The sequence below is a fragment of the Frankia sp. KB5 genome (genome assembly GCF_002099325.1).
GTDB classification, from domain to species: Bacteria; Actinomycetota; Actinomycetes; order Frankiales; family Frankiaceae; genus Frankia; species Frankia casuarinae.
On the sequence record NZ_MRUJ01000038.1, the window covers coordinates 1 to 41,006 of the forward strand.

The following is a 41,006-nucleotide window of genomic DNA, read 5'->3' on the forward strand; positions in this document are numbered from 1 at the left end:
GCCGGTCATCGTCTCCTGCAGCAACCCGGTGGCGGCAGCGGCGAACTCGGGGCCGCCGAGCGCCGCCGCGAGGCTCACCCGGTCGATGCAGTAGGGCAGCGCCCGGCGGACCGACAGCTCACGCAGCGCGGCCGCGGAGGGCCCATTGAACCCGACGGTGAGCGCCAGGGTGACCCCGACCCCGTCGACCACGAGACGGGGGTCGTTCGCCCTGGCGAGCTCCACGGCCCGGCTGTCGGGTATCTTCCCGTCGAGCGACATGTCCGCGTCGCCGCTCTCCAGCTCCTGCTGCATGGCCTCCGGACTCAGGCCGTCGAAGATCGTTATATGGTCGGGCAGGGCGCGGCGGATCCCGTCCGAGGACGCGCTCCACGATGGGCTGCGCGACAGCCGGTACCCCTCGCCGGGGGCGACCGTGAACCGGTACGGCCCGGCCGAGACCAGGTTGTGCAGGTACTCCAGCGAGTCCGGCGGGTAGGCCAGGGCCTCCAGCGGCACCGGGGAGGCCGCCGGCAGCGCCAGCACGTCCACGAAGTCGTTCACCGGGGCCAGTAGGTGGAACGCGAGCGTGTCGTCGCCGACGATCTCGATGCCCTCCACGGTGCTGCTCTCGACGAAGGCCGCGGCGTCGGCGACCGGGGTCGCCGCCAGCTGGGCACAGAACTCCCGGAATCCGACGATGGTCGCCGTGAAGTAGCCGCGCAGCGGTGACGGGTTCGGGGGCGTGCACAGTCGCTTGATGCCGCGGGCGACGTCGTTGGCAGTGATCCGGCGCTGGTTGGGGGTGTCCCAGCGCGCCGCGGGACGCAGCCGCACCGTGTAGACCAGCCCGTTCTCGGTGACGACCGGCGCGCCGACGGCGAGGTCCGGCCGCGGGATGGTCGACTTCGTCGTGTCCTCGTCGGAGGGATAGCTGTACAGCTGGCGGGTCACGAGCCGGCTGACCGCCCGCTCGCCGGGCTGGTCGGCCCAGCCCGGATCGCCACTGGGCATCCACTGGGTGACGATCCGCAGCGTGCCGCCCGGCTTGCCGGACGGAGGGGGCGTGGTGGTCGTCGCCGGGGTGGGACTGGCAGCGAGCTCACGCGATCCGTCCCCCGAGCCACCGCTGCAGGCGGTCACCGTGGCAGCCAGGACCGTGGCGAGCAGGATCGTGGCGAGCACGGACACGAGGCGAGGCAGCCGGCCTCCACGGCCGCGACCACTCCCGCGGCCGGGACCAGGGCGCGGGCCGAACTGGGCGTTCAATTCTTCAGCAGCAGACCGAGACCGACGATGCAGGTGAACCAGATGATCCCAACAGCGATGGTCAACCGGTCGAGGTTCTTCTCCACGACCGAGGACCCACCCAGCGACGAGGACACGCCGCCGCCGAACAGGGTGGACAGCCCGCCTCCCTTGGCTCGGTGCAACAGCACAAGCATGATCATCAGAATACTCGCGACAATCAGGGCGATCGACAGACCGATCGTCATCTAGACCAGCTCCCGCTCCTCGGGGAAGTGGCAGGCCGCTCGGTGCCCAGGCCGAACCTCCGACAAGGGCGGTTCCACCGTCCTACACACCTCCTCGGCCTTCCAGCAACGTGGGTGGAACCGGCACGCCTTGAGGGGATCGGGCGGGCCGGACACGTCGCCACGCAACAGTATCCGCTCTCACCGACAGTGCTTCGCCTGGTCCGGTGGTCCGGCACCGGGACGGCCGGCGGCAGGGCGAGTGCGCGGTAGGCGAGTGTACGGACGCGTCCGCCGTCAGGCCGGCGGCCCGCTGCGCACGATGCCGACGAACTCCTCGGCGACCAGGCTCGCCCCGCCGACCAGCCCGCCGTCCACGTCCGGCATGGTGAACAGCTCGCCGGCGTTCGCTGCCTTCACCGAGCCGCCGTAGAGGACACGGATCCCCGCGGCGATCTCATCGCCGTACTGACTGGCCAGCTGGCCGCGGACCGCCGCGCACATGTCCTGGGCGTCCTGCGCGGAGGCGGTGCGGCCAGTGCCGATCGCCCACACCGGCTCGTAGGCGATGACGATCGTCGCGGCCTGCTCGGCGGTGATGCCAGCCAGCGACCGCTCGAGCTGACGCAGCACGTGCTCGACCTGGGTGCCGGCGGCCCGGATCTCCTCGGGCTCCCCCACGCACAGGATAGGGGTGAGCCCCACGGAGAAGGCCGCCTTCGCCTTGGCCGCCACCAGCGCGTCGTCCTCGTGGTGGTCGGCCCGGCGCTCGGAGTGCCCGACGACGACGTAGTCGCAGCCGRGCTTGGCCAGCATCGCCCCGCTGATGTCACCGGTGTGCGCACCCGACGCGTAGGGGGAGAGGTCCTGCCCGCCGTAGGCGATGGCGAGCTTGTCCCCGTCCACCAGGGTCTGCACGCTGCGCAGATCGGTGAACGGCGGGAGAACGACGACCTCGACGGTCTCCAGCTCGGCGGGCTTGAGATCGAAGGCGATCTTCTGCACCAGCGCGATCGCCTCGAGGTGATTGAGGTTCATCTTCCAGTTGCCGGCTACCAGCGTCCGTCGGCCGGTGCCCTTGACGCCGGCGGCGCCCTTTGAACCGGCAGCGCCCTTCACCGACCTGTCCTTGCCCACGCCGTCCTCGTCCTTCCCGGATCCCCTGTTCTTCCCGGATCCCCTGTCGGAACCTCGCTCAGATCTTCCCCGGCCCAGCAGGGCCATCAGCCGGCCCCGGCCCCGGAGGTCCCGCGGACGCCGGACGTCCCGCGGAGGCCGGACGTCCCGCGGAAATCAGACATCGAGGGCCGCGAGCCCGGGCAGCGTCTTGCCCTCCAGGTATTCCAGGCTCGCGCCGCCGCCGGTCGAGATGTGACTGAAGGCATCCTCCGGGATGCCGAGCGTGCGGACCGCCGCGGCGGAGTCGCCACCACCCACGACGGAGAACCCCTTGCCGGCGGCGACCGCCCCGGCCACCCCCCGGGTGCCCGCGGCGAACGGCGCGAGCTCGAACACGCCCATCGGCCCGTTCCAGAAGACCGTGGCCGCTCCGGCCAGCCGCGCGGCGAACAGCTCCGTCGACGCCGGGCCGATGTCGAGCCCGAGCCAGCCGGCGGGGATGGCGTCAGCCGCGACGACGGCGGTGTCCGCGTCGGCGGCGAACCTGTCCGCGACGACGACGTCGGTCGGCAGCACGATCCGCTCCCCGCCCTCGGCGAGCAGCTCCTTGCACGTTTCGATCATCTCGGTCTCCAGCAGCGACCCGCCGACCCCGTGACCGAGCGCCGCCAGGAAGGTGAAGCACATCCCCCCGCCGACGAGCAACGCGTCGACCTTGGGCAGCAGCGCGCGGATCACGCCGAGCTTGTCGGACACCTTGGACCCGCCGAGCACGACACTGTAGGGACGCGCCGGGTCGCTGCTGAGCCGGCGGAGCACTTCCAGCTCGGTAAGCACGAGCCGACCCGCGGCGTGCGGCAGCCGCTTCGGGACGTCGGCGACGCTGGCATGGGCCCGGTGGACCGCGCCGAAGGCGTCCCCGACGTAGAACTCGGCGAGCGCCGACAGCTCGTCGGCGAAAGCCGCGCGGATCGCCGCGTCCTTGCTGGTCTCCCCGGCGGCGAAGCGCAGGTTCTCCAGCAGGACCACCTCGCCGTCCCCGAGTCCGGCGACCACCTCGCGGGCATGCGCACCGGCGATGTCACCGCTGCCGTCGCCGGCGAACGCCACCGGCCGGCCCAGCAGCTCGGCGAGCCGACCCGCCACCGGCTCCAAGGAGTACTTCGGGTCCGGTTCGCCCTTCGGCCGGCCCAGGTGCGAGCTCACGACCACCCGGGCGCCCCGGTCCAGCAGCGCGGAGATGGTCGGGACGCTGGCGCGGACCCGGCCGTCGTCGGTGATGCGCGGGGTGTCACCGGAACGATCCAGCGGCACGTTCAGGTCACTGCGGACCAGCACTCGGTGCCCGGCGACCTGCAGGTCGTCGATCGTCCTCACGCTTCGTTACTCCATTGGGGAGAGAAATTGTCGAGGAAGAGCCGGAGAGGATCCTCTCCGGCCCGGTCGGGAGGAACGGCCGGGGAGGACCGGCGCCGCCCGACGGGTTTCGCCTGCCGGCGGCGCGCGGGCCCAGCGGCGCGCGGCGACCAGCGGCGCGCGGGCCTAGAGACGCGCGGCGACCAGCGCGGTCAGGTCGACCAGCCGGTTGGAGTAGCCCCACTCGTTGTCGTACCAGCCGACGACCTTCACCTGATTGCCGGCGGACATCGTCAGCAGCGAGTCAAACGTGCAGGACGCCGGGGTGTTGACGATGTCAGAGGAGACGATCGGGTCCTCGGTGTAGACAAGGTAGCCCTTCAGCGGGCCCTCCGCCGCCGCTTTGAACRCCGCGTTGACCTCTTCCTTGCTGGCCTTCTTGTCCAGGGTGGCCACCAGGTCGGTGACCGAGCCGTCGAGGACCGGCACCCGCATCGCCAGTCCGTCGAGCTTGCCCTTGAGGTGGGGCAGGACCAGCGCGGTGGCCTTCGCCGCACCCGTGGTGGTCGGGATGATGTTCTGCGCCGCAGCCCGCGCCCGCCGCAGGTCCGAGTGCGGGAAGTCCAGGATGACCTGGTCGTTGGTGTAGGCGTGGATGGTGGTCATCAGCCCCTGGCTGATACCGAAGGCCTCGTCGAGCACCTTCGCCATCGGCGCGACGCAGTTCGTCGTGCAGGATGCGTTGGACAGGATGTGGTGCCTGGCCGGGTCGTAGGCGTCGTCGTTCACGCCTATCACCACAGTGATGTCCTCGTCCTTGGYCGGCGCCGAGATGATGACCTTCTTGGCACCCGCCTGCAGGTGCTTGCCCRCATCCGCCGCCTTGGTGAAGCGGCCGGTGGACTCGATGACGACGTCCACGCCCAGATCGGCCCAGGGCAGCGCCGCCGGGTCGCGCTCGGCCAGCACCTTGATCACGGTATCACCGACGCGGATACCCTCGTCAACGACACCGACCGCAGCGGACAGCGTACCCAGCGTGGTGTCGTACTTGAGCAGATGCGCGAGAGTCTTGTTGTCGGTCAGGTCGTTGACCGCGACGATCTCGAGATCGTTCCGGTTGCTCGCCGCGAGCGCCCGCCAGAAGTTACGACCGATTCGCCCGAAGCCGTTGACACCCACCCGCGTAGCCACGTCCAGGACTCCCTACCGTCTTGTCTCGTCGTTTCGATAGTCACGCCGTCGTTCCATCGCGACGTCGTCGTTCGGTTGTGACGTTCTCGTTCGTGTGGCGCTGTCGTTCGTGTGGCGCTGTCGAGGCAGGAGCCTAACGAGTTTGCACATCATCGGCGGGAATCCGAACCGTGCGATGTTGGTCTCCTCACACGGTGCGGGCACGCCCCACCCGGAAACTACATCCCATCACATGGCTGCGCTGCCGCACCGCCGGTGCGCCTCCGCGCAGGGCCGGGGGCCGGCAGATCCCGTGGACCCGCGCTGACGCCGGCCGAACCGCCCAGGCGGGCGCCCCACAGGGCGGGTCCCACCCCGAAGAGCCCCGAAGAGCCATCCGATCCCGATGGTGCTACTGGGCCAGTAGTCCACTTGCGGGTATGACTTGCAGGTATGAAATGTCTGGGCCTGACCTGGGCCGCTGTTGCTCAGGCGTTCTCAAGGAGATCCGGGGAGACGCTCGCCTCGGTGTTGGGGATACCGAGCGCGTTGGCCCTCTTGTCGGCGAGCGCCAGCAGCCGGCGGATCCGGCCGGCGACCGCATCCTTGGTCAGCGGCGGGTCCGCGAGYGCGCCCAGCTCCTCCAGGGAGGCCTGCGCGTGCTCGATGCGCAACCGACCGGCCGCCAGCAGGTGCTCCGGGGCGTCGTCGCCGAGGATGCGCATCGCGGCCTGCACCCGGGCGCCGGCGGCCACCGCGGCCCGGGCGGAGCGGCGCAGGTTGGCGTCGTCGAAGTTCGCCAGCCGGTTGGCGGTCGCCCGGACCTCCCGGCGCATCCGCCGTTCCTCCCAGGCGAGCAGGCTGTCGTGCGCACCGATCCTGGTCAGCAGCGCGCCGATCGCGTCGCCGTCGCGGATGACGACGCGATCGACGCCGCGCACGTCCCGGCTTTTGGCCTGGACCCCCAGCCGACGCGCCGCGCCGACCAGGGCGAGCGCGGCCTCTGGACCAGGCGAGGTCACCTCCAGCGAGCAGGACCGACCCGGCTCGGTCAGCGAACCGTGGGCGAGGAACGCGCCCCGCCAGGCCGCCGCGGCGTCACAGGCGGAGCCCGTGACCACCTGCGGCGGCAGCCCGCGCACCGGACGGCCACGCTGGTCGAGCAGGCCGGTGGACCGCGCGAGCTGCTCGCCGTCTCGCTCGACGCGCACGATGTAGCGCACCGAGCGGCGCAGCCCACCGGCGGCCAGCACGGCCACCGTCGAGGGGAAGCCGAAGACCTCGGCGACCTCACGACGCAACCGGCGGGCGGTCGCGCCAGTATCGAGTTCCGCCTCGACCACGATGCGACCACCGACGATGTGCAGCCCCCCACCGAAGCGCAGCAGGGCCGCCATCTCGGCCCGCCGGCAACAGGGCTTCGCGACCCGCAGCCGGCTCAGTTCGTCCTTGACGGTGGCCGTCATCGCCGCCACACCGATCACTCCTTGGCTTCACCGGATGGGGTCCGGCGGACCGGTCCGCCGGACGATGAGTACTGCGTGACCGGCCGCCGGGACGCGGGCGTCGGGCAGGTCGCCTCCGGGAGTCCCGCGAACACCGCAYGGAAGGCCGCGGCGAGCCGGACCGGATCGTGCACGGGCGCGCCGGGGATCCGCACCRGCGCCAGATGGAGCCGGGCACCGACGTCCGCCGCCGCCCGGGCGAGCAGATCGGGGTCGGGCACGGCGGTCGGATCGGCGATCACCACGTCCAGCCGCAGGCCGGGAACGTGCCGGCCGAGGGAGTGGAGATGGGCCTGGGGGGTGTATCCCTCGGTCTCCCCCGGCTGGGCGGTCAGGTTCAACACCATCACCCGGTTCGCCCGGGACGTCGCGATCGCCCGGTTCATCTCAGGAACCAGCAGATGCGGCAGCATGCTCGTGTAGTGCGATCCCGGTCCAAGGATGATCCAGTCGGCCGCGCCCGCCGCGGTCACCGCCTCCGGACAGGCCGGCGGTGCCGCCGGCGACAGCCGGACACCCGCGACCCRTCCACCGGTCGTGGCCACCGCGGCCTGCCCGCGCACCTCGACCTCGGCGGTGGGCGCCGCCGGATCCAGCCCCACGACGTCGGCGACGATATCGATGCCCCTGGTCGACAGCGGCAGCACCCGCCCCCGCACGCCGAGGAGGGTGGCGGCCAAGTCGAGCGCGGCCACCGGTGATCCGGTGCGCTCGGCGAGCGCGGTCAGCACGAGGTTGCCGACCGCGTGCMCGGCGAGCGGCCCGTCGCCGCCGAACCGGTGCTGGAACACGTCCGCCCAGGTGGTCGACCATCCGTCCGGTCCGGCCAGCGCGGCCAGGGCCATTCGCAGATCGCCCATGGGGAGCGCGCCGAGCTCCGCGCGCAGCCGCCCGGAGGATCCACCGTCGTCACCGACGGTCACCACGGCGGTAAGCGCCGAGGTGATCTGCCGGAGCGCGGCGAGCGAGGCGGCGAGCCCGTGGCCGCCGCCGAAGGCGACGACCGCCGGTGCCCGGTCCGGACCGTCGGAGCGCGCGGCTACGCCCTTGAGGTTCACGGATGGTTCACTCCCGTCCCAGGTCACGGTGCACCACCCGGACTCCCACGCCGCCCGCGGCGAGCCGGATGCCGAGCTGCTCGGCGATCGCGACGCTACGGTGCTTGCCGCCGGTGCACCCGACGGCCAGCGTGAGATACCGCTTGCCCTCACGGGCGTAACCCTCGCCGACCAGGCGGAGCAGCGCCGAGTACTGGTCGAGGAAGTCCTGCGCTCCCGGCTGGGCCAGCACATAGTCGCGCACCTGCGGATCGCGGCCGGTGAACGGGCGCAGCGCCTCCACCCAGTGCGGGTTGGGCAGGAACCGGCAGTCGGCGACGAGATCCGCATCCAGCGGAAGTCCGTACTTGTACCCGAACGACACCACCGTGGCGTTGAGCCGGTTGGCGTTCGGCTGCCCGAACGCGGCGTCGATCTTCGACCGCAACTCGTGGACGTTCAGGTCGGTGGTGTCGAGGACCAGGTCGGCCTCGCCGCGCAGCTCGGCGAGCAGAATCCGTTCCCGGCCGATGCCGTCGACCACCCGCTCGTCGCGCTGCAGCGGATGCGGCCGGCGGACGTGCTCGAACCGGCGGATCAGCGCGTCGTCGCTGGCCTCGAGGAACAGCATCCGGGGATGCATGCCCCGCGCGTCGAGCGCCGCGATCGCGGCGCGCAGGTCAGAGAAAAACGGCCGGCCCCGCACGTCCACCACGACGGCGATGCGGCTGATTGCCCCACCGGAACGACGGCCCAGCTCAGCCATGGTGGACAGCAGCTCCGGGGGAAGGTTGTCGACGACGAACCAGCCCAGGTCCTCCAGACACTTCGCCGCGGTGCTGCGCCCGGCGCCGGACAGCCCGGTGATGATCGCCAGATCCAGGGTCGGGGTGGTCATGAGACGGTCTCCGTGTCGAGAATCTCTCCGGTGCGCGGGTCGACGACGGGGGCGGGCGCGTCGGCGCGGCCCGGCGCCGACCGGGCCAGCGCGGTGACGATCGCCGCCGCCGTCCGCGGGCCGATGCCGGACACCTGCGCGATCTGCTCGGCACTCGCCGCCCGTATCTTCGCCACCGAACCGAAGTGGCGCAGCAGGGCCTTGCGCCGGGTGTCACCCAGGCCGGGGACCTCGTCGAGGGCGGAGGCCACCATGGCCGTGGACCGCTTCTGCCGGTGGTAGGCGATGGCGAAGCGGTGCGCCTCGTCGCGCACCCGTTGCAGCAGGTAGAGCGCCTCGGACGTCCGCGGGAGGATGACCGGGTCCGCGGTGTCCGGCAGCCAGACCTCCTCCAGCCGCTTCGCCAGCCCGCACAGCGCCACCCCGCCGGGGCCGGCGTCGATGCCGAGCTCGTCGAGCGCCCGGGCCGCCGCAGCCACCTGGGGCGCCCCGCCGTCCACCACGACGAGGTTCGGCGGGTAGGCGAACCGGCGCGGCCGCCCGGTCCCCGGATCGATCGGCTGCGCGGCACCCGGCGCGCCGGCGATGTCGCCAAGCTCGGCGATGTCGGCGATGTCGGCGGTGCGGGACCGCTCGGCGAGGTAGCGCGAGAACCTCCGGTGGATGGTTTCGTACATGCTCGCCACGTCGTCCCCGGCACCCTCCCGGCCGGCACCCTCCCGGCCGGCGATGCCGCGGATCGCGAACCTGCGGTACTCGGACTTGCGCGGCAGGCCGTCCTCGAACACGACCATGCTCGCCACGACGTTCGTGCCCTGGGTGTTCGAGACGTCGAAGCACTCGATGCGCAGCGGCGCGTCGGGCAGCTCCAGGGCCTCCTGAAGCTCGGCGAGGGCACGGCTGCGGGCGGTGAGGTCACTGGCCCGCTTCGTCCGGTGCAGCGCGAACGCCTGCTTGGCGTTGCGCTCCACCGTTTCGAGCAGGGTGCGCTTGTCCCCACGGCGGGGCACGCGGACCTCGACGCGGCTACCCCGGGCCGCGCCGAGCAGTTCGGTGACCGCCTCGACATCGGGCGGCAGGGCGGGCACCAGGATCTCGCGGGGGATGCCTTCCCCCTGGGATCCCGCGGTGGTCGTGGGCACCGTCGAACCGGCGGTCCCGGTCGAGGCCGCTCCCGTGCCGTCGAGGTACTCCTGGGTGAGGAACTGCTCGACGAGGTCCGCGGTCGTGACCTCGTCGAGCTTGTCGACGACCCAGCCCCGCTGGCCGCGTACCCGCCCGCCACGCACGTAGAACACCGCGACGGCGGCCTCCAGCTCGTCCTCGGCGAAGGCGATGACGTCGGCGTCGGTGCCGTCGGGCAGGACCACGGCCTGCTTCTCAACCGCACGGCGCAGGGCGCCGATGTCGTCGCGCAGCCGCGCGGCGCGTTCGTACTCCTGGGCCTGCGCCGCCTGCTGCATCTCCCGTTCGAGCCGACGCAGGTAACGGCCCGTCTGCCCGGACATGAAGTCGCAGAAGTCCTCGACGATCTCCCGATGGGTGGCCGCGTCGACCCGTCCCACGCAGGGTGCCGAGCACCGGTCGATGTACCCGAGCAGGCACGGCCGTCCGACCTGCGCGGCCCGTTTGAAGACCCCGCCCGAGCATGTGCGGGCGGGGAAGACCCGCAGGAGCAGATCGAGGGTCTCCCGGATGGCCCAGGCATGCGCGTACGGGCCGAAGTACCGGACGCCCTTGCGCTTGGGTCCCCGCATGACCTGCAGGCGCGGGAACTCCTCGTGGAGGGTCACGGCGAGACTCGGGTAGCTCTTGTCGTCGCGGTAGCGGACGTTGAAGCGCGGGTCGAACTGCTTGATCCACGTGTACTCGAGCTGGAGGGCCTCGACCTCGGTCGAGACGACGGTCCAGTCGACCGAGCTCGCCGAGGAGACCATGTGCTGCGTACGCGGATGGAGGGTGTGCAACTCGGCGAAGTAGTTGGCCAGCCGGGCCCGCAGGTTCTTGGCCTTGYCGACATAGAGCACGCGACCGTGCTCGTCACGGAAACGATAGACACCGGGTGTCTCGGGGATCGAGCCCGGCGCGGGCCGGTAGGACGCCGGATCAGCCATGAACCGAGCCTACGGCGACCTTCATCCCGAGCAAGCAGCACCTGCACGTAACCATTTCATCACGCATAGCGCGCGGGCTTGGCGGCGGGTTCCCTCCGGTGGTGGCGGTAGGGTGACGAGCGGCGACGGCCACCCGGCAGCATCGTGACCGATTACACACCTTCCGCTGTTTCGGGGGCCCCCGTTGGCGTCCGGGGCGGAGGGCTGCGACCCTCGAGACATCGGGCAAGCGAACCGAGGGAGCCAGCGCGTGCTTGGTAAGGACGTCACGGCGGAGTTCGTCGTGGACGACGCGTCCAGCCGTGGGCGGATCACCGTGTTCCAGATCTGCTGGGGCGCCCGCGACCCGTTGGCCGTGTCCATGACGCTGGTGTCCAGGCCGGAGCATCCCGCGCTGCCGCAGGGCAGCTGGGTCGCACCACGCGACACCCTGCGCGCCGGCCTGGAGACGGCGGTGGGCGACGGGGACGTCCGGATCGGTCCCGACGCGGATCGGCGCGGCGTGCGGCTCGACCTGGTGCACGGCGACCGCCAGTCCGTGGTAGTGGTCGCGGCGTCGTCGCTGCGCAGCTTCCTGGACCGCACCGAGCGGCTTGTCCCGACCGGTCAGGAGCACACCGAACAGGAGCTGGACGCCGTCCTCGCGGACCTGCTGCGGACCTGAGAGGGCGGGAGCGGTCCCACCTCGGCGACCCGGTCACTGAGGATCTCCCGGAGGAAGACCGCGGTGTGGCTCTCCTCGACCGCAGCCACGGCCTCGGGCGACCCCTGCGCGACGACACGGCCGCCTCCCGTGCCCCCCTCCGGACCCAGGTCAATGATCCAGTCCGCCGTCTTGATGACATCGAGGTTGTGCTCGATCACGATGACCGTGTTCCCGGCGTCGACCAGCCGGCCGAGCACGCCGAGCAGCTTGCGGATGTCCTCGAAGTGCAGACCGGTCGTCGGCTCGTCGAGCACGTAGACCGTCCGGCCGGTGGAGCGCCGCTGCAGCTCCGAGGCGAGCTTGACCCGCTGCGCCTCGCCGCCGGAGAGGGTCGGCGCCGACTGGCCGAGCCGGACGTACCCCAGGCCGACGTCGTTCAGCGTCCGCAGGTGGCGGGCGATGGCCGGCACCGCGGCGAAGAACTCCGCCGCCTCCTCAATCGGCATGTCGAGCACCTCGGCGATGTTCCTGCCCTTGTAGTGCACCTCCAGCGTCTCCCGGTTGTACCGGTCGCCGTGGCAGACCTCGCACGGCACGTACACGTCTGGCAGGAAGTTCATCTCAATCTTGAGGGTGCCGTCACCGGAACACGCCTCGCACCGCCCGCCCTTGACGTTGAACGAGAACCGGCCCGGCAGATAGCCACGGACCTTCGCCTCGGTCGTCTCGGCGAACAGTCGGCGGATGTGGTCGAACACGCCGGTGTAGGTGGCGGGGTTGGACCGCGGCGTGCGTCCGATCGGGGACTGGTCGACCCGGACCGCCTTGTCGAGATTGTCGAGCCCGCTGACAGTGCGGTGCCGGCCCGGCACCTGCCGGGCGCCGTTGAGCTTGTTCGCCAGGACGGCGGCGAGGATGTCGTTGACGAGGGTGGACTTCCCCGAGCCCGACACCCCGGTGACGGCCACGAAACAGCCCAGCGGGAACGACACGGTGACGTCGCGCAGGTTGTGCTGCCGGGCCCCGTGCACGGTCAGTGCCCGGCCCTTGGCCGGCACCCGGCGGATGTCGGGCACCGGGATCCGCCGCCGCCCGGACAGGTAGGCGCCGGTCATCGACTCCTCGCTGGCGAGCAGCTTCTCGACCGGCCCGGAGACGACGACCCGACCGCCGTGCTCGCCGGCGCCGGGGCCGATGTCGACCACCCAGTCGGAGGCGCGAATCGTGTCCTCGTCGTGCTCGACGACGATGAGCGTGTTACCCAGGTCGCGCAGCCGCAGCAGGGTCTGGATGAGCCGGCGGTTGTCCCGCTGGTGCAGGCCGATCGACGGCTCGTCGAGCACGTACAGCACCCCGACGAGCCCGGAACCGATCTGGGTGGCCAGCCGGATGCGCTGTGCCTCGCCGCCCGCCAGGGTGCCGGCGGCCCGGTCGAGGGAGAGGTAGTCCAGCCCCACGTCCAGCAGGAATGTCAGCCGCGCGTCGACCTCCTTGAGCACCCGACCGGCAATGGTCCGCTCCCGTTCGGTGAGGTCGAGCCCGCGCAGGAACACGGCGCACTCGCCGATCGCCAGACCCGAAACCTCGGCGATCGACCGGCCACCCAGCGTCACCGCGAGTGACTCCGGCTTTAGCCGCGCGCCGCGGCAGGCCGGGCAGGGGATGTCGCGCATGTAGCCCTCGTACCGCTCCCGGCTGCTGTCCGACTCGGCCTCGCGGTGCCGGCGGCCCAGGAAACCGATCACGCCCTCGAAGGAGGTGTGGTAGGAACGCTTGCGGCCGTAGCGGTTGGTGTAGCCGACGTGGATCTCGGTGCCGCCGCTGCCGTACAGCACGGCCTTGCGGGCCCGCTCGGGCAGCCCCTCCCACGGGGTGTCCATCCTGAAGCTGAGGTCCTCGGCGAGGGCCGTGAGCAACCGTTCGAAGTACTCCTTGTTGTGGCCGCCCGACCAGGGGGCCACCGCGCCCTGCGCCAGCGACAGGGTGGGGTCGGGCACGACGAGCTCCGGGTCGACCTCCTTGCGGGTCCCGATCCCGGTGCACTCGGGGCAGGCGCCGTACGGCGAGTTGAACGAGAACGACCGCGGCTCCAGCTCCTCAAAGGAGAGGTCGTCGTAGAGGCAGGCCAGATGCTCGGAGTACATCCGCTCGCGCTCGGGATCGTCGGCGTCGCGGTCGACGAAGTCAACCAGGACGAGCCCGCCGCCCAGCTTCAGGGCCGTCTCCACCGAGTCGGTGAGCCGCCGCTTCGCTGACGACTTGATCGCGAGCCGATCGACGACGACCTCGATCGTATGCTTGCGCTGCTTCTCCAGCTTCGGCGGATCGGTGAGCGGCACCACCGTGCCGTCGACGCGGGCCCGTGCGAACCCGGAGCTCTGCAGCTCGGCGAACAGGTCGACGTACTCGCCCTTGCGGCCACGCACCACCGGGGCCAGCACCTGGAAGCGGGTGCCTTCGGGCAACTCCAGCAGCCGGTCGACGATCTGCTGCGGGGTCTGCCGGGAGATCAGCCGCCCGCACTTCGGGCAGTGCGGACGGCCGGCGCGGGCGAAGAGCAGCCGCAGGTAGTCGTAGACCTCGGTGATCGTGCCGACGGTGGACCGCGGGTYGCGCGAGGTCGACTTCTGATCGATGGAGACGGCCGGAGACAGCCCCTCGATGAAGTCGACGTCGGGCTTGTCCATCTGCCCGAGGAACTGCCGCGCATAGGCCGACAGCGACTCCACGTAGCGCCGCTGCCCCTCGGCGAAGATTGTGTCGAAGGCGAGGCTGGACTTGCCGGACCCGGACATACCGGTGAAGACGATCAGCCCGTCGCGGGGCAGGTCGAGGTCGACGTCACGGAGATTGTGTTCACGCGCGCCACGCACGACAAGACGATCGGCCATCGACAAACCCTCATGATCTTCAGTAAGACCGGACCTGGGCGAGTGTGGCCATGCTACGGATGAGGACCGACACTTTTCCGGGGGCGGCCACCTAACCATCAGCCGGACGAATCCGTCGCATCCGGCAGAGACCTCAGAGGCGTCAGAGGCGTCAGATCTCCCGGTGCCACCCGACGGACCGTAACGACCGGCAGCTATCCCCTGTTCCCGTCCCATCCGCGCCATCCACTCCGGAGAGGATCGTCATGAGCGACGCCAACGGCGGCGACACCAGCCGCACCGGCTACACCGAGTACACCGGGAAAGTCACGGTCGGCGGTCCGGCCGACGTGCGGACCCTGCCAGGCCTGACGATCACCAAGGTCGCCGTCGGCCCGATGAACAACAACGCCTACCTGTTGCACTGCCCGGTCACCGGGGAGCAGCTGCTCGTCGACGCGGCGAACGAGGCCGACACGCTGCTGCGGCTTGTCGGGGACGCGGGGCTGGCAACGGTGGTCACCAGCCATCGGCACGATGATCATGTGCAGGCCCTCGCAGATGTGGTCACCACCACCGGGGCCAGCACGGTCGCCCATCCGGACGACGCCCCGGCCATTCCGGTGCCCACCGCGCGGCAGGTGCGCGAGGGGGACGAGATCGCCGTCGGGACGGCGGCCCTTCGGGTGATCCACCTGGTCGGGCACACACCCGGATCCATCGCCCTGCTCTACGACGCCGATCCCGCCGCTCCCCACCTCTTCACCGGAGACTGCCTGTTCCCTGGCGGCCCTGGAAACACGTTCGGTGACGAACAGGCCTTCACGACGCTGATGGACGATCTCGAACGCAAGATCTTCGGCCCACTGCCGGACACCACCTGGATCTACCCCGGCCACGGACACGACACCACCCTCGGCGCCGAACGCCCGCACCTGGCGGAATGGCGCGCCCGCGGCTGGTGACGGTGGGGGTGAGGCCGGCTGCGGCGAGCTCGCGCACTCACGCCACCGGATACGCTCACTCCCCCGAGACCCCCTCCGGCACGAGGTGATGCTGGCGCTACGTCCGCTGGCCAGAGGAGCCGGGGGAGCCGTCGGCGAGATCATCGATCAGATCGTCCTGCCGCTGCCGCGGCGTCCGCGGGACCGGGCGGAGATGGCCGAGACGCAGCCGCGTCTCGGCCGGGACGGCGTGCCACCGTGAGCTGACCGCGGGCTCCCAGCCTGGCCGGGCCAGCCCGCTCACCAGCCCGGAGAGGATCCGGACCGCGCGCAACGCGTCGTGCGACCGGCCCACGGCCAATTTGCGCGCGGCGAGGACGGTCAACTGGGCCGCGTGCACCGCGGTCCACGACCGGCCCACGTCGTGACGGTGCCGCCGGGCATAGGTGGCTGCCGACCGGCCGAGTTCGGCGTACAGCAGCCCGGACCGCCCGACGGTCTCCCCGCCCACATGAACGACCGGCCAGGCGTCGTCCGCCCAGACGATGCGCCCACCCGCGGCGTGCAACCGGGCGAACAGATCCGTCTCCTCGTAGTACATCCAGTACGACGGGTCGAATCCGCCCAGCCGTAGGAAAATCTCCGAGCGGACGGCGAAGAAGGCGCCGACCGGATAGCGCAGTTCCGGCCACCTCTCCACCGCGGCGATCTCGCCCCGTACCGCCGTGTAGGCGTTCGTCCGCGGGCGCGGCAGGACGGCACTCGCCCGTCCCCGCTCGCCCGCCGTGCCGCGGATCGGGAAGCCGACCACGTCGGCGGACGACGGGGCCCAGGCGAGCAGCTTCGGGATCATCGTCGCGGTGTCGGCAGGGACCGTCACGTCACTGTTGACCACCAGGATCCACTCCGGCCGCAGCCCGTCCTCCAGGGCACGGCGGACAGCGAGGTTCACCGCGGTGCCGTATCCGACGTTCCCGTGCCCCTGGACCACGCGCACACCGTCCGGCAACGCATCATGTCGGGATTTCCCATCATTTTCTACCAGAAACACCCGACATTCCGCCATGGCATCCAGTGTGGTCAGCAACCGGTACAGAGACGTCGATCCCCCGTGAGAAACGACGACCGCCAACAGCCTGTGCATCATCCGCCTTCGGCTAGTACGCCCGCAACGAGCTGCGAAATTTCGGGAAGAATCGGCAAGAAAGGACCACGACTCACACCGAACGAGTACACACGATCGGTCCCGGAACGTCGAGTATTCCCGCCCGCGCGTCTCCTCGCCCACGTCAGAGAGATACGTTCCGGCGGCTGGATGTGCACCGAATGTACCGCAGTACCCGCCGGAGCCAGCATAACCGCTGAGCCAGGACTGTCAGGCATCCTCGTTCCCGGCGCGTCGCGACACCATTCCTCGATATGTTTCCGGGCAAGTGGCGAACCGGGCCCGGTTCGCCACCCGCCCACCGGTCATCGGGGCACCTCCTGGGAGCCTTCGGCCACGCCCCCCGGCTCGGCTACCCCCTCCGGCTTGGTTACCCCCTCCGGCTCGGCCACGGACCGCGGGGCCGGCGGGGTGGTGCGCAGCGACCAGACGATGGCCACGATCAATGTCACCACAATGACACCGAGCGACAGCGCGATCGGCGGGTGCCACACGTCGGTGAGCAACATCTTCACGCCGATGAAGGCCAGGATGAACGCGAGCCCCGTCGCCAGGTGGTGGAAACGTTCCATCAGACCGGAGAGCAGGAAGAACAACGACCGCAGCCCCAGGATGGCCAGGGCGTTGCTCGTGTAGACCAGGAACACCTTGTCGGTCACACCGAGCGCGGCGGGCACCGAGTCGAACGCGAACAGGACGTCGGCGGTCTCGATCACGACGAGGACGGCCAGTAGCGGCGTGGCGACCAGCTTCCCGGCACGCCGAAACACGAAACGCTGCCCCTGATAGTCGTCGGTGACCGGAATGACCTTGCGAAGCAGCGCGACCGCCCTGCTTCGGCCCGGATCCATCTCGACGCCGTCGCCCCGGAGCATCGTGACCGCCGTGTAGAGCAGAAAAGCCCCGAAGACGTAGATGACAAAGCTGAACCGTTCGAGCAGCGCGATGCCGGCCGCAATGAACAGGAAACGGAGCACAAGCGCTCCCAGCACACCGTAGAACAGGACGCGGTGCTGGTAGGCGCGAGGCACCTTGAAATAAGAGAAGATCAGCGCGAAGACGAAGAGGTTGTCGACGGACAGGCTCTTTTCCAGCAGCCACGCGGCGGCGTACTCGCCGGCGGGCCCCGGGCCCTGCCAGGCCCAGATGACACCGGCGAATCCGATGCCCAGCGAGACCCACAGAACGCTCCACCACGCGGCCTCGCGAAAGCCGATGACGTGAGCCCGACGATGTGCCAGCAGGTCGATGGTCAGGAGTGTGAGCAGGACGCCGACGAAGGCGGCCCAAGCCCAGGGGGGCACGTACACAGATGATCTCCAGCGGAGTCGGGTGCCCGCCACGGCGGGCGGTCAGCGCCAGAAGCCGCCGGGATGGGCGGGGCGGACCGTGGTGGCGCGCCCGCGCAGCGGGGCGGTCTCCACCGCCTGCTTCAGCTCCACCGGGCCCACCGTTCCGATCAGGCGAAGGCGACCGTCATCCGGGGCGGCGCCAATGACGGCGACGCAGCCCGCGGCCGGCCGCTCCAGAAGCCGGCCGGTGACGTCCGTCAGCTGCTCGTCCGGACGGGCGGTGGCAACCATCTCCAGCGGAATCATGACCCGGTTGATCCGGGCGAGACCTCGATCGTCCATCGGCACGGCGGCGAGGTCACGCAACAGCGCCACCCCGGCGAGGGATCCGTCGAAGTCCTCGACTCCGAACACCGCCCTCCGCGACGGCAGTACAACCTCGTCCAGCGCGCTTGCGACGGTCGTCCAGGCGGACAACGGCGGCGGCGGCGGGCTCATCACGTCCCGGACGGTCAGACCCTCCAGCGCGACGTAGGTCCGCTGCTGCGCCTGGGCGAACCGGGAGGTGCCCAGCGCCAACCAACCCAGCAGGACAGCCCACAGCGCGACGAACCCGACCAGGAACGACCCGACCAACCCGACGGCGATCAGTGACCAGCCAGTGATCACGCCGGCGCGGGCCGCGGCCTGCTCGTCACCGCTGCCGCCGGGGCCCTGCTTGTCGTGCTCGGTGCCCTGGCACCCGCCGGCACCTGGGAACTGGCCGGCGAGGTGGCCCTGTGGGTGGGTACCTTCGCGCTGCTGGTGACCCTCGTTGACGTCCTTCCCTCCCCGCGCAGCTCCGGCGGCCGGCTGATCGCAGCCCGGGTGGAGCGCCGCACTGGCAGTCGTGCGCGCGCCGAGCAGGCCGGCCCGCGCGATCCGCGCCTCGACCTGGGTGCCGACCTGGGTGCCCGTCCCCGGCGTGGGATCGAGGGCCGCCACGGGCGGCGGCGCGAGATCGATACCGTGGAGTGCCGGCTGGTGGGCGGCCGGGTGAGGGGTTGTCGGGTGAGGGGCGACCGCCACGCCCGCGGAGCGGTCGGGCGCACCGGCCAGGACCAGCCGGCTTCCGAAGGCGCCGAGGGTGATGCCGAGAACGGTCACCCCCGACCGACGGGCCGACCGGGCCCGCATCAGATCGGCGGCCAGCAGGACGCCCACGAGCAAGCCCGCCCCGATCAGACCGCCGGACAGGTAGGCGAATCCGGGCCGGCCGGGCACGGTGGCCGGCAGYGTGATCGCGGAGAGGAGGACAGTGACGATCGCCACCGAGACAGCCAGTCCCGGACGCACCGTGATCGGCGGGAGATGTCCCCGTCGGGTGGCGTCGTGGGTGGTCATGTCCGCTCAGAGCTCCTTTCGCCTTCACCGGGCCGCGGTCACGACCGGGTGTCATACATGCTCAACGCATAGCCTGCCCGTCAACGTCCCGGCAGACACCGCAGGGAGTCCGCGACTTTGCCGACGATTTCGTTGCCGAGGTTCGGCAACATCGAAGTTCGGCAACATCGAGATTCGGAAACTGTCGGAGGCCTGTGGTGTGCTAGAAGCCGTGAGCACAACGTTCGAACGGCCCACCATCGACATCGAGCGGACGCGGGCGCCGTTTCAGGTCGTGTCCGACTTCTCCCCGTCGRGCGACCAGCCTGCCGCCATCGACGAGCTGGCCCGGCGGGTCGGGGCCGGCGAGTCCGACGTCGTCCTCCTCGGCGCCACCGGCACCGGAAAGTCCGCGACCACCGCGTGGCTGGTCGAGCGCCTGCAGCGGCCGACGTTGGTGATGGCCCCGAACAAGACGCTCGCCGCGCAGCTCGCCAACGAGTTCCGGGAGCTGCTGCCGCACAACGCCGTCGAGTACTTCGTCTCGTACTACGACTACTACCAGCCCGAGGCGTACATCGCGCAGACGGACACCTACATCGAGAAGGACTCCTCGATCAACGAGGAGGTGGAGCGGCTACGGCACTCGGCGACGATGAACCTGCTCACCCGTCGGGACGTCGTCGTGGTCGCGAGCGTCAGCTGTATCTACGGCCTCGGYACACCGCAGGAGTACATCGACCGGATGGTGYGGCTGAGGGTCGGCGACGAGATCGAGCGGGACCTGCTGCTGCGCCGCTTCGTTGACGTGCAGTACACCCGCAACGACCTCGCCTTCACCCGCGGGACGTTTCGGGTCCGGGGGGACACGGTGGAGATCTTCCCGGTCTACGAGGAGCTCGCCGTCCGAGTCGAGATGTTCGGCGACGAGATCGAGCGGCTCACCTACCTGCATCCACTGACCGGGGAGGTCGTCAGCGAGGCGGAGGAGATCTACGTCTTCCCGGCCACGCACTACGTCGCCGGGCCGGAGCGGATGGAGCGGGCGATCGCCGGCATCGAGGCGGAGCTCGCCGAGCGGCTGGCCACCATGGAGCGGCAGGGCAGGCTGCTGGAGGCACAGCGGCTGCGGATGCGCACCACCTACGACATCGAGATGATGCGCCAGGTCGGGTTCTGCTCGGGCATCGAGAACTACTCCCGGCACATCGACGGCCGCGAGGCCGGGAGCCCGCCGCACACCCTGCTCGACTACTTCCCCGACGACTTCCTGTTGGTGATCGACGAGTCGCACAACACCGTCCCGCAGATCGGCGGGATGTACGAGGGCGACATGTCCCGCAAGCGCAACCTCGTCGAGCACGGGTTCCGGCTGCCCAGTGCCATGGACAACCGCCCGCTGCGGTGGGAGGAGTTCCTCGAGCGCATCGGCCAGACGGTCTACCTGTCGGCGACCCCGGGCCCCTACGAGCTGGGCCGGTCCGTCGGCGTCGTCGAGCAGATCATCCGGCCTACCGGCCTGCTCGACCCCGAGGTCGTGCTCAAGCCGACGAAGGGGCAGATCGACGATCTCGTCCACGAGATCCGGCTGCGCGCCGAGCGGGACGAACGGGTCCTGGTCACCACGCTGACCAAGAAGATGGCCGAGGATCTCACCGACTACCTGCTCGAACTCGGCATCCGGGTGCGGTACCTGCACAGCGAGGTGGACACCCTGCGCCGGGTGGAGCTGCTCACCGAGCTGCGCCGCGGCGAGTTCGACGTGCTCGTCGGGATCAACCTGCTCYGCGAGGGTCTCGACCTGCCAGAGGTGTCGCTGGTGAGCATCCTCGACGCCGACAAGGAGGGCTTCCTGCGCTCGGACAAGTCACTGATCCAGACGATCGGCCGGGCCGCCCGTAACGTGTCCGGGCAGGTCCACATGTACGCGGATGCGATCACCCCGTCGATGCGCCGCGCCATCGACGAGACGAACCGGCGGCGCGAGAAGCAGATCGCCTACAACACCGAGCGCGGGCTGGATCCCCAGCCCCTGCGCAAGAAGGTCGTCGACATCCTCGACGACATGGTTCGCCAGTCGGCCGACGGCGAGCTGATTGGCGGCGGCGGCCGATCGCAGTCCCGCGGCAAGGCCCCGGTTCCGGGGATGAAGTCGCGCGCCGGCAGGGAGGGCGCCGTCGGCCGGTACGCCGCCGAACTCGCCGGCCTGCCCTCCCACGAACTCGCGCAGCTTATCCGCCAGCTCGACGACCAGATGCACGAGGCGGCGAAGGAGCTGCAGTTCGAGCTGGCCGCCCGGCTGCGCGACGAGATCGCCGAGCTGAAGAAGGAGCTGCGTGGCATGGGCGCCGCCGGCGTGCAGTGATGCCGTGAGCGCCGGCCTGCCACGATCAGCCGGCTGGGGCGGCGGTGTCCGTGCCGCTGGCGGCAGTATCCGTGCCGCTGGCGACGGTCTCGGCCTTGGCGGTGGCCTTGGCGGTGGCCTTGGCGTCGCGGCGGGCCAGCAGATCCTGCCAGACCTCCTCGATGCGGGCGTCGAGGTCGTCCAGGCTCCCGCCGTTGTCCACCACGATGTCGGCAGCGGCCCGGCGCTGGGAGTCCGTGGCCTGGTTCGCCATCCGCGCCAGCGCCTGGTCGCGGGGCAGGCCGCGGCCCTCGAGGCGGTGCAGCCGCAGCTCCCGCGGCGCCTCGACGACCAGCACCACGTCGTAGGTGCCCTCGGCGTGCACCTCGACGAGCAGCGGGATGTCGTGCACGGCGATTCCGCTCGGTGACACCTCCCCCATGCGCCGCGCCGTCTCCTCGCGGATCAGCGGATGGACGATCGCTTCGAGCCGGCCGCGGGCGGCGGGATCGGCGAACACGATCCGGCCGAGCGCCTCGCGGTCCAGGCCGCCGTCCGCGTTCGCCAGTTCGGTGCCGAACTCCGCCAGGACCGCGGCGAGCCCCGGGGTGCCGGGCGCCACCACGTCCCGGGCGACCTGGTCGGCGTCGATCAGCAAGGCGCCCCGGGCCGCGAGGCACGCTGACACCGCGCTCTTGCCCGAACCAATGCCACCCGTCAGACCTACTGTGAACACATCGCCGAGTCTGCCAGCTCCCGGAGCCAGCCACCCAGCCGGTCCGCCCGGCTGCGCCCTCGCGTACTTGGCAGCTCGCGTACTTGGCAGACTGTGCGGATGGAGGTTGCCCCGGTCGCGCACCGGCTCTGGCCGGCCCTGCTCACCGGCACGCTGCTCGGTCTCGGTGCCCTCGGCCTCGCGCTGGCACCGGCGCTCGCCGGTTCGGCACCGTTGCTGCTCGTTGCGCTGCGACCCACGTGGGCGATCCTGCTGCTGGTCGGCGGCACGGTGCCGTTCGTTCCCGCCCTACTGATCGCCGCGTTCTTCCGCGGGCTGATCGACGTCGGCTACTTCGGTCTGGCCCGCAACAACATCCGCTCGGTGCTCCTACGGCGCATCAGCACCGGCCGCGTCGTGGCGGCGCTGTCCCGCCGCGGCACCCAGCGCCCGCTGCTGTGGTTCTGCCTGCTGAACACCAACGCGGCGGTGGACGCGGCGCTCGGCGCCGGCGACGTCCCGCTGCGCCGGTTCCTGCGCTTCCTGGTTCCCGGCTCCCTGCTGTCCTCGGCCCTCTACCTGACGGCGGCGCGTGCCGTGACGCCATGGATGCACGGCGTCGTCACCTGGCTCGACGAGAACATGACCTTCCTGATCCTCGGCAGCCTCACGTTGGCGATCATCCAGCTGGGGGCGCGGACGCTCCTGCGCCGTCGGGGTCGGCTCCGCACTGCATCCGGTTCCCCGCCCGGCCCATCGTCCGGCTGGTCGCCCGGCCGGCATCGCGGATAGGGTGGTAACGGAACGTTTCCGGCTAGCCAGAAGAAGGCGGTGGACCGGCACTCTCTGGACATCCTGTGTCGCAGGTAGCAAGGTCGGTGACTCCGGGGTCATCCGCGGCCGTCGACGCCCGCGGGAATCCACCGGCGATCATCTCACGCTACGGAGTCGACGATGCCCTGCCCCCGCCACGCCCTGCCCTGCGCGGTCCCACCCCACATCCTCGAACGCATTGTCCGCAACGGCACCGAGGAGCAGCGTTCCCGGGCCCTGTCCACCCTGCTCCAGGACACCTCTCATCGCACCATCCGGGTGCACAACGCCCTGATGCGCTCGACGCGGCGCGGTGCCGTCCCACCGCGCCCGGCGCCCGAGACCAGCCCGCGGCGTACCGTCAGCGACGCGGGCGGCACCGAGATCCTGCCGGGTGCGATGGTTCGCGAGGAGGGTGGCGCCGCGATCGACGACGCGGCGGTCAACGAGGCCTACGACGGCCTGGGCTCGACGTTCGCGTTCTACTCCGACGTCCTAGGCCGGAGCTCCATCGATGACGAGGGGATGGCTCTGCTCGCCACCGTGCACTACGGCGACCACTACGAGAACGCCTTCTGGAACGGCCGCCAGATGGTGTTCGGCGACGGCGACGGCGAGCTGTTCAAGCGTTTCACGGCGTCGCTCGACATCATCGGTCATGAACTGACCCATGGCGTCACCGAGGACGAGGCGGCGCTGATGTATGTGAACCAGTCCGGCGCGCTCAATGAGTCGATCAGCGACGTCTTCGGTTCCCTGGTGAAGCAGTACGTCCGCGGCCAGACCGCCGAGCAGGCCGACTGGCTGATCGGCGACGAGCTGCTCACAGACGCCGTCCAAGGCGTCGCGCTGCGGTCGATGAAGGCCCCCGGGACCGCCTACGACGATCCGGTACTCGGCGACGACATCCAGCCGGACCACATGGACCGCTACGTCCGGATGACCGCCGACAACGGCGGCGTCCACATCAACTCGGGCATCCCGAACAAGGCGTTCTACCTCGCCGCGACGGCTCTCGGCGGATACGCCTGGGAGAAGGCCGGCCGCATCTGGTACGAGACCCTGCGCGCACCRCAGATCCGGCCGAACACGACGTTCCGTGCATTCGCCTCGGTGACCGTGCACCAGGCCGGCCTGCTGTTCGGTGCGGACGCGCGGAAGGCCGTCTCCGAGGCGTGGCAGGCCGTCGGCATCGTCGTCCGCGCAGCCGGGCAGGTCAGCGCAGCCGGGCAGGTCAGCGCAGCCGGGCAGGTCAGCGCAGCCGGGTAATTCGGACCATCACGCCCGGCGACATCGAACGTCACCGCCCGGGACCACCTTGCCCGCCTTCGCGGCCCGGGTCCGCAGCAGCTCGCGGACGCGCTCCGCCGGCAGCGGAGGCGAGATCGCCTCTCCCTGCAGCAGATCGCAGCCGAAGTCGACCATCATCGTCAGGGTCCGTTCGTCCTCGATGCCCTCACCGACGACCCGCAGCCCCAGGCGATGTCCCAGATCGAGCACGGAACGCACGATCGCGGCGTCGGGCAGGCTCCCCCGGACGTCCGTGACGAACCCCCGGTCGATCTTGACCTCGTCAAACGGCAACGTCTTGAGGATCTCCATCGAGCTATACCCGGTGCCGAAGTCGTCGAGGGAGAGCGCCACGCCGTGGGAGCGCAACTGACCCAGCATCGTCGCCGCACGCGCGGGCTGGGTGACCAGGGCGCTCTCGGTGATCTCCAGGGTGAGGACGTCGGGGGCCAGCCGGTGCGCGGCGATCGAGTCCGAGACCACCCGGGGAAGATCGTCGATCACCAGCATCCGGGGGGAGAGATTGACCGACACCGGCAGGTGCAGGCCCCCCGCGTCCCAGGCGGCACACTGCCGCAGTGCCTCGTCGAGAACCCACCGGGTCAGGTCCGCGATCAGGGGGGACCGCTCGGCGATCGGCAGGAACTCGCCGGGGGGGAGCAGCCCACGGCTCGGATGTCGCCACCGCAGCAACGCCTCGGCACCGACGATCCCACCGGTCCGAGCTGACTGGACCGGCTGGTAGTACAGGACGAGCTCGTCGCGGCCGATCGCGGCGCGCAACTGGGCGTTCAACGCGATCTCCTCGGGCCGCACCCCGGCGATGCCGGCATCCCACAGGCCCACGCTCTCCCCGACCCGCTTGGCCCGCAGCAGGGCCGCATCGGCGCAGCTCATCAGGGTGGCCATGGTCGCGCCGTCGCGGGGGGCCACCGCGATGCCCACCGAGGCGTCCACCTCGACGTCGACCCCGCAGACCTGAAAGGGCCCCTGGATCTGGCGGAGGACCCGCCGGCCCAGGGTGCGCCGCCGCCCRGCGGCTATGGCCGCGGGCAGGGGGCCGCGGACGGCCGGCGCGCCCGACGGGCCGAGCGAGACAGGTGAAGCAGATGAGGTGGATGAGGGGGGCGAGGCAGATGAGACGGATGAAGCGGGCGGCGCCGGGATGATCTCGGGCCCGCGGAACACCAGCGCGAACTCGTCCCCGCCGGCCCGACCGACGAACACCGGCCTCGGGGTCAGGGTCGGCAACGTCTCAGCGATCATCCTCAGCAGCTGGTCGCCGCCGAGGTGACCGAGCGCATCGTTGACCTCGTGAAACCGGTTGAGGTCCACCAGGACGAGGACAGCCTCGTTCCCCGCGGCATTGATCTTCGCAACGGCGGACTGCCCGATTTCCATCGTCCCGCCCCGGTTGGCCAGGCGGGTGAGGGGATCGGAACGGTTCTGCAGCAGGCCCTCACGGAACAGGGCCTTCGCCACCGCGCCCACGAGCATGACGGCGGCGATGGTGGAGAACATGGGCGCGGCGGCCTCGGCCAGTCCGCCGTGGGCGGTGACGCCGGCGACGACGGCAGCGCAGACGGCCGCGGTGCCGGCGACGGCCCAGCCGACGGGGACCAGGGCGGCATAGGCGCACAGCACCGGGAACCAGGTCAGGTATGTGTCCGCGTTCCGGCCGGGCGCCGCGCTCGCCAGCGCGAAGGCGAGCGCGGCGGCGAGCGAGGCGACGGCGACGGGCGGAATCCAGCGCCCTCTCGGGTTGGCCACCAGCCCGACGACGGCGTTACCGACCGCGACCACCAGACCCAGCCAGTTTCCCCAGCGCAGATAACCCGGGGAGCCCGGAATGCACCCGGCGAGCAGGAAGAGCACCGCCGCGATCGCAGGGGTGACCACGAGAAAACGCCGACGGCCGGCGAACGTACGCCCGCTGATCAAAAACCGCTTCCTCCCGCACTGACCCGCGATGAGCCCGACCGAACGGACCGAGCGGATCAGGYGGACCGAACAGGGACGAACCGCACCGAACGGGACGTCGCTCCGGGTGTCGCAACGACCCCGCATCCGAGAGATCACGGTGCACGACGGCGACAGGGCCGGGTCAGGCTTCCTTCCAACATAGCCGTCGATCCGGCGTGACCGACATCATAGCCAGCAGCTTCCYGGCACCGATGCAATTTCACGGTTCGGTACAATTCCTCGACTGATACCGGAGACGACGGAAAATCCGGGAAGCCAGCGGAGTAATTCGGCACAAAAATGACATCCGGGTACAGGAACGCTCGGTAACAGGAACACTCAGTAACAGGAACACTCAGTGCGCCGCGTCGTCCCAGGTGCAGCCGGCGCCGACGCTCACGTCGAGYGGCACCGACATGGTGTACGCGGAGGTCATCTCGGCCCGGACCAGCCGCTCGACCRCATCGTGCTCGCCGGGCGCGATCTCGAGGACGAGTTCGTCGTGCACCTGGAGCAGCAGCCGGGAGGCGTACCCCCCGGCACACAGCGCCCGGTCGACCCCCAACATCGCAATCTTGATGATGTCCGCGGCGGAACCCTGGATCGGCGCGTTCAACGCCATCCGCTCGGCCATCTGCCGCCGCTGGGAGTTGTCGCTGGTCAGATCGGGCAGGTAGCGACGGCGGCCGAGGATCGTCTCGGTGTAGCCGTCCTTGCGGGCCCGTTCCACGACCCCACGCAGGAAGTCGCGGACCCCGCCGAACCGGGCGAAGTAGGCGTCCATGTGCTCCCGGGCCTCGTCCGGCGCGATGCCGAGCTGCCCGGCGAGGCCGAACGCGGACAACCCGTAGGCCAGGCCGTACGACATCGCCTTGATCCGCCGGCGCAGCTCCGGGTCGACCTCGGAGACCGGCAGGCCGAACGCCTCGGCGGCCACGAAGGTGTGCAGGTCCTCGCCGGAGCCGAACGCCTCGATGAGGCCCTCGTCACCCGAAAGATGAGCCATGATCCGCATCTCGATCTGCGAGTAGTCCGCCGTCAGCAGCGTCTCGTAGCCCGCGCCGACGACGAAGGCCCGGCGGATCTGGCGCCCCTCGGCCGTCCGGATCGGGATGTTCTGCAGGTTCGGGTCCGCGGAGGAAAGCCGGCCGGTCGCGGCGATCGTCTGGTTGAACGTGGTGTGGATGCGCCCAATATCGTCGATCATGGGGATCAGCGAGTCGACGACCGTCTTGAGGCGGGCCACGTCGCGGTGCCGCAGCAGCACCGGCAGGAGCGGATGGTCGGACTGGACCGCCAGCCAGGCGAGGGCGTCGGCGTCCGTGGTGTAACCGGTCTTGATCTTCTTGGTCTTGGGCAGGCCCAGCTCGTCGAAGAGGATCTGCTGCAGCTGCTTGGGGGAGCCCAGGTTGAACGGCCGGCCGACGATCTCGTGGGCCTGCGCGGCGACCGCGCTGACCTCGCCGCCGTAGTGCTTCTGCAGCTCGGTCAGGTGCTCGGAGTCCACGGCGATGCCGGCCCGCTCCATGCCGGCCAGGACCGTGACCAGCGGGAGTTCGATGTCCCGCAGCAGGGTGGCGGCGGAGCGGCGTTCGAGGTCCGCGTCGAGGGCGTCGGCGAGCTCGAGGCAGGCCCGGGCCCGCACGGCGTCCGCGTGCGCCTGGTCGGCCTCGCCGGAGCCGTCGAGGGTCAGCTGCTGGCCGCCCGGGACGGGGTCGGCGGACAGGTCGCGATGCAGGTACCGGGCGACGAGATCGGCCAGGTCGAAGGACCGCTGGCCGGGCAGAGCCAGATAGGCCGCGAGCGCGGTGTCGCTGGTGACGCCGGCGAGCGGCAGGTCAAGCTCGGTCAGGGCCAGCATCGGCCCCTTCACGTCGTGGGCGGCCTTCGGCTGGTTCGGATCGGCGAGCCAGGCGCCCAGCGCCGCCACGTCCGCGGGGGTGAGCAGCGTCGGGTCGATCCAGGCCGCGGCACCGCCGGCCGCGGCCAGCGCGAGACCGGCGAGCACACCGGTGCCGCGCCCCCAGGTGCCCCGGGCGTGCAGGCCGGTACGGCCGACCCTGTGGGCGTGCTCGGCGAGCCACCGGGCCACCTCGCCCGGCCCGAGCACGGTCAGCTCGATCTCGAACCCCTCGTCGGCGGGAGGCGGCGCGATCGCGAGGGCCGCGTAGAGCCGCTCCCGCAGCACCCGGAATTGCAGCGTGTCGAACAGCTGGTGGACGGCCTCCCGGTCCCAGGGCCGCATCCGCAGGCCGGCGGGGACGACGTCGAGCGGCACGTCACGGGACAGCTCCGTCAGGGAACGGTTGCGGATGACCTCGGACAGGTGGGCGCGCAGCGACGCCCCGGTCTTCCCGCCGATCTCGTCGGCATGGTCGACCAGTTCGGCCAGCGAGCCGAACTGCTGGATCCACTTGGTGGCGGTCTTCTCCCCCACCCCCGGCACCGACGGCAGGTTGTCGGAGGGATCCCCGCGCAGGGCCGCGAAGTCCGGGTACTGCACTGGGGACAGGCCGTACTTCGCCTGCACCTCGTCGGGGGTGAAGCGGACCATGTCACTGATGCCCTTGCGGGTCATCAGCACCGTCACCCGCTCGTCGACCAGCTGCAGCGCGTCACGGTCACCCGTGACGACCAGCACGTCCATCCCCTCGGCCGCGCCCAGGGTCGCGAGCGTGGCGATCACGTCGTCGGCCTCGTATCCYGGCGCGCTGACCCCCGGCACCGCGAGGGCGTCGCACACCTGGTGGATGAGGCTGACCTGGCCGACGAAGTCGGCCGGGGTCTCGCCCCGACCGGCCTTGTACTCGGCGTACTGGGTGTGCCGGAAGGTCGGGGTCGGCAGGTCCCACGCCACGGCGACATGGGTCGGCCGCTCGTCGCGCAGGACGTTGATGAGCATGGAGGTGAATCCGTACACCGCGTTCGTCGGCTGGCCCGTGGTGGTGGAGAAGTTCTCCACCGGCAGCGCGTAGAAGGCACGGTAGGCCAGCGAGTGCCCATCAAGCAGCAACAACCGGGGCGTTGCCGGGGTCGACTTCGCGGGGCTCGATGGCGCGGGACTCGGCGAGGACACGGCCGGGCCGGCCGCAGTGGCCGCAGTGGCCCCAGTGGCCCCAGTGGCCCCAGTGGCGGACGCTGCCGAGCGGCTCCCGGACGGAGACGAGGTGGGGGACGAAGTGGTGACGGACACGCGGCGAGTTTAGGCCGTGGGTCGGACAGTTTCGCCGCGAGCGGGCGGACCGATGCGTCGACCACGTCGCTCCGCCGGCCGGGCAGGTCCGCCGGTTACGGTCTGACGAGGGAGCTGACCGGGCCGAGCACGGCCCGTTTCCCGGCCCGGACCTCGTACACGTAGACCGTCGAGCCCTCGACCTCACCATTCTTCCGGAATCTGATGCGCTTGGTGACGCCAGGAATGTCGACCGAGCCGAACCGGGCGAGCACGGCCTCCCGCGTCGCGCCGCTACCGAGCCGGCGCAGCACCTCGATGACGGCGTTCGTGGCGTCATAAGCCTCGCCGGAATAGGTTCCAGGCCGCGCGTCGGCGTTGATCGTCTTGTAGTCGGCGACGAACCCCGCCGCCGCGGGATCGCTGTTCGGGTCACCGCAGGGGCAGGTCAGCAGCGTTCCCTCGGCGTTGCCGGCACCGGCCTGGTGGATGAGTTGGTCGTCGTTCGCGCCGTCGCCGCTGACGACCTTCCCGGTGTACCCCTTGCTGCGCAGCGCCCTGGTCAGCAACGCGAGTTCCGCATAGTAGCCAGAATAGTACACGGCGTCCGGATTCTCGGCGAGGATCTTCGTGGCCTGGGACGTGTAGTCCTTCGTCGGATTGATGCCGTCGTGGATCACGCGGATGCCACGGCCGGTCAGGGCCTTCTCGAGCGCTCCGGACAAGCCGGTGCCGTATTCGCTCCGGTCGTCGAGAGAGTAGACCTTGTCCGCCTTCACGACCTTGGCAAGGTATTCCGCGGCGGCGGATCCCTGCACGGTGTCCGGTGCGATGACCCGGTAGAAGCTGGTGAACCCGAGATCGGTGAGCGCCGGATTGGTGGCCGACGGGCTGACCGACAGCAGCCCGGCCCCGCTGTAGAGCGGCTCACTCGACTTCGTCGGTCCGGAGAAGACGGGGCCGACGACGCCGATGACCTCCGGATTGTCGATCAGTTTCTGCGCGGCGGTGGGCCCCTGCTCGGCCATACCCTGATCGTCCGAGGCGACCAGGCGCAGCCTGAACGGCAGATCCTTGCGCCGGTTCGCTAGCTCGACAGCGGTCAGCACCCCGTCGTAGGCGTTGATGCCGAGCTGCTGGTTGTCGCCGGAGAGCGGCCCCTGAAAACCGATGGCGTATTCCTTTTTCCCGTCGTCACCGGACGAACCACCGCCGCAGCCGGCAAGGACGGCCGCGGCTGTCAGCACACCCACGGATCCGAGGGCCCCCCACCGCGTCACGCTCGGTCGGGGCACGCCCCCTCGCCGTCCAGGACCCGTCATGACACGCCCTCCCACAGCACATCGCTGCCGCTACCGACACCCTCGGCGTCAGGACCCGGTCCGCCACCGCATCATCGGCAACCGATCGACAGCGGATAGTGACGAAAACGTAACCTTCGGAGGAGTGGAAGGGAAGCGCAACGTGAGCGTGTCGTAACTTGAAGGGGGTTTCGCCGGTGAGTCCGAAAGCAAACGACCCGATCGGAGAAGCGAACGACCCGGCAGAACCCGCAACGGCCCGGTCGGAGGATGTCGGTTGCCGCAGCCGCCGCAGCCATTACGGCAGCCGCCGACACGTCACCGCCGGTCGGTCAGTTCTCCGTCTTCAACGGGACGAATCTGCCGCCGAGTACCGTGTAGAGCACGACCGTGGGCGATCGGGTGTCCCCCCAGCGGTCGAAGGCGACGGAGCCGGTGATCCCCGCGAACGAGCCGCTTCCGATCGCCGTCACGAGGTCGTGTCTGGTGGCCGCGTCCACGGTCGTCCGGCCCGGCAGCACCGTGGCCGCTGCGCGGATGATCGCCCTGGCGGCGTCRTACGCATAGGCCGCGACCGCGGGGATGGCCTCGGCCCGCCGCAGCTCCAGCTCCGCGGCGGGGTCGTTCACCCCGGACGTACCGCGGGTACCGGCGGCCGGGGGCCCGTGGGGCCCCTCCTCCAGGCCCGGCCCCGGTGCCGATACCGGTGCCGAGGTGCCGTGGACCACCCTCGGGGTGGTGGTGGCGCCCCGGCCGGGCGAGGCGGTCTCCGCTGGATCCTCCTGGCTCCGCAGGTCCGCAGGGTCCTCCTGGCCCCGCGGGCCCAGAGTCCCACTCGACCGCCCACTCGCGCCAGGCGATTCCACGCCGCCCGAGGCCCCGGGACGGGTACTGCCCTCGTCATCCGCCGGTCCCCCGAAACGGTCGGAGTAGTCCGCGACGAAGGCACCCGAGGACGGCAGCCGGGTCGGCGGGACCAGCGGACCGATGATCAGATCGCCGTCGGCTGCCGACCTCGCCTCGTCGGTGTAGCGGGGCTGGAGCAACGCGTCCGAACCCACTACCTGGATCGACGTCCCCGCGTCGGCGAGCCGGGCCCGCAGTTTCCCGGCGAAGGCCGCACCCGTCGAGACGTAGACCAGATCGGGGGCGTCCTCCTCGATCGCCCGCGCGGTGTCGGCGATCTCGGATCCGTCCGCTTCGTCCCCCCGGACCTGGTACACCGATGTCACCGACGCGCCGAGAGCGGCGGCGCGCGCCGCGAAGCGGGCGCCCAGGGTCGTGCCGTATCTCGGTTCGCCGTCAACGACGACGATACGCCTGCGGCCGAGCGTCCTGACCGCGTACTCGGCTGCGACCCGGGCCTGGCGCTCGTCCGTTCCGGCCAGGCGGAAGTAGGACGGGAAGGGCCGGGTGCGCGGCCGGGAACCGGAGTCGGTCAGCGTCGGGTCCGCGTTCGACGGGGAGACGACGGGGATGCCAGCGGCGCTCAGCGTGGGCAGGGACACCTTCGCTACGAGTGAGCTCAGCGGCCCGACCACGCCGATGACATGATTGTTCGCCACGAAGGCGTCCACGGCCTGCGCTCCCCCGTCCGGACGGGACAGGTCGTCGTGGGCGGACAGCTCGATGCGCCAGCCCGGGACGGCCCCGGACTTGTTGGCCTCGTCGACCGCGAGCGCGACGGCGTTGCGCGCGCTCACCCCGTCCGTGGAGAGATCCCCGGACAGCGGCGCCATCACACCGAGGGTGGCGACCCGGGTGACGCCGGTGGCGGCTCTGGCGCCAGCGCCGCCACCGGCGTCATCGCCTGCGCCGAGGCTGGCGGCCAGCGTGAGCCCCAGGACCGAGGGCACCGCGAGGACCAGGACGGCGAGAGCCGCAAGCGCCACGCGTCCGCGACCGGTGCGCGATCTGGCCCGGGTCCACCGCCCGATCGAACCGGTCATCGACGCGAGAGACGTCCGCGACGAATCGCTCACCCGGCCTCCGGGATCACGGACACGGAGGTCACGAGCCCGGCAACGCCTCACCCGACAGCACGGCCTCGGCGACCGCCCGCATCGTCCGGCGCTGGTTCATCGAGGTGCGCTGGATCCAGCGGAAGGCATCCGGCTCGGTCATGCCGTGCTCGGTCTGCAGCACGCCCTTGGCCCGCTCGATGATCTTCCTGGCCTCCAGGCGCCCCTGCAGGTCCTCCACCTCGGCCTCAAGGCTCACGATCTCGGTGAAGCGGCTCATCGCCATCTCGATCGTGGGCAGCAGGTCCTTCTTCTGGAACGGCTTGACCACGTAGGCCATGGCGCCGGCCTCACGGGCACGTTCCACCAGCTCCCGCTGGCTGAAGGCGGTGAGGATGACGACGGGAGCGATACGGTCCTTGGCGATCTTCGCACCGGCCTCGATGCCGTCCATCCTCGGCATCTTCACATCGAGGATGCACAGGTCGGGGCGGAGCTTGCCGGCGAGGTTGACGGCCATCTCRCCGTCGCCCGCCTCCCCGACCACCTCATAGCCCTCCTCCTGGAGCATCTCCCTGAGGTCGAGCCGGATCAGCGCTTCGTCCTCGGCGATCAGAACCCGGCGCGGGTTCGAGGAGGGGTGGCTCATCGAGTCGGACTCCTGGTCTCGGAGGTGCGTCCCTAGTGTGGCAGGACGGACGATCGGGGGGCCGTCCCGCCCCGGACACGGAGGGCGGGAGGTCGAAACGCACCCTACCCGGATAGAGTCTTCAAGGAGCGGTTCCGGCCAGGTTCGACGGCGATCTCCTCGCCCTCGTCCCGCCCGGTTCCTCCGCCCGTTCCACTTGCGCCAACTCGCCCCTGTTCCGTCTGATCCAACACGCTCCACCCGCCGGCCCCGGTACTCCAACGGCAGAGAGACGGTGCTCAAACCACCGACAGTGTGGGTTCGAATCCCACCCGGGGTACCAGATAGATCGTTTTCGAACCTTGGTCACGGTCAAGCCTTGGCCACGACCAAGATCCCCAACAGGGTCCAGATCGTGGCCGAGGCTTGTGTCCGCGGCCAGACCGGGCTTGTCACTGTCCCAGCCCGGCTCATGCCCGGCGCGGCCACCACCCCCGGCCACCGCCCGCCGAAACGCCTCTCCTGTCAGCGTGGCGTAGGGCTCGCGGAGGCGTACGCCGGTTACGACCGCCTCGTCCTCTTCGACCTCTGCCAAGAGCTTCGTGAAGAAAGCCTGGTTACTCATGCGCTGCACCTGCGGTCCGGACAGCTGGTACAGCTCGCCGCACCCGCCGACGAGTGTCAAGCTCCGTCCGCAGCCCCGCGCGGATTTTCTCCTGTTCATCCTCGTTAAGACGCACGCCAGCATAGAAACGCTCAACGGGCGCTTCCTGCCGACACCGTCGACGAAGGCGCGTCAGTGGTGGTGGCCGTGCCGACCGAGGGTCTCCACGGGGGTCGCGCCGGGGCGGGTCCACTGCGGCACGGGGCGGCTGGTCGGGCCCCAGGTGGCGTTCCCGTCCGCGTCCGAGCGCCAGAACCAGCACGAGCTGCGCCCCTCGGGCCAGGCCTCGGGGTTGTCCTCCCATGCCTCGCCGCGGCCGTAGGGCGTCATGTCGAGCAGGCCGAGGGACCCGTTGACCGGCTCGTTGCCACGGCCCGTCGTGGAGTAGGTGAGGAACACGCGGTCGCCGTCGCGCAGGAAGCAGGTGATGTAACCCATGYTGCCGCCGACCRGCCCRTCCACGTCGCGCACCGAGTACCAGGGCTGGGTGTAGCCCATGAACTCAACGTAGGAGGCCACCTCGTCCCAACGGCCCGTGGTCAGGATGGCGAACGAGACGCCGCGGGCGTTGAGGTAGACGGCGTCCTTCAGGTGCCAGGCCGTAGTGGTGCAGCCCTCGCACTGCCCCTGGTGCGGCGCGCCGTCATACCACATGTGCTTGTAGACCACTAGCTCGTCGCGGCCCTGGAACAAGTCCAGGAACGGGACCGGGCCGTCGGGCCCGACGACCTCGACCGTCCCGTCGAGCTCCACCATCGGCAGCCGGCGGCGGGCCGCGGCGARGGCGTCGCCCTCGCGGGTGTGGGCCTTCTCGYGGACCAGAAGCTCGTCACGGGCGGTCTGCCAGGCAGTCAGGTCAACGACGGGCGGGCGGCCAGGCAGCGCTGTGGCCGGGCCGTCCGGTGTGGTCGTCATGGTCTCCTCCGTGGTGTCTCGTGCCGGGCGGCGTCCTACGACGTCCTACGACGGTCGCCAGAACAGACTCGCGACCCGGCCGGAACGCATCGCGGCAGGGGGCGGCGCGGAACGTGCTTTGGCAACTGGCAAACTGAGGATCGAGCAACGGCGCCGTGAGGAGGCAGGGTGACCGCGAATACCGGCGGGGGACCACTTTCCCATCTGCCCGTCGCAGGCGCGGACGTCGAGATCTGGGGGATCAACGACTTCCTCGCTGCCGACGAGCGGCGCCCGACCAGTTTCATCACCAATTTCGGTAACTGGCAGGTGCCCGACCCGGTCGCTGCTGCCCTCGCGTCGAGGGTCGCGCACCTGGAATGGTTCCACGACACGGGGGAACTAGTCGCGATCGGTGACGTTCCCCATCGAGGGGCGGCGACCGTCGAGATCCCGCGCGTCGAAGGAGCGGTCGGGGAGCTGGCTGACATGGTCGCCGGTCCGTTCGGCAGCGGCGGCATATCGTTCCGGACCGCCGACGGCGCGGTTCGCGAGTTCCCCGAGATGGTTGTCTCCGAAGGCACCCGCGTCGCGGTGCTGGCGGTCATCAAACAGGGCCCGCGGGTGCACGGGGTGCTGTGGGACTGGCACCGCTGGCACCGTCGCCCCGAAGGATGGGCCTGGCTGGAAGAGCGCCTGCTCAGCACCCGCCGCACGACAGGCGGCAACGACTGATCAGGGACCGGGACAGTTAACCGGTCGCTGCGGCGTGCCTTCTGCTCCTCTCACTCCTCGGGCACGGGCGGACGGCCGTGACGGCGTGGTGGGTGCGCGCGGAACAGGACGATCTGCGTAGCCGTAGGCGGAATCGCTCCAGCCGGGCACACGTTTGATCAGGCGCTCACTGTATGGGCATCGACGCGGACCGTGAAGGATGTCCGCGATCCTGCTCAGTCCCACCGCCGCGCTATGACCGGTTGGGCGAGGCCACCGGGCATCAGTGCTCTGCTTGGCCGGGACCTTCGCACCGGTGGATGCTGCCCCCGCTGGGGACCACTGAGGAGCACAAGGCGTGGAGGCCCGGGCCGGATCTTGGCCGGCCACGGCGAAGAGGAGACGAAGGGAACTATGCGGATGCTGCCTCCCGCGACGCGGCGGCAACGTCGGCTCCCGAGGCAGCGGCAACGTCGGATCCCGAGGCGGCGGCGTTTGCGGGTCATCGCCGTAAGTGAATCCGAGGAGGCATTTCGCCATGCGGGTTGTTGTTGTGTACGAGTCGATGTTCGGGAACACGAGGCAGATTGGCCAGGCGATTGCGGATGGCATCGGCCCGCTCCATGAGGTAGTCGTCATCCCGGTGCGTGACGCAAATCCTGAGGTGATCAGCGGTGCCGACGTCGTCGTCGTGGGCGGTCCCACGCATGTGCACGGCATGAGCCGTCCGGCCAGCCGTACGTCGGCCGGCGAGATCGCTCGGAAGCCACCGAGCGGTGTGGCGCTCGAGCCCGGCGCAGAAGGCCCCGGACTGCGGGAATGGTTCGCCCGCTGCGGCGTGATCGAGGGGTATGCGGCAGCGTTCGATACGCGCGCACACGGGCCCTCGATCTTGACTGGCCGGGCGTCAAAGCGCATTCACCGGCTGCTGCGCCGGCACGGAGCGCGACAGGTTTGCCCGCCGGAGAGCTTCTTCGTGACGAAGGACAACGCACTCGCACCAGGGGAGATCGACCGCGCGCGCCGGTGGGGCGAACACCTGTCGCACGTGGCCACAGAGCCGGCGAGGACCGAGTTTCCGGTCTGACCGGAGCCATGGATCAACGGCGAGCGGTAGTGGTCGAGCGGTTCGCGGTCACCGGCGTACAGCCCTCGGCCCGCCCGGGCGTTGCGCGTAAGCATTCAGGCATCTTGTAGATCTTGTTATGGGTAGGCACGTCTGGATATCTGGATGTTGCGCGGCCTGACGGGTTCAGACCTGCCCTGGCCCGGATGGTGTGCTACGGCTTGCGGGCAACACCGCCGYAGATGCTGACCCGCGCGTCGGTCAGCTCCTCGACGGCGCTGCCGTCGGCCCGCCAGCGGTGAACGACCTGAACCCCGGGGTCGACCAGCTCCAACCCGTCGAAGAAACGTTCGACTTCGGATCGGCTGCGGGGCTGCACCGACATCCCCTTCTGCCGGTAGGCTTCCGCCGCCCGTTCCGCGTCCGGATCATAATCTCCGGTGCCGTGGGTGAGGACAAGATAGCTCCCCGACGGCAACGCGTCGAGGAGCCGACGCACGATCCCGTAGGGATCATCCGCGTCGGGGATGAAATGGAAGATCGCGACGACGGACAGGGCGATCGGCCGAGTGAGGTCAAGAGTGCTGTGCAGCTGCGGGGCAGCGCGGATCCCGTCAGGGTCGCGCAGGTCGGCGTCGAGGTAGGCGGTGCGCCCCTGCGGGGTGCTGGTCAGCAACGCGCGGGCGTGGGTGAGCACGATCGGGTCATTGTCGACGTAAACCACCCGGGTGTCGGGGGCGAGGCCCTGGGCGATCTCGTGCAGGTTCGGGCTGGTGGGGATGCCGGTACCGATATCCAGGAACTGGCGGATCCCGACCTCCCCGGCCAGAAACCGGGTCGCCCGCGTCATGAACGCCCGGTTCTCCCGGGCCGTGACGCGGGCGTTGGGGAACGCGGCGATGACCTGCTCGGCGGCCTCCCGGTCGGCCGGGAAGTTGTCCTTCCCGCCCAGGTAGTAGTCATACATCCGGGCCGTATGAGGAAGATCCATCCGCAGGTTCACCGGCTCCCGGTCCCCCGTCGTCGCTACCCACGCCGGGTCCCGTGTTTCCGTCACCGCTCCTCCATCCCCTTGCCACTCGGACATCCGCTCGCCACTCGGATGCCACTCGGATGCCACTGACGAGCACCCTAACGGCACGGGCAGGCACCATCCACAGCAACCCTGGAGAAGGCCCGACCCTGGAGAAGGCGGCCGCTGGAAACGGGCCCGGCCCGGCAGATCCCGTCGCCTTTCCCACCCACACCCGGCTACGGAAATGGGAACGTCCCCACCGCCGCAACGCCGGCTCCACGCACCCGAACCGCCCAGTCCAGGCGCGATACCAAAACTTTAGGTTCATGTCCATTCACGGGTGAACCCGTGGTTTTCCCGTCCGGCGATCGCCGGGTGGGTAGCCAGGGGCGGCCAGCCAGCGGCGGCCGGCCGCCATCCCGGTCCTGCACGCAGGCGAGCCGCACCAACACCGTCAGCAACGGGAGCACCGTCGGCGGACGTGGACGTTCGTGCCCTTGAGGTGGTGCCCGCCGGTCTTTCGACGGTGGCGGGAGCTCGGATTCGACCACCGCCCATGCTTCTCGCCACGCTCCGCATAAAAAAAGAAGATCTAAACCAGGATCWCCGGGAAGAGTGGCTTCGCTCAGGACACTGACCACCCGATTTCCAGCTATTGACTACCCGGAGGGGTGGTGCACCACCCCCCACCGACTGCAAGGCTGTGACTCACTTCATACAACAAGGCAGCGGAAAGCCGATGGGAACCCTTGTCAACGTCGACAACGCTGACACGCTCACCGAYCTGTATGCGACGGACGGTGAACCTGTCACGCAGGTCAAGACGGTGACAGCACTGCACGATCAGGCGCGGTGTTTCGTCGACCGCCAACCGTCATGATCGTCGCTGGCTGTGCACGCAATACGGCGATCCGGGTTGACACCCCGCCAAGGAGAAATAATGACCCCCGTATACCCGATCACCCACGATAGGTGGTACACGCTGGCGAGGACGCCCGCCGTCGAGTTCTTCCAGACGAGGACTCGGGAACTTGCCCCGCAGCGGCCAGCCGAATCCGGCAAGACCTGGGGAAAACTGGTCGTAAATCCGGAGACCCCCCGAATCGCGTCGATTTTCCTCGACGCCGCTGCCCAACTGGCCACTGCGGCCGCCTGCTTCCGGACCGCCCGGCAGGTTCGCGGGACGGAGCGCCGCCGGCGGTTCGCCCGCCTCGCCGCTGGCGGCGTGCTGGTCGCCAACCTCGCGACGGCGGCGACGTTCCTCGCCGGCGGCTTCCTGACTGGCCGCATGTCCCCGAGCTATGCCATCTTCCTCGTTCTCTACGGGGTGGCCCTGGCCGGGCTGCTGTCCCTACCCACCGCACCGGTGGAAGGCCAGGGCGAGAACACCAGGACCGCGCGACACAGCGGATACCGCTGGCATACGATCACCCTGCTGGACTGTGTGCTGATCGTCGGCTCGATCATCCTGCTGGCGTGGGGGACGACTCTCGCCGCGCTCGTCCCGGCCGGCCCGCCCGACCCCATCCAGCTCTTGGCCGCCCTGCTCCACCCGGTCGCCAGCCTGATCCTCGCCACGGCGGTGCTGCTGATCACCTGCTTCCGCCGGCCGCGTTCCCCGGCGGCGTCGGTACTGCTCAGCACGGGCCTGCTGATCGACGGACTCACCAGCAACATCTCCGTCTACAGCACCGCGCCGGACAGCCACCACCTTCCCCCCTGGGCCATGATCGGATTCACCCTCGCCTTTATGATGATCTTCCTTGCCGCTCTGCTACCGGCGCGCACGCACCCGGACAACCCCACACCCGACAGCCTCACGACCGACAGCCTCACGACCGACAGCCTCACGACCGACAGCCTCACCCCGGGCGGCCCCCGGGCGGTGTGGGCGCACGCCGTGCTGCCTTACGCCGTGCTCGGTGCGGCCGGCCTGCTGATCCTGGGCAAACTGTCGACCGGTGCGCAGCTCGACCGGTTCGAGGCGTACGGCATGGTCGGACTGCTGCTGGTGGCGCTGGTCCGGCAGATGGTCACCCTGGCGGAGAGTAACCGACTGTTGGCCGAGGTACGCCAGCGCGCACGGCAGCTTCACCATCAGGCGTTCCACGACCCGTTGACCGGCCTGGCGAACCGGGCGCTGTTCACTCGGCGGCTGCAACGAGCCCTCACCCACGACCCCGACAACCCCGACAACCCCGACGCCTGCCACGCCGGCGACTCCGGGACGGTGTCCGTCCTGTTTTTGGATCTCGACGGGTTCAAGCTGGTGAACGACACGCTCGGCCATGCCGCCGGGGACGAACTCCTCAAAATCAGCGCGGAGCGACTGCGGGCGGACACCCGCGCGGTGGACACCGTCGCCCGGCTCGGCGGGGACGAGTTCGCCATCATTCTCGGCAGCGGCGGCGTCGACGCCCGGAAGGTGGGTGAGCGGCTCGCGATGGCAGTCCAGGAGCCGTGCCTGCTGGCCGGGCAGATCTACACCCCGCGGGCCAGCTTCGGCCTAGTCACGCTCGACGGCTCCACCACCCGGCCGGCCAGTCCCGACAGCCTGCTGCACCAGGCCGACCTGGCCATGTACGCGGCCAAGCGGGAACGCGCGGGCAGGCTGGTCGTCTACCGGCCGGAGCTGTCCGCCCTCCCCGAGCACCGCCACCCGGACCCACCCAGCCAGGACGACCCGGTGGGCGCCTACGGCCGAGTAGTAGGCCTGATGTGATCCATCTGCCTGCCCCGTTCCGCGCGCGTATCACCGGCCTGGGGAGGAGCGCCCCGTTCAGGTCGGTCGCCGTCTGATCGAGGTATCCAGTGACCGACCGCACCGTTCACCCCGGTGCTCGACTGGCCGGACCGCCAGTCGAGCCGGAACCCAATTTGGATCTTGAGTGGATCCTCGGCGACCTGCTCCGGTTCTTCACGGGTGGACCGGTGCGCCCACGCTGGTAGTGATCCGCCCCAGCGGCGAAGCGCCGAAGTTCGCCAGGGTTTCCTCGTTGTGTCTCCCTAGCGGGAGTTTCCTAGATAAGTTGATCTTTGGAGTCCGTTGAGCTGGCCGGTGGCTGGTTCAGGACGGTCTGACCTGGATCTTTGAGTACTCGCCTGATCGACAGTTCGCCTTCCGGTGTGTATTACCTAAAGCATGTCGTYGTTGGTGGGGAAGAAGGTCGGTGGGAAGACGTACTACTACCTGGTCGAGTCGGCCCGTGTGGACGGCGAGCYCAGGATCGTCTCGCAGCGCTACCTGGGCTCGGCCGAGGATCTCGCGGCGGCGGTCGCGGCCCGGGACGCCGCGTCGCTGCCGGAACGCACCCGCCATCTCGCTTTTGGTGATGTCGCGGCCGTGTGGGAGATGCTGACCCGGCTCGACGTGGTCGGGCTGGTCGACGAGGTGGCCGGGGCACGCCGGTCGGACGCCGGGGCGTCGGTGGGCACCTACCTGGCGCTCGCCGCGCTCAACCGGCTCGTCGACCCGCGTTCGAAGGCCGGTTTCGCCGAGTGGTGGGCGACGACGGCCGCGGACCGGTTCACG

29 protein-coding genes, 1 tRNA gene and 2 pseudogenes are annotated in these 41,006 nt (G+C 70.1%); 10 read left to right on the forward strand and 22 right to left on the reverse strand.

The genetic code is table 11. From position 1 onward, the window contains the following. The 10 genes and pseudogenes from KBI5_RS04510 to uvrC all read right to left on the reverse strand — a co-directional run. On the reverse strand, positions 1–1,170 hold a 1,170-nt coding region (locus KBI5_RS04510; protein WP_085014402.1), incomplete at its 3' end, for an ABC transporter substrate-binding protein. 74 nt (positions 1,171–1,244) lie between these two features. Then, entirely contained in the window at positions 1,245–1,475 is a 231-nt protein-coding gene (gene secG, locus KBI5_RS04515; RefSeq protein WP_011436079.1) for a preprotein translocase subunit SecG, read from the reverse strand. Beyond that, positions 1,476–1,661: pseudogene (locus KBI5_RS04520) on the reverse strand (oligopeptide/dipeptide ABC transporter ATP-binding protein); the annotation flags it as partial. A gap of 90 nt (positions 1,662–1,751) precedes the next feature. Further along, positions 1,752–2,678 carry a triose-phosphate isomerase gene (gene tpiA, locus KBI5_RS04525; RefSeq protein WP_277870080.1) on the reverse strand — a complete coding sequence of 309 codons (927 nt, stop codon included), beginning with the start codon at positions 2,676–2,678 and terminating at the stop codon, positions 1,752–1,754. Positions 2,679–2,747: 69 nt separating this feature from the next. Beyond that, entirely contained in the window at positions 2,748–3,950 is a 1,203-nt protein-coding gene (locus KBI5_RS04530; RefSeq protein ID WP_085014403.1) for a phosphoglycerate kinase, read from the reverse strand. 165 nt (positions 3,951–4,115) lie between these two features. Next, complete coding sequence (gene gap, locus KBI5_RS04535; RefSeq protein WP_085014404.1) at positions 4,116–5,123, reverse strand: type I glyceraldehyde-3-phosphate dehydrogenase; 1,008 nt, start codon at positions 5,121–5,123, stop codon at positions 4,116–4,118. Positions 5,124–5,590: 467 nt separating this feature from the next. Beyond that, a complete protein-coding gene (whiA, locus tag KBI5_RS04540) occupies positions 5,591–6,568 on the reverse strand; it encodes a DNA-binding protein WhiA (protein WP_076804536.1) in 978 nt (325 codons plus the stop codon). A 14-nt stretch (positions 6,569–6,582) separates the two neighbouring features. Further along, positions 6,583–7,665 (reverse strand): uridine diphosphate-N-acetylglucosamine-binding protein YvcK, encoded by a 1,083-nt coding sequence (yvcK, locus tag KBI5_RS04545; RefSeq protein ID WP_085014405.1) that lies wholly within the window; start codon positions 7,663–7,665, stop codon positions 6,583–6,585. A 7-nt stretch (positions 7,666–7,672) separates the two neighbouring features. Then, the gene (gene rapZ, locus KBI5_RS04550; protein ID WP_011436073.1) at positions 7,673–8,542 is read right to left on the reverse strand and encodes an RNase adapter RapZ; all 870 of its coding nucleotides are present in this window, start codon (positions 8,540–8,542) and stop codon (positions 7,673–7,675) included. After that, entirely contained in the window at positions 8,539–10,656 is a 2,118-nt protein-coding gene (gene uvrC, locus KBI5_RS04555; protein ID WP_085014406.1) for an excinuclease ABC subunit UvrC, read from the reverse strand. Before uvrC ends, rapZ begins: the two co-directional genes overlap by 4 nt. Positions 10,657–10,906: 250 nt before the next feature. On the opposite strand from uvrC, the gene KBI5_RS04560 reads away from it, so the two are divergent. Next, positions 10,907–11,320: an SsgA family sporulation/cell division regulator gene (locus KBI5_RS04560; protein WP_011436071.1), complete on the forward strand. Its 414-nt coding sequence runs from the start codon at positions 10,907–10,909 to the stop codon at positions 11,318–11,320. Here the strand turns inward: KBI5_RS04560 and uvrA are convergent. Then, positions 11,263–14,193 carry an excinuclease ABC subunit UvrA gene (gene uvrA / locus KBI5_RS04565; RefSeq protein ID WP_085014407.1) on the reverse strand — a complete coding sequence of 977 codons (2,931 nt, stop codon included), beginning with the start codon at positions 14,191–14,193 and terminating at the stop codon, positions 11,263–11,265. The two genes, KBI5_RS04560 and uvrA, sit on opposite strands and share 58 nt — an antisense overlap. A gap of 245 nt (positions 14,194–14,438) precedes the next feature. On the opposite strand from uvrA, the gene KBI5_RS04570 reads away from it, so the two are divergent. After that, complete coding sequence (locus KBI5_RS04570) at positions 14,439–15,137, forward strand: MBL fold metallo-hydrolase (protein WP_011436069.1); 699 nt, start codon at positions 14,439–14,441, stop codon at positions 15,135–15,137. 97 nt (positions 15,138–15,234) lie between these two features. Here KBI5_RS04570 and KBI5_RS04575 read toward each other — a convergent pair whose 3' ends face one another. The 3 genes from KBI5_RS04575 to KBI5_RS26830 all read right to left on the reverse strand — a co-directional run bounded on the left by KBI5_RS04575 (position 15,235) and on the right by KBI5_RS26830 (position 18,956). Beyond that, a complete protein-coding gene (locus KBI5_RS04575) occupies positions 15,235–16,260 on the reverse strand; it encodes a glycosyltransferase family 2 protein (RefSeq protein ID WP_023841696.1) in 1,026 nt (341 codons plus the stop codon). 326 nt (positions 16,261–16,586) lie between these two features. Beyond that, complete coding sequence (locus KBI5_RS04580; RefSeq protein ID WP_011436067.1) at positions 16,587–17,591, reverse strand: TerC family protein; 1,005 nt, start codon at positions 17,589–17,591, stop codon at positions 16,587–16,589. A gap of 42 nt (positions 17,592–17,633) precedes the next feature. After that, a complete protein-coding gene (locus KBI5_RS26830; RefSeq protein WP_198537504.1) occupies positions 17,634–18,956 on the reverse strand; it encodes a peptidase M50 in 1,323 nt (440 codons plus the stop codon). Positions 18,957–19,167: 211 nt separating this feature from the next. Between KBI5_RS26830 and uvrB the strand changes: the two genes are divergently transcribed. Next, complete coding sequence (uvrB, locus tag KBI5_RS04595) at positions 19,168–21,300, forward strand: excinuclease ABC subunit UvrB (RefSeq protein WP_085014416.1); 2,133 nt, start codon at positions 19,168–19,170, stop codon at positions 21,298–21,300. 25 nt (positions 21,301–21,325) lie between these two features. Here the strand turns inward: uvrB and coaE are convergent, their stop codons facing one another. After that, a complete protein-coding gene (coaE, locus tag KBI5_RS04600; protein WP_011436064.1) occupies positions 21,326–22,015 on the reverse strand; it encodes a dephospho-CoA kinase in 690 nt (229 codons plus the stop codon). A 99-nt stretch (positions 22,016–22,114) separates the two neighbouring features. Here coaE and KBI5_RS04605 point away from each other — a divergent pair, with 99 nt between their 5' ends. Next, positions 22,115–22,786: a hypothetical protein gene (locus tag KBI5_RS04605; protein WP_011436063.1), complete on the forward strand. Its 672-nt coding sequence runs from the start codon at positions 22,115–22,117 to the stop codon at positions 22,784–22,786. A 162-nt stretch (positions 22,787–22,948) separates the two neighbouring features. Continuing rightward, positions 22,949–24,076, forward strand: a complete 1,128-nt coding sequence (locus tag KBI5_RS04610; protein ID WP_085014409.1) for a M4 family metallopeptidase — start codon at positions 22,949–22,951, stop codon at positions 24,074–24,076. Between the two features lie 9 nt (positions 24,077–24,085). Here the strand turns inward: KBI5_RS04610 and KBI5_RS04615 are convergent, their stop codons facing one another. The 5 genes from KBI5_RS04615 to KBI5_RS04635 form a co-directional block, all read right to left on the reverse strand. Further along, a complete protein-coding gene (locus tag KBI5_RS04615; protein ID WP_023841699.1) occupies positions 24,086–26,038 on the reverse strand; it encodes a bifunctional diguanylate cyclase/phosphodiesterase in 1,953 nt (650 codons plus the stop codon). A gap of 376 nt (positions 26,039–26,414) precedes the next feature. Then, a complete protein-coding gene (polA, locus tag KBI5_RS04620) occupies positions 26,415–29,072 on the reverse strand; it encodes a DNA polymerase I (RefSeq protein ID WP_198537510.1) in 2,658 nt (885 codons plus the stop codon). Positions 29,073–29,347: 275 nt separating this feature from the next. Beyond that, a complete protein-coding gene (locus KBI5_RS04625) occupies positions 29,348–30,475 on the reverse strand; it encodes a branched-chain amino acid ABC transporter substrate-binding protein (RefSeq protein ID WP_235463182.1) in 1,128 nt (375 codons plus the stop codon). Between the two features lie 389 nt (positions 30,476–30,864). Next, complete coding sequence (locus KBI5_RS04630; RefSeq protein ID WP_235186897.1) at positions 30,865–32,424, reverse strand: branched-chain amino acid ABC transporter substrate-binding protein; 1,560 nt, start codon at positions 32,422–32,424, stop codon at positions 30,865–30,867. 118 nt (positions 32,425–32,542) lie between these two features. Next, positions 32,543–33,142, reverse strand: a complete 600-nt coding sequence (locus KBI5_RS04635; RefSeq protein ID WP_011436057.1) for a response regulator — start codon at positions 33,140–33,142, stop codon at positions 32,543–32,545. A 246-nt stretch (positions 33,143–33,388) separates the two neighbouring features. On the opposite strand from KBI5_RS04635, the gene KBI5_RS04640 reads away from it, so the two are divergent. After that, positions 33,389–33,464 (forward strand) — tRNA-Leu (locus KBI5_RS04640). A gap of 453 nt (positions 33,465–33,917) precedes the next feature. Here the strand turns inward: KBI5_RS04640 and KBI5_RS04645 are convergent. After that, a complete protein-coding gene (locus KBI5_RS04645; protein WP_085014412.1) occupies positions 33,918–34,700 on the reverse strand; it encodes a DUF899 family protein in 783 nt (260 codons plus the stop codon). Positions 34,701–34,868: 168 nt separating this feature from the next. On the opposite strand from KBI5_RS04645, the gene KBI5_RS04650 reads away from it, so the two are divergent. Next, positions 34,869–35,414 carry a hypothetical protein gene (locus KBI5_RS04650; protein WP_011436055.1) on the forward strand — a complete coding sequence of 182 codons (546 nt, stop codon included), beginning with the start codon at positions 34,869–34,871 and terminating at the stop codon, positions 35,412–35,414. A 517-nt stretch (positions 35,415–35,931) separates the two neighbouring features. Further along, entirely contained in the window at positions 35,932–36,480 is a 549-nt protein-coding gene (locus tag KBI5_RS04655) for a flavodoxin family protein (RefSeq protein WP_011436054.1), read from the forward strand. Between the two features lie 193 nt (positions 36,481–36,673). On the opposite strand, the gene KBI5_RS04660 is transcribed toward KBI5_RS04655, so the two are convergent. Further along, positions 36,674–37,516, reverse strand: a complete 843-nt coding sequence (locus KBI5_RS04660) for an SAM-dependent methyltransferase (RefSeq protein ID WP_085014413.1) — start codon at positions 37,514–37,516, stop codon at positions 36,674–36,676. An 898-nt stretch (positions 37,517–38,414) separates the two neighbouring features. Here KBI5_RS04660 and KBI5_RS04665 point away from each other — a divergent pair. Further along, complete coding sequence (locus tag KBI5_RS04665; protein ID WP_085014414.1) at positions 38,415–40,196, forward strand: GGDEF domain-containing protein; 1,782 nt, start codon at positions 38,415–38,417, stop codon at positions 40,194–40,196. A 432-nt stretch (positions 40,197–40,628) separates the two neighbouring features. Beyond that, positions 40,629–41,006: pseudogene (locus KBI5_RS04670) on the forward strand (transposase); the annotation flags it as partial.

Bases quoted from the DNA above. Each gene is read 5' to 3' on its own strand.
- secG (WP_011436079.1), bottom strand. From the start codon at position 1,475: ATGACGATCGGTCTGTCGATCGCCCTGATTGTCGCGAGTATTCTGATG.
- rapZ (WP_011436073.1), bottom strand. From the start codon at position 8,542: ATGACCACCCCGACCCTGGATCTGGCGATCATCACCGGGCTGTCCGGC.
- KBI5_RS04570 (WP_011436069.1), top strand. From the start codon at position 14,439: ATGAGCGACGCCAACGGCGGCGACACCAGCCGCACCGGCTACACCGAG.
- KBI5_RS04575 (WP_023841696.1), bottom strand. From the start codon at position 16,260: ATGCACAGGCTGTTGGCGGTCGTCGTTTCTCACGGGGGATCGACGTCT.
- KBI5_RS04605 (WP_011436063.1), top strand. From the start codon at position 22,115: ATGGAGGTTGCCCCGGTCGCGCACCGGCTCTGGCCGGCCCTGCTCACC.
- KBI5_RS04655 (WP_011436054.1), top strand. From the start codon at position 35,932: ATGCGGGTTGTTGTTGTGTACGAGTCGATGTTCGGGAACACGAGGCAG.
- KBI5_RS04665 (WP_085014414.1), top strand. From the start codon at position 38,415: ATGACCCCCGTATACCCGATCACCCACGATAGGTGGTACACGCTGGCG.